Genomic DNA, 54363 nt, shown 5'->3' with positions numbered 1-54363 from the left:
CGCGTGTCAGCGTATGCGCCGACTTTACTTGAGCGGCGCACCCGCCGCGGAACAAAATTGAACCCCGGCGTATCCATTTCCCATGAACACTTTTGCCCTTTCCTCGCCCACAGGCCCCGGCCCGCAGCGCAGCGCCGGCGCCGTGTCGTCCCTGTTGTTCCGCTCGCCGCGCCTGGCCCTGGCGCTGCTGCTGGCCATGCTGCTCACGGCCTGCGCGAGTCCCATCACCACCCGCGTCACCAGTTTCAACCAGTGGCCCGCCGACGCGGCGGGCAGCACCTTCAGCTACATCACGCCCATGGACACCACGCGGCAGCTGGAGCAGGCCACCTACGAAGGTTATGTGCAGGCCGAGCTCGAAAAACGCGGCCTCAGGCGTGCCCCCGAAGGCCAGGCCGGGCGCCTGCAGGTGGACGTGGCGGCCAGCAGCCGCAGCGAGGAAAAAACCTGGCTGCAGCCGGTCTACCAGGACAACATGGTGTTCCTGCCGCCTTACCGCGACGCCGCGGGGCGGCTCTACGGCGGCGGCTGGGTACCCGACCCCTTCGGGCCGCGCTACATGGGCGACCGGCCGGTCAATGTAACGGTGTACACCAACAGCCTGCGCCTGCGCCTGCTCGACACCAAGGACGTGCCGCCAGGCAGGCCGCCGCGCACGGTGTTCGAATCGCGGGCCCTCTATGAGGGTGGCAGCGGCGACCTGCCGCTGGTCGTGCCCTACCTGGTCCGCGCGGTGTTTGACGACTTCCCGGGCCAAAACGGCCAGGTGCGCGTCGTGAAGTTCGACAGCGAAACGGGCGCTGTGATCAAGAAATAGTTGTTCGCTTATTCAAACCGAACCCTCAGCCCGTTGAGCGCGCCGGCCACCGGCCCGGCCGCCTCGATTTCGGTATGCCAGGTTTGCCCCGCCTGCACCGGCCAGGCGTCGGTCAGCGTGCCGGTGGTAATGACGTCGTTGGCGCGCAAGGCCGGCGCGCCCGGCGTGGCGCGCAGCTCCCGCACAAAATGCAGCAAGGCCTGCACCGGGCCGTCCAGCACATTGGCGCCCACGCCCTGGTCCTTGAGCACGCCGTCGGCGTAGAGCCTGAGCCGCAAGCCCGCCAGCGCTTCCATCAGCACCTCGGGTTCCGTTGTGGCCGGCAGCGCCACCGTATGGCCCACCAGCAGCCGGCCATGCAGGCCGCCGTCGGCCACCGCCTGCGCGGCGCTGAATTTCCAGCCCGGGAAATGCGTGTGAACGATTTCATAGCTGTGCGCCACCCAGCCAATCGCCGCCACCAGCTGCGCCGCCGTGCAATCAGGCGGCGGTGCCTCGCGCAGGCCGAACACCACCTCGGGCTCTATGCGCGGCTCGCACAAGCCTGTGAGCGAAAGCACGCCCTCGTTAGGCACGGAAGCGTCGACATGCACCAGGCTGCTGCGCCACACCGTGCCCCAGATGGGCCCGTAGACCCCGTAGCGCGGCCAGATCGTGCGGTTGGTAAAGCCGACCTTGTAGCCCACGGGAGCATCGCCCTGCGCGCTTCGCGCGGCGCGCACGGCCAGCGCGGTGGCATAGGCCAGCGGCACATCGGCCGGCACGGCGGCGGGCCAGGGCAGTGGCCGGGCCTCAAGGCGGGCGCGGGCCAGGTCGGCGACCAGCGAGGCAATGTCCGGGTGCAAGGGGGTGTTGTTCATCAAGCCATGGTATCCAAAAAGCCGCGCTCCCCCACAATGGCGGCATGCCCTCTTCCTCCACATCCACCGCTTCCCTTCCCCGCGTGCTGCTGACCGGCTTCGACCCCTTTGGCGATACCGGGCACAGCAGCCAGCCCCTGAACCCCAGCTGGCTGGCGGTGAAGGCGCTTCACGGCAAGCGCATTGCCGGCCACCTCGTGGTGGCGGCGCAGCTGCCCACTGTGTTCCAGGCATCGATGGCCGAACTCACAAGGCTGCTCCAGTTGCACAAACCGGCGCTGGTGGTCTGCGTGGGCCAGGCCGGGGGACGCGGCGCAATCTCGCTGGAGCGCATCGCCATCAACGTCAACGATGCGCGCATCCCCGACAACACCGGCGCGCAGCCCGTCGACACGCCGGTGGTGGCGGGCGGGCCGGCGGCCTACTTCAGCAGCCTGCCCATCAAGGCCATGCTGCAGGCGCTGCAAGGAGCGGGTGTGGCGGCCGAGGTGTCGCAAACGGCGGGCACCTTTGTCTGCAACCACGTGTTTTATGCGCTCATGCATGCGCTGGCTACCAAGCGCGGCTTCAAACGCACGCGCGGCGGCTTTATCCATGTGCCCTACCTGCCCGAGCAGGGCGCGCCCAGCATGCCGCTGGACGAAATCGTGCGTGGGCTGCACCTGGCCGTGGCGACCGCGCTGGCCACGCCGCGAGACATCACCAAAGGCGCGGGGGCCGTCAGCTAGCCAGGGTGTCGTCCCGCGCGCCGGAATCCCGCGCGGGCGCGGGCGGTTCGTCGCGCAGCAGGCGCCACAGCAAAAAAGTGCCGAGGATGGCATTGCCCAGCGCAAAGCCGGTGAACAGCACCGTGGCCCAGGCAGTCAAGGGGTGGTTGTGAACAATCCAGGCCAGCAGCGGGGACAGGCCGTTGAGCGTGAGCATCAGCCAGAACAACGGGTTGCGCGGCTGATAAAGGCGAGAAAGAGGGCGTGACGGTGGCATCGCCCATGCTAACCGCGGCGGCCCTACGCGGGCCTGACAAGCAGGGCCTGTTAACAGACCCTAACGAATGGAAAACGACGCGGCCATCAAACCCTGAGGCGAGCGCGCCGGGTGGGCCGGCATGACGTTGCCTGCGGAAGCCGAGGCTTCGGCAAAGGCCGGCGCCTTGGAGGCGCCGTCGGCGGCAGGCGGCTGTGCATTAGTGGCGGCGCGGGCCTGCTGGATACAGTTCTGGCGCGCGGCGCCCGCGCGGGTTTCCATGCATTGCGAGATGGCCAAGAGTTCGGCCCGGCGCTGGTCGTCGCGCATCTTGGCCTTGGCAACCTGCGAATCCGCCACAAAGACCATGGCGGCCAGCTGGCACAGAATCACCAGGCCCGCTGCAACCATCAGCAGCGTCTTGTATGGCAATTCATCGAATTTCCTCAAATGCACAGAAAACATGGCAACCTCCCGTTGGTTACACCATGCTAGGGCGGGCTTGCAATAGTCCATTCGGCGCCTTGCCCGTCCCGCTGTAGGATAAAAACCTCTCGTCAAATTCGGCCAGGGCGCCAGGCCATCCACCACTTCACGGGCCATCCCGCTTACCATCGCAGGCATGACGCTCCATCCGTATCCCACCTCGCTGGACGCCGGACAGACCGCCGCGCGGCTACCCTACCCGCTGCTGGTCACCGAACTCATACGCCTGCTCAAGGATGAGTCGGTCCAGGTCCCGCAGCGGGTGGTGCAGGCCCTGCCGGGCGGCGGCAGCCTGTTCGTGATGCCGGCGCTGGACGCCCGCACCGCGATCGCCAAGCTCATCACCCTGACCCCCGCCAACACCGGCACCGGCCTGCCCGCCATCCAGGGCGACGTGGTGGTGTTCGACGTGGCCAGCGGCCGGCGCCGGCTGATGCTGGACGGCCCCACCGTCACCGCCAGGCGTACCGCCGCCGTCTCGCTGCTGGCCGCGCAGCGGCTGGCGCCCAACACCCGCGGGCCCATGCTGATCGTCGGCGCCGGCGTGCAGGGCGTGGCGCACCTTGAAGCCTTTGCCCAGGGCCTGGGCGTGCGCGACTTCCGCATCACCTCGCGCAGCCACGCCAGCGCCCAAGCCCTGGCGCAGCATGCACAGTCGCTGGGCCTGAACGGCCGCGTCGTGCCCGACGCCGACGCCGCGCTGGCCGACTGCCCGCTGGCCGCCACCTGCACGCCCGCCGGCGGCGTGGTGCTCAGCGCCCTGCCGCGCGACGATGGCTTCATCAGCGCCGTGGGCGCCTACACACCGTCCATGGTGGAGCTCAGCGCCGCGCTGTGCCAATACGTCGCGGCCCAGGGCAGCGTGCTGGTCGACACCCCCGACGCCGTGCATGAAGCCGGCGACCTGCTGCAGGCCGGCCTGGACGTGGCCCGCTTCGCCAGCCTGGGCGAGGTGGTACGCCAGGACATGAAAAAGCCCGACGGGCCGGTGCTGTTCAAAAGCTGCGGCTGGGCGGGCTGGGATCTGGCCGCTGCGCGCACGGCGCTGGCCTGAGCGGCTCCTGACGGCTCTTTAGGCCTTAGGCAACGTCACGCCCACCTGGCCCTGGTACTTGCCGCCGCGGTCCTTGTACGAGACCTCGCAGACGTCGTCCTTGTCGCTTTCAAAGAACAATACCTGCGCGCAGCCTTCGCCCGCGTAGATCTTGGCGGGCAGCGGCGTGGTGTTGGAGAACTCCAGCGTCACATAACCTTCCCATTCGGGCTCAAAGGGCGTGACGTTGACGATGATGCCGCAGCGGGCATACGTGCTTTTGCCCAGGCAGATGGTCAGCACGTTGCGCGGGATGCGGAAGTACTCGACGGTGCGGGCCAGCGCGAAGCTGTTGGGCGGGATGATGCAGCTGTCGCCGTGGAAGTCGACAAAACTCTTTTCGTCGAAGTTCTTCGGGTCGACCACCGTGCTGTGGATGTTGGTGAAGACCTTGAACTCGGGCGCGCAGCGGATGTCGTAGCCGTAGCTGCTGGTGCCGTAGCTGATGATCTTGTGGCCGTCGCGTTGCCGGATCTGGCCGGGTTCGAAAGGCTCGATCATGCCGTGCTGCTCGGACATGCGGCGTATCCATTTGTCGCTCTTGATGCTCATTCGGGGGAACTCCTCACTGTGCCCCGATTGTAGGCAAGGTTGGCGCCCTCTCTCCCCGGGAGAGGGCGCGACCTATAAAGCCTGCGAAATCACCGTGCGCTCCACCACCCGGTCGTCCCCCAGCACGATCAGCGCGAACAGCAGCTCGCCCAGGTTGGCCGCCAGCGCGGTCTTGCGCGCCAGCAGCGGCGTGGCCTGCGGGTTGAGCACCACGAAGTCGGCCTCGCAGCCGGGCTGCAGGTTGCCCACCACGCCTTCCAGCCCCAGCGCGCGCGCCGCGCCCGCGGTGTGCTGCCACCACAGCTGCTGGGGCGAGAGCGACAGGCCCGGCTTGGTCTGCCCTTCGCGGCCCACGTAATAGGCGGCCAGCATGGTGTGGAAGGGGCTGAAGGAGGTGCCGCCGCCCACGTCGCTGGCCAGGCCATAGGGATAACCGATGCGCTCGGCGCCTTCGTAATCAAAAAAGCCGCTGCCCAGGAAGAGGTTGCTGGTCGGGCTGACGGCCGCAGCCGTGCCGGTGGCACGCATCAGCGCGCGGTCTTCGTCGTCTATGTGTATGCAGTGGGCATAGACGGCGCGCGGGCGCAGCAGGCCGAACTGCTCATAGACGCTCAAATAGCTGCGTGCCTCGGGATACAGTTGGTGCACCCAGGCGATTTCGTCCTTGTTCTCGGCGACGTGGGACTGTATCCAGACGTCGGGGTATTTGGCAGCCAGCTCGCCGGCGCCGCGCAGCTGGGCTTCGCTGCAACTGGGTACAAAACGCGGCGTGATGGCATAACCGAGCCGGTCCACGCCGTGCCAGCGCTGGATCAGGGCTTCGGTGTCGATGAGGCTTTGCGCGGTGTCGTCACGCACGCCCTCGGGCGAGTTCTGGTCCATCAGGCATTTGCCGGTCATCAGGCGCAGGCTGCGCTTTTGCGCTTCGCCGAACAACGCGTTCACGGACGCGGGATGCGAGGTGGCAAAAGCCAGCGCGGTGGTCACGCCGTTGCGCAGCAGCTCGTCAATGAAAAAAGTAGCGGCCTGCGCGCTATGGCCGGCGGCCGAAAAGCGGCTTTCCTCAGGGAAGGTGTAGTTTTCCAGCCAGGGCAGCAGGCCTTCGGCCGGCGAGCCGATCACGTCGAGCTGGGGATAGTGGATGTGCATGTCCACAAAACCCGGCGCGATGATGCGGCCCGGCAGGTGTTCAGTGGGCAGCTCGGCAAAACGCGGCGCCAGCGCCTGGTAGCTGCCAGCGGCCTGCACCACCTGGCGGCCTTGCGCGTCGGGGCCGACCACCAGCAGGCCGTCGGCCTCGTAGGCGGCCTGGGCGGGGCCGGTGAAATACAACAGGGCGGCGCGGTAGGCTTTCATGGGGCTAGGTTACCCCAGCAGATGCGCGCCACGATATGCAAATCCCGATAAAGGGTATCAACGGCTCACGCGGCAGCCGTCGCCCAAGGAGGCGCGCCACACGCGCACCGAGGTCAGCCCCGGCAGTCGGGCATCGAGCTTGCGGAAAATGAACTGGCAAAGGTTTTCCAGCGTGGGCGGGCCCAGCTCTTTCACGTCGTCGAGCATGTGGTGGTCCAGCTCCTCGCGCAGCACGGCGATTTCGCGCCGCACCAGGCCCAGGTCCATGACCATGCCGGTGGCGACGTCGGGCTCGCCGGCCACAAACACCTCGGCGTTGTAGGTATGGCCGTGCACGCGCTTGCTGCCTTCGGCCTCGATGGCTCGCTTGAGGGTGTGGGCCGCGTCAAAGTAAAAAGTCTGGCTGATCTCGCAGCGCATGGGTTCTGGCGTAGGAAGCTTTTTCATCGGATGCCCGTGATCTTGTGGGTCTGCAGGCTGAGGCGCCAGGCCGGGCGCTCCATGCACAGCTGGATGCAGGTTTCGGTGTTTTGCTGCCGCTGCGGGTTGTCCATGGGCTGCAGGTAGCGGTGCGTGAAGTCGGCGGCTTCGAGTTCGGCCAGGTCAAAGCTTGGCTGGGGCCAGACCAGCTTGAGCTCCTGGCCCGCGCGCTGCACCCAGGGGGCACCGGCCTTGGGGCTCACGCAAATCCAGTCTATGCCCTCGGGCGCGGCAATGCTGCCGTTGGTCTCGACCGCGATCTGGAAACCGCGCGCATGCAGCGCGGCAATCAATTCGGCATCGACCTGCAGCAGCGGCTCGCCGCCCGTCATGACCACAAAGCGGTGGGCGCTGTCGCCGGCCGGCCACTGCGCTTCGATTTGCTGGGCCAGCGCGTCGGCATCGGCAAACTTGCCGCCCAGCGTGCCGTCGGTGCCCACAAAATCGGTGTCGCAAAATTTGCAGACAGCGCTCGCGCGGTCCTGCTCGCGGCCTGACCAGAGGTTGCAGCCGGCAAAACGGCAGAACACCGCAGGCCGCCCGGCATTGGCGCCTTCGCCCTGCAGCGTGTAGAAAATTTCCTTGACCTGGTAGCTCATGGCGCGGCTTTCGTGCGGCCGAAGTGCTGCGCGGCAAGAAATTGAATGGAAGAAATAAAACAGGCGCCCACACAAGCCGAAAGACCGGGGGTCGCGAGGTTTTTATACATGGTGGTCCTCTACATGGCCCCGGAGATAAACGGATGCTGGCGCGCCGGGACAGCACGCTGAAGTCCTGATTTTACCGGTTCAGGCCGGATGGCGGGATTTCAGGGGATTTAGCGACGAATCAGCCTCAGGGCACGGGCATCTCGCGCGCCTGCTGCTGCAGCCAGCCGCAAAAGCTGTCCAGCCGCGCATGCGGCCCGGCGCGGCGCCTGGCCACGTACTGGTAGGCGCTTTCCTCAAAGCCCAGCGGCGCCACCAGGCGGCCGGCGCGCAGGTCGTCCATCACCAGGTGCCAGGGCGCGATGCAGACGCCCAGCCCGCCCACCGCGGCCTCCAGCGTGAAGTAATAGTGCTCAAAGGCCGGGCCGCCCTGCACCGCCAGGTCGCTGCCGCGCGACGCGCACCACATGCGCCATGCGTCAGGCCGCGTCGTCGTGTGCAGCAGCGGCAGGCCGGCCAGGTCCTGGGGCTTGCGCACAGCCACCCTGGCCGCCAGCGCGGGCGCCATGACCGGCCCCAGGCGCTCCACAAACAGCGGCAGCAAGGTGGCCGAGGCCTGGCTGCCGCGTTCGGCGACCGTGATGACGAGGTCGTAACGGTCGCGGTCCAGGTCCGGCGCATGCTCGGCCGCGCTGAGGCGAACCTCGGTATCGGGATGCAGCGCATTGAAGCCATACAGGCGCGGGATCAGCCATTTGACGGTGAAGGTGCTGAAGCAGCACACGTCCAGCGTTCCGGCCTCGCCGCTGCGCACCTCGCGCACGGCCGCCTCCATTTGGTCCAGCGCGGCGGACAGCGCCGGCCACAGCGAGGCACCGGCGGCCGTCAGTTGCGGCTTGTTTTTGGCGCCCTCGAACAGCACCACGCCCAGCGACTGTTCCAGCTGCCGCACCTGCCGGCTGATGGCGCCCGGCGTGACCGACAGCTCCTCGGCGGCGGCCGTCATGCGGCCCAGCCGGGCGGCGGCCTCAAAGGCGCGCAAGGCATTCAGGGGTGGAAGGCGGCGCTTCATGATGTGAGTTTATTGCACATAGGATGCGCCAAGAAATCGTTTTTCCTGGTGAACCTTGCCCGGCAGAATTCGCGGCACCCTGGCAAAACAAGCAGCTGGCCTGCAACAACTTCAATTGAGGAAAAATCACATGCCTTTTATCCGTACCAACGTCCACCAGAGCACCAGCCCCGAGCACCGGCAAGGCATCGTCATGGGCATACACCAGGCCCTGATCGACAGCATAGGCATGCCCGCGGACGAGCTGTTCAACATGGTGAGCGACTACGATGCCGGGCAGTTCTTCTTCGACCGGACTTTCAACGGCATGGCGCGCTCGGATCGGCCGGTGGTCGTGGAGATCACGCTGCGGCGCGGCCGCAGCGACGCGATGAAACGCGGGCTTTACGCGGCCATCGCGCGCAATTTAAAAGCCAACGCCAGCGTGGCGCCCGACGATGTGTTTATCTTCATGCACGAGAACGACTACTCGGACTGGTCGGTGGGCGGCGGCAAGTTCGCCATGGCGCTGGTGCAGCAGCCCGGTCCGGGCTGAAGCCAGGCGCCCTATTTGCCCGCAACGGTTTGGCCGGACGGCAGCGACGGCCGCACCGGGTAGGCCCTGGCCATCCACAGGTAGAGGCCGGCGCCCAGCAGCAGCGTGGCGGCGGCAATCTCCAGCGACAGCGTAAAGCCCGCGCCCGCATTGGGCGTGTGGCGCAGCAGCACGGCCACCAGCGGCGGGCCCAGGATCTGCCCCACACCGTAAGTGGCAGTCAGCAAGCCGATGAAGCTCGCGGCCGTAGCGGGCTTCAGGCGGCGCACTTCCTGCATCGCAAAGAAAGTGATGGCGGTAAAGGGGATGCCCAGCATCAGGCTGCCGATGGCAAAGCCCGCCAGGCTGGGGCTCCAGAGGCTGGCCGCAATGCCCAGGGCCTGCAAAAAGTAGCAGCCGGCCAGCAGCAGGCGAAAGTCCTTGCCCGGTGGCAATCTTGTAGCCAGCAACGCGCCCAGCATCACGCCGAGGCCGAAGATGGGCCAGAACATGTCCAGCCATGCCGAGCCCGGCAGCGCCGCGCGCGCGATCACCGGCAAAAAGGTGGCGGTGATGATGTAGCCGAAACCGGCCAGGCCGTAGGCCAGCGTGAGCAAGGTCATCTCGGCATTGCCATGGTGCTGCGCCGCACTGCCCGGCTGCGCGGCCGCGCGCGGCGCCAGTGGAATGAGGCGCTCGTCACCACCGCGCAAGACATGCCACACGGCGGCGGTCAGCACAAAAGACAGCACACCAAAAATCACCCAGCCGGTGGCGGCCGTCCACTGCCAGGCCACCATACCGGTGGCAAAGAGGCCGCTCACCACAATGCCCGCGCCGGGGCCGACATAGATGATGCCGCCCATCGCGGGCACGCCGCGTTTGGCGAGTTGCGAGAGGCACCAACCCGAAGTGAACACAAACACCACCCCGCTGGTCACACCCGCCGCAAAACGCAGAAACGGCCAAGCGGCCGGCACATGCCAGCCCATAGCCAGCGTGAGCACACCCGTCGCGACCAGCCCCGCGCGCACCAGCGACGAATACGCCAGCGAAGGCAGGCCCCCGAAACGCGCCCACAGCCAGGGCTGCAGCGTGCACAGGATGGCGCCCAGCATGTAGCCGAAGTAGTTGGCACTGGCCAGCCAGCTGGCCGTGGGCAGGTCGACCACGCCGTCGCTCAGCATCATGGGCAGCAACGGCGTAAAGGCAAAGCGCCCTATGCCCATGGCCACGGCCAGTGCCACCAGCCCGGCCAGCGCGATGGGCCAGGCGCCGTGCGGCGCGGGGGAAGACTCTTGATGCGGCTGCGATGTGGAGGCCATGCCCGGGGTCCTTGCTTGCTCTATGGTTCTACCCGGATCATACGTTTGAGCTGCCGGCTGGGCAGGCGCCCGGCCTAATAACCCCGGGAGCCTGGATTCGCAGAAATACATCCGCAGATTACGCAGATTTACGCAGATTAAGAAAAATGTGATGAAGGGTCGTGTGTCCACCGCAGGGGGCGGATATGAAGTCTTGAATACAAAACTCCTGTCTTCAATCTGTGTAAATCTGCGTAATCTGCGGATAAATCATCTGCGGATAAACGCAGCGGCAATCAGCGAAAGCGCTCAAAGCTTTCGTTGAGGCGGTCCACAAAACGCGCCTTGGCCGAGGCGTCGATAAAACTCGCTTCGAAGCTGTTGCGTGCCAGCGTATAGGCATGCCGCGCATCCATGCCGGTGGCCGCGAAGGTCTGCGTGAAGTTCTCGTTCATATAGCCGCCGAAGTAGGCCGGGTCATCGGAATTGACGGTGGCGGCCAGGCCGGCGTCCAGCAGTTCGCGCAGGTTGTGGCTGGCCAGGTCGGGGAACACGCAGAGCTTGAGGTTGGACAGCGGGCACACCGTCAGTGGAATGCGGTCTTGCGCCAGGCGCCGCATCAGCGATGCATCGCGGCTGGAACGCACGCCGTGGTCCACGCGCTCGACCTTGAGCACGTCCAGCGCCGTCCAGACGTATTCGGGTGGCCCCTCCTCGCCCGCATGGGCGACCAGGTGAAAGCCCAACTCGCGGCAGCGCGCGAAGACGCGGGCAAACTTTTCGGGCGGGTTGCCGACTTCGCCTGAATCCAGGCCTACGCCTATGAACTTGTCGCGAAACGGCAGGGCCTGCTCCAGCGTTTCAAATGCGTCCTCCTCGCTCAGGTGGCGCAAAAAGCACAGGATCAGCGAGGCGCTGACGCCGAATTCGGCCTGAGCATCCACGCAGGCGCGATGCAGGCCGTTCACCACAGTCGCCATGCTGACGCCGCGCGCCGTGTGGGTCTGCGGGTCGAAGAACATCTCGGTGTGCAGCACATTGTCGGCCGCCGCCTTGCGCAGGTAAGCATGCGCCATGTCGTAAAAATCCTGCTCGGTGATCAGCACGCTGGCGCCGGCGTAATAGATGTCGAGAAAGCTCTGCAGGTTGGTGAAGGCATAGGCGCTACGCAGCTCTTCGACGCTGCGGTAGGGAATCGAGACATTGTTGCGGCTGGCCAGCGCGAAGATCAGTTCGGGCTCCAGCGAGCCCTCGATGTGCATGTGCAGCTCGGCCTTGGGCATGCGCCTGAGCAGCTCGGGCAGGCGGTCGGCGGCCACGGGTTTGACGGAAAAAGACATATCGGCTCCCTGAAAAACAAAAGGCTGCCTGGAGGCAGCCGAACCGGGATTTATTCCCTCTCCCCCTGGGAGAGGGTTAGGGTGAGGGCCAGTGGCGGACGAAACATCGTCGTCCCACGCACAGGCCCCGGCCCTCACCCCTGCCCTCTCCCAAAGGGAGAGGGAGCAATACTCCGCACTCCCGGGGAAAGGCACTTCATCAGTTACCTGGAACCTTGCCCTCAACGCCCTTGACGTAAGTCTTCAGGCCGCCCAGGAATTTGTCGTCGGCTACCACGTCTTTGGCCAGCAGTTCCTTGCCTGTGTTGTCGGTGATCGGGCCTTTCCAGATCGAGAAGCTGCCGTCCTTGAGGCCCGCCTTGACTTCGTCGATGCGCTTTTTGGTCTCGTCGGGCACGTCGGCGGCAATCGAGACGATGTCGATCGCGCCTTCCTTGACGCCCCACCAGGAGGCGGTGTTGCCGGTCCATTTGCCTTCCAGCGCCTCACCCACGGACTTCACGTAGTAAGGGCCCCAGTTGATGATGGCCGAGGCCAGGTGGGCCTTGGGGCCGTAGGCGGTCATGTCGGAATCCCAGCCAAAGGCGCGCTTGCCCATTTTTTCGGCGGTCTGCAGCACGGCGGAGGAATCGGTGTTCTGGAACAGCACGTCGGCGCCGCCGTTGATCAGGGCGGTGGCGGCTTCGGTTTCCTTGGGCGGGTTGAACCATTCGTTGACCCAGACCACCTTGGTCTTGACCTTGGGGTTGACCGACTGCGCGCCCAGCGTGAAGCTGTTGATGTTGCGCACGACTTCGGGAATCGGCACCGAGCCGACCACGCCCAGCGTGCCGGTCTTGCTCATCTTGCCCGCAATCACGCCGGCCATGTAGGCGCCTTCGTAGGTGCGGCTGTCATAGGTGCGCATGTTGTCGGCCTGCTTGTAGCCGGTGGCGTGCTCGAACTTGACGTCCTTGGTGTCGCCGGCGACCTTGAGCATGGGCTCCATGTAGCCGAAGGTGGTGCCGAAGATCAGCTTGTTGCCCTGGGCCGCCATGTCGCGGATCACACGTTCGGCGTCGGCCGACTCGGGCACTTTTTCGACGAAGCTGGTGACGACCTTGTCGCCGTAAGCCTGCTGCACCGCCTTGCGGCCGTTGTCGTGGGCATAGGTCCAGCCGCCGTCGCCCACCGGGCCGACGTAGGCAAACGCCACCTTCAGGGGTTCGGCCTTGGCGGCGGGCGCCGCAGCCGCGGGCGCGGCGGCCGGAGCTGCCGGTGCCGCCTCTTCCTTTTTGCCGCAACCCACCAGGGCTGCCGCAGCCACCGCGGACAGGGCCGCCAGCTTGAGCAGGGAACGTTTTTGCAGGTCAGTCATGTCATCTCGCTTTCGTGGAAGGAAGGTGAAGAAAGTAAAACAGGGTGCGCTTAAAAAATGCAATTATGCGGCGGAAACCCGGAAGCGGGTCCTCATGCCCCGGGGTAAAACGGCTTGCCGATGGAGCTGGGCATGTTGACGCGAATCCACAGCGGGTTGCGCGAGATCAGCACCAGCACCACGATGGTAGCCAGGTAGGGCAGCATGCTCAAAAACTGCGTGGGCACGTTCACGCCCAGGCTTTGCAGGTGAAATTGCAGCATGGTCACCCCGCCGAACAGGTAAGCCCCAAGCAACACCCGTGCCGGGCGCCAGGTAGCGAAGGTGGTGAGCGCCAGCGCGATCCAGCCCTTGCCGGCGATCATGCCCTCGACCCACAGCGGCGTGTAGGCCACCGACACATAGGCGCCGGCCAGGCCGCAGAGCGCGCCGCCGGCCACCACGGCGGCCAGCCGTATGCGCCGCACCGGGTAGCCCAGCGCATGCGCCGATTCGGGGCTTTCGCCGACGGATCGCAGCACCAGGCCGGCGCGCGTGCGGTACAAAAACCAGATGAGCCCGGCCGTCAGCGCCATCGCGATATAGACCATGGGGTGCTGGCGGAACAGCGCCGGGCCCAACAGCGGAACATCGGCCAGGAAGGGAATCGGGTAGTGCGGCTGCTCGGGCAGTTTTTCCTGCACGTACTTGATGCCGGCAAAGGCCGAAAAACCCGCGCCGAACAGGCTCAACGCCAGGCCGGTCGCGTACTGGTTGGTGTTGAGCCAGATCACCAGCACCCCGAAAACAGCCGCCAGGAAGGCACCCGCCGCCATGCCGGCCGCAAAGCCCAGCCAGCTGTTGCCGGTGTGCACCACGGTGGCAAAACCGGCGATGGCGGCGCACAGCATCATGCCCTCGGCGCCCAGGTTGACGACGCCGGCTTTTTCATTGATGAGCAGGCCCAGGGCCGCGATGGCCAGCACGGTGCCGGCGCTCAGCGTCGCGGCGATCAGCAGCGCGGTGGAATCCATCACTCGGCTCCTTTGAGGACTTCGGACGACGGCGGCGTGGCCACCGGCATGGTGATGGGTTTGGCCAGCCTCAGGCGGTAGGCGATCAGGGTGTCGCAGGCCAGCAGGCTGAACAGCAGCAGGCCCTGGAACACGCCCGTGATGGACTTGGGCAGGCCCAGACGCGACTGCGCGAGCTCGCCGCCTATATAAAACATGCTCATCAGGATGGCCGAGAACACCACGCCCACCGGGTGCAGCCGCCCCACAAAGGCCACGATGATGGCGGCAAAGCCGTAGCCCGCCGGCACATAGGGCGTGAGCTGGCCTATGGGGCCGGCCACCTCCAGCGCGCCGGCCAGGCCCGCGGCGGCGCCCGAGGTCAGCAAGGCCAGCCACAGCGCGCGGCGCGACGAAAAGCCGGCGTAGCGCGCGGCCGCGGGCGCCAGGCCGCTGACCTCATGCCGGAAGCCGGCATAGGTGCGGAACAAAAACAGCCACAGCCCGGCCACGCCCAGCAAAGCGAGGACGATGCCGATGTTCACGCGCGAGCCCTGCATGAGCCGGGGAATCTGCGTCACGGCCTCAAAGGTCTTGGTCTGAGGGAAGTTGTAGCCGTTGGGGTCTTTCCAGGGGCCGAAGACCAGGAAGTTGAGTACCATGTCGGCCACATAGACCAGCATCAGGCTGACCAGGATTTCATTGGCATTGAAGCGGTCGCGCAGCAGGGCCGTGAGGCCGGCCCAGGCCATGCCGCCCGCGATGCCGGCCAGCAGGATGGCCGGAACAATCCAGGGGCCCGTGGTTTTTTCCGCGAGCAGCGCGATGCCGCCGGCCGCGATGGCGCCCATGACGAACTGGCCTTCGGCGCCTATGTTCCAGACATTGGAGCGAAAGCACACGGCCAGCCCCAGCGCGATGATGAGCAGCGGCGTGGCCTTGACCAGCAACTCGCCGATGGCGTACGGCGACTTGATGGGTTCCCAGAAAAACACCTGCAGGCCCTTGACCGGGTCCTTGCCGAGGGCCACAAACAGCGCCACGCCGATCAACACGGTGATCAGCAGGGCCAGCAGCGGCGAGGCATAGCTCCAGAAGGCGGACGGCTGGGGGCGGACTTCAAGCTGCGCCATGGGCCACCTCCGTCTGCGCCCACAGGCCGCTCATCCACTGCCCCACTCGCTCCACCGTCGCGTCGGCGCGCGGCAGCGAGGGCGAGAGCTGGCCCTTGGCCATCACATAAAGCCGGTCGCAGATGTCGAACAATTCTTCCAGCTCCTCGCTGACCACCAGCACCGCGCAGCCGGCATCGCGCAGCTTGAGCAGCTCGCCGCGTATCTGCGTGGCAGCGCCCACGTCCACACCCCAGGTCGGCTGCGAGACGATGAGCAGCGTGGGCTGGGCGTCGATCTCGCGGCCCATGATGAACTTCTGCAGGTTACCGCCCGACAACGACTTGGCCACCGCCTGCGGCCCGCCCGACTTGACCTTGTAGGCGGCGATGATGCGTTCGGCCTGCGCCTGCAGCGCGCCGCGGTTCAGCCAGCCGTTGCCGGCCACGGACTCCTTGCGCGTGAGCAACAGGTTGCGCGCCAGCGAGAGCGTTGGCACGGCGCCGCGGCCCAGGCGCTCTTCCGGCACAAAATGCAGGCCCAGCGCCCGGCGCCGGTGCGGCCCCAGCTTGCCCACCGCCTGGCCCTTGACCACGATGGCCTCGCCGGCGGCACGGGTGTCTTCACCCGAAAGCGCGTAGAGCAATTCCTTCTGGCCGTTGCCCGAGACGCCGGCAATGCCGACCACTTCGCCGGCACGCACCTGCAGCGCCACCTGGTGCAGGTCCACGCCGAACTGTTCTTCCTTGGGCAAATCCAGCCGCTTGACGTCCAGCACCACGGCGCCGGCGTGCAGCTCGCGGTGTTCCAGCGCGGGCGGCTCGGCACCAATCATGAGGCGGCTCAGCGAGGCATTCGACTCCTGGCGCGGGTCGCATTCACCCGAGACCTTGCCGCCGCGCAGCACGGTGCAGGCGGTGCACAGCGCGCGGATTTCATGCAGCTTGTGGCTGATGTAGAGAATGCTGCAGCCCTGCGCGGCCAGCTGGCGCAGGGTGACAAACAGGTTCTCGACCGCCTGCGGCGTCAGCACCGAGGTTGGCTCATCCAGAATCAGCAGCCGGGGATTCGTGAGCAGCGCGCGCACGATTTCGACACGCTGGCGCTCACCCACGCTGAGCGTGTGCACCGGCCGCGCCGGGTCCAGTTGCAAGCCGTAAGCCTGGGTGGTCTGCACGATGCGGGCCGAGACGTCGGCCAGGCTCAGGTGTTTGTCCAGCCCCAGCCAGACGTTTTCGGCCACGGTGAGCGTGTCGAACAGGCTGAAATGCTGGAACACCATGCTGATGCCCAGCGCCCGAGCCTCGTGTGGGTTGCGCACCGTCACCAGTTGGCCGTCCATGGCCACGGTGCCGGTGTCGGGCCTGACGGCGCCGTAGATGATTTTCATCAGCGTGGATTTGCCCGCTCCGTTCTCGCCAAGCACGGCGTGGATCTCGCCGGGCCGCACGGTCAGCGAAATGCCGCTGTTGGCCAGCACGCCGGGATAACTTTTGCTGATGCCCTCAAGCCGCAGCCGCGCTTGCGGCCCGGAAGGGCTGTCGGTGGGGGGCTGTGCTGCGCTCATTGTCTCGTGGTGTCCGTTTTTTTTAAGGTCGTCGGTATTCTAGGGAGCCAGGCGGGTGGCTTACGCCCACCCGTCACGCAAAGTCATTCTTTTCGCAGCATGGACGCCACGGACTTGACTCTCTCGCGCAGCCATTTCGCGGCATTCGAGGCATGGGTGCGTTCGTGCCAGAGCTGGTAATACATCATGCGTGGGAACGCCACCGGGCTGGGCAGTATGGCGACCGGCAGGATGCCGGAAAAACGTTCGCAATACTGGCGGCCCGTGGTCATCACCAGCAAGCTTGATGCCACCATGGACGGCATCAGGCCGAAATGCGGGCAGCGCACCGTGATGTTGCGCACCAGGCCCAGCGCGTCCAGGTGCTCGTCGATCACGCCCTTGGCGCCCGGGTGCAGCGCCGAAGGCGCGATGTGCTCGGCTTCCAGCCAGCTTGCGGTATCCCAGCCGCGGCGCACCGCGGGGTGGTCCTTGGCCACCAGGCAGACCACCTCGTCGCCGAACAGGCGCGCCATGTGCAGGTCGTCGGGCGGCGCGGCCCAGTTGCCGATCACGATGTCGGCCTGGCCCTGCGCCAGCTGCGCGCGGTAGTCGGAGTCTGCCGACAGCGGCTGGATCTCGATGCGGCAACGCGGCGCCTGCGCCTTGATCTGCGCCACCAGCTGCGGCAAAAAAAGCGGGTCCAGGTAGTCGCTGGCCGCCAGGCGGAAGGTGGTGTCGGCCGTGGCCGGGTCGAAGCCGCGGGCATCGCTGAACAGCATGCCGGCCGCGCGCAAAATGCTGGCCGAGGGCTCAATCATGCGCAGGCCGGCATCGGTAGGCACCATGCCCGCGCCCGAACGCACCAGGATGGGGTCGCCGGCCAGCACCCGCAGGCGCTTGAGCGCCGCGCTGACGGCGGGCTGGTACATACCCAGTCGGATGGCGGCGCGTGATACGCTGCGTTCAGTAAGCACGGTGTTCAAGACCCTGATGAGATGGAGGTCTATCTTGTCGAAAAGCGCCTGGTCTTTCATACCTTTTCACCCATGCGCTTGATATGGGCTTTGATATGCCGGGCACGGCGTGAGTGTTTAACCTGAAGCATGGCTGTCCCACTTTTTTCCAGACCCATCCGTTTCATCAGGCGGGGGGAAGTTGTTTCCGTCAGCAATGTACCACCCAGCCGCACCCTGCTGGAGCTGCTGCGCGAGGACCTGGCCTGCAGCGGCACCAAGGAAGGCTGCGGCGAGGGCGACTGCGGCGCCTGCACCGTGGTACTGGGCGAGGCGGCCGGCGGGCAGGTTCAGTACCGTGCCATCAACAGCTGCATTCGGCTGGCGCATTCGGTTGACGGCATGGCCTTGTGGACCGTGGAGGACCTGGCTCAAGACGGCGCCTTGCATCCGGCGCAACAGACCATGGTGAATGAACACGGCTCCCAATGCGGCTTCTGCACCCCGGGCTTTGTCATGAGCCTGTTCGGCATGTACCAAAACCATGTCTGCAAGGGCGAGCCCATCAGCCGCGAGCTCGCGCAGGAAGAACTCTCGGGCAATCTTTGCCGCTGCACCGGTTACCGGCCCATCCTGGACGCCGCCCAGTCCATGGCGGCGCTGCCGCCCGTGAAGGTCGATGAAACCGCGCTGCTGCGCAAGCTCCAGTTACTGCGCTCCGAACCCGGCGTGACCGAAACAGCCTACCTGGCCCCGCGCACCCTGGCCGGTCTGCTGCAGGCCCGCGCCGACCGGCCCGGCGCCCAGCTGGTCGCCGGCTGCACCGACGTGGGCCTCTGGGTCACCAAGATGCATCAGGAATTCGGCCAGGTGATTGACGTCACCAAGGTGGAAGAGCTGCGGCGTATTGAACACTACCCGCATCACATCGCCATAGGCGCGGCCGTGACGCTGGCCGACGCCTATGCGGCACTGGCGAAAGACCGGCCGCAGCTGCACAACTTCGCGACCCGCTTTGCCGGCTTGCCGGTGCGCAACTCGGGCACCCTGGGCGGCAACGTCGCCAACGGATCGCCGATCGGCGACTCCATGCCCTTGCTCATCGCCTTGAACGCGAATGTGGTGCTGATGAGCGTGCGCGGCCACCGCGAGATGCCGCTGGAGAAGCTCTACACCGGCTACCGCCAGAATGTGATGGCCGCGGATGAGGTGCTGGCCTGGATCAAGGTGCCCCGGCCACAGCCCGGGGAAGCGATGAAGGTCTACAAAATCTCCAAACGCTATGACGACGACATCTCCGCCGTCTGCCTGGCGATCAACCTGCAAGTGCAAGACGGCAAGGTCATCGCCGCCTCGATAGGCGCGGGCGGCGTGGCTGCCACCCCCGTGCGCGCGGTGCAGACCGAAGCGGCGCTTACCGGAAAGCCCTGGACCCAGGCCACCGTGCGCCAGGCCATGGCCGCCTTGCGCGCCGAGTTTTCGCCTATCTCCGACATGCGGGCCTCGGCCGCCTACCGCAGCGAGGTGCTGGGCAATTTGCTGCAGCGCTACTGGCTCGAAAGCCAGGGCCTGCAGCAAATCAACCTGGCCTCCTTCCGGCTGGAGGAGGCCGCATGAACGCCAAGGACATGTCCGTGAGCCGCGATGCGATGGCCGACCCCGAGGTGCGCACGGCCAATGCCCGCGCCGACAGCATGCCGCCCGCCGACCCGGCCCAAAAGCAGTCGCTGGCTCGCCAGCCCGCCGGCGCGCGCGCGGCCGGCCGCTCCACACCGCATGAAAGCGCGCGCGCGCAGGTGGCCGGCGCCGCGACCTATGTCGACGACATTCCCGAACTGCGCGGCACGCTGCATGCCGCGCCGATTCTGTCCACCGTAGCGCACGGCCGATTGCTGGGTGTTGACACGGCCGCCGCTCTCGCCATGCCCGGTGTGCGCGACGTGATCCTCGCGCGTGACATTCCCGGCGACACTGTGCTGGGCAACTTCTCGCATGACGAACCAGTGTTCGCGCAAGATACCGTGCAGCACATAGGCCAGGTCATAGGCGTGGTGGTGGCCGATACCGTGATGCAGGCGCGCCGTGCCGCGCGCAAGGTGGTGTGCCATATAGAAGCCTTGCCGGCACTGCTCAAGGTGCAGGACGCGCTCAAGGCCCAAAGTTATGTGCTGCCGCCGGTGTTTGTGAAACGCGGCGACGCGGCCGCCGCGCTGAAAAAAGCCGCCCACAGGCTGCAGGGCACACTCGAAGTCGGCGGCCAGGAACACTTTTACCTCGAGGGCCAGGTCGCCTACGTCGTGCCGCAGGAGCAGCAGCAATGGCTGGTGTATTCCAGCACCCAGCACCCCGGCGAGATTCAGCACTGGGTCTCGCATGCGCTGGGCATTGCCAACCATGCGGTGCGCGTGGAGTGCAGGCGCATGGGCGGCGGCTTTGGCGGCAAGGAAACGCAATCGGGCCAGATGGCCGTCTGGGCCGCGATTGCCGCCCACAAGCTGCGCCGCCCCGTCAAGCTGCGGCTGGACCGCGACGACGACTTCATGGTCACCGGCAAGCGCCACCCCTTTGCCTATGAATACGACATCGGCTTTGACGCCACTGGCCGGCTCACCGGCCTCAAGCTCATGATGGCGGTCAATTGCGGCTTTAGCGCCGACCTTTCAGGCCCGGTGGCCGACCGCGCGGTCTTCCACGCCGACAACGCCTACTTCCTCGAAGACGTGGAGATCGCCTCCTACCGCTGCAAGACCAACACCCAGAGCAACACGGCCTTCCGCGGCTTCGGCGGTCCGCAGGGCATGATCGTGATCGAAACCATCATGGGCGACATCGCGCGCAGCCTGGGCCTGGACCCGCTGGACGTGCGCAGGCGCAACTTGTACAGCGACGAAGTCGTCGCGGCGGCGAGCGCGACCGTGCCGGAACGGCGCCGCGATACCACGCACTACCAGATGAAGGTCGAGGACAACATCCTCGAACCGCTGCTGGCCAAGCTGGAGCAGACCTCGCACTACCGGCAGCGGCGCGAAGCCATCGCCGCTTGGAATGCCAAAAGCGAAGTCATCCAGCGTGGCATCGCCCTCACCCCCGTCAAGTTCGGCATCTCGTTTACCGCCACCCTGTTCAACCAGGCCGGTGCGCTGGTGCATGTCTATACCGACGGCAGCGTGCAGGTGAACCACGGCGGCACCGAAATGGGCCAGGGCCTCAATACCAAGGTCGCGCAAATCGTGGCCGACGAACTCGGTGTGCCCCTCACCCAGGTGCTGGCCACGGCCAGCGACACCAGCAAAGTCCCCAACGCTTCGGCCACCGCCGCCTCGGCCGGCACCGACCTCAATGCGCGCGCCGCGCAGTACGCGGCCCGCAATGTGCGCGACAACCTCGCGCAGTTCGTCGCCGGCCTGGACCGCTGCGGCGCGGGCGCCGTGCAGTTTGAAAACGGCGAGGTCGTCACGCCCGCAGGCGCGCGGCCCTTCACCGAGGTCGTGAAACTGGCTTACGCCAACCGCATACAGCTGTGGAGCGACGGTTTTTACCGCACGCCCAAAATCCACTACGACAAAACCACGCTGACCGGCCGGCCTTTCTACTACTTCGCCTACGGCGCGGCCTGCACTGAAGTCGCGATAGATACTTTGACCGGCGAAAGCCGCGTGCTCAAGGTCGACATCCTGCACGACGTGGGCACCAGCATCAACCCGGCCCTAGACATAGGCCAGATCGAAGGCGGTTTTATCCAGGGCATGGGCTGGCTCACGACCGAACAACTGGTGTGGAACGACAAGGGCCTGCTCAGCACCCACGCACCCAGCACCTACAAAATCCCGGCCACAGGCGACGTGCCCGAACACTTCAAGATAGCCCTGTGGCCCGAACCCAACCGCGAAGACAACGTCTTCGGCAGCAAGGCCGTGGGCGAGCCGCCGCTGATGCTGGCGATCAGCGTGTATGAGGCTTTGCGCGATGCGGTGGGGGCGCGCCGGGAGCAAGACTCGCCGGTGAGGTTGACGGCTCCTGCTACTGCGGAGAACGTCTTGCGTGCGCTGGGCTAGCGCATTTGGGCTTTCTATAAGGCCAATGCCTCAACCCATCAACCCATCAGGCCAGCAGGGTTGATTTCGCTGAGTGGCTCGCCTTCGACATGTCCAAATAGATTCGTGCACTATGTGATCCAAGCCTTGGATCTGGAGTTGCTCAACGTGGCCTGTTAATCGTCTTAGAAATCCATAGGCCAATCGCAAAAAAACCAATTGCCAGCAAACTTACATAGAAGAGAACGGGGAAATCATCGACTTCCTTTCCATTGACTTCGTACTTCAAATGCCAGCGCTGCTTTCTTACAGAAGCGCCAACTCCCAACTCCGAAGACAACGACTGGTCCACAGGTCCCGCTGAATAGGAGTACAGCGAGTTATCGGCCGTGCGTTTCAGCAAGTAGTTTGTCGCGCATCGATTGTTTTTTGGCTGCTGACACACGACTTCCCTGCCAACAATTAAACCGTCTGCTTCAATCGACGCACGTCCATAAATTTCGGAGCAAGCCATGCCCAGAAACATTAAGCCCAGTATCAGAAATGCCAGAAATGGGTTAGTGTATTTTCCATCAGTCATATCGATTCCCTCATTGACTGTTGAATGACCCTGCTCTCAGGGCAATTCAACACCACTTAATTCACGCCGGCATTTAAGAAACAGACAGCACCAAAGACCACGCAAGGAGCCAACATTAGACACGTCAACGCCAGCATCTCGTTGGTCTTGTGTTCAGATCCGGCCGCGATCGCTCACAGAGGGCTCGTCTTCTCGATAGCGAATACTCAAAGGACTACCCACAATGAGAGATTCGCATGCCGCTCCGCAATTGCCCGCAGTCTAGTGGCGACTATCGACCTTGTCATCCTCCATCTGCAGAAAAAACTGAGTGTGCGCATAGGCAACTAAACTTTCACCGCGCGATTTTGATGTAGCCAATGTCAAAGTCCTCTGGCGGAATTCCGCCGCCTTCGGAGGCGGCGCAAGTCTCTTCATCAAAGTTAGTACATTTTTTGCATTAGTTCGAAGCTCAGGCCTCACGGTACATCCCCGAATCCCCGCGCACACCCAGCTTTTTCCTGAAAGCCTGGATATCAAAACCTTCGCTCGCGAGCCGCTTTTGCATCACGGCCTGGGCGGCGGCCACCGCGTCGGCGCTGGCCCACTCCACCACCGTCACCACATCGAACTCGCTGCTGTCGCCGGTCTGGGTCAACACGTGTTTTTGCAGGCAGCCAGGTTGCTCGCCCAGCATGCGCTGGACCTGGTGGATGCGCTCGACAAAAGCGGATATCGACTGCGAGGGCACAACAAACTTGTCGACGCGGAACACGGAGGCGGAAGAAGAAGCGGGGCTGGATGAATCGCTGGACATGGAAACAACTCCTTTGAAAAAAACGGGCCAGGTTGGCCCGCAAAAGCAGGAGTCTGGAACCTCAAGTAAAGTTGAGGTCAAGCACTTTTTTTCAAGGAAACCCATGGGCACGGAACTCGAACAGGCCGGCATCTTCCCCACGCTCTCGGTCGGCGACATGGCGCGGCGCAGCGGGGTGGCGGTTTCAACCCTGCATTTTTATGAAACCAAGGGGCTGATCAGCAGCACCCGCACCGAGGGCAACCAGCGACGCTACGCGCGCGAGATGCTGCGCCGTGTGGCTTTTGTGCGTGTGGCGCAGCGGGTCGGCATCGCGCTGGCCGACATCGAGGCGGCCCTGTCCACCCTGCCCGCGAAGGCCGCGCCCAGCCGCGCGGACTGGGAGCGCCTGTCGGCCGCCTGGCGCGCCGACCTGGACGAACGCATGGCGCAGCTCAAGAAGCTGCGTGACACGCTGGACGACTGCATAGGCTGCGGCTGCCTGTCGATTGACAAATGCCGGCTGCGCAACCCTTTTGACAAGCTGGGCGAACAGGGCGCGGGGCCGCGGCGTTTGTGGGTCATGCGCCGTGACGGTTCCTAGGATAGGAATTTATCCGCAGATTACGCAGATTTCCGCAGATTAAAAACAAGACTTTTTTACCCAAGGCTTCAGGCCTATTCCCTTATGCTGGCCATACGACCTCACATCGGGTTTGTCTGTTTATCTTTATCTGCGTAAATCTGCGTAATCTGCGGATATGAATCTGCTTCCCCTCTTGGAGAGGAATAAAGAGTGACCGGTCCTAGAAGAATGGCCGGAACAAGTCCAGCAACATCATCAGCACCGCAAAGCCCATCACCACCACACCGCCCCAGCCGAACCAGGTGGTCTTGAAGCCCGAGGTGAACTTGCCCATCACCGATTTGCGGCCGGCCAGCAGCATCAGGCCGGCCATGATGGGCACGGCCACCACGCCGTTGATCACGGCGCTCCAGTACAGCGCCTTCATCGGGTCTATGCTGGTGAAGTCCATGCCGGTGCCGACCACCGTGGCGATAACGATGATGGCGTAAAAGCGCTTGGCCTCGTACCAGTGGCGCTCCAGGCCTTCGGGCCAGCCGAAGGCTTCGGCCACCGCATAGGCGGCCGACGAGGCCAGCACCGGCACGGCCAGCAGGCCGGTGGCGATGATGCCGCCGGCAAACAGCGCAAAGGCAAAGTCGCCGGCCAGCGGCCGCAAGGCCTGCGCCGCCTGCGCGGCCGAGGTCACGTCGTGGATGCCGGCCGCATACAGCACCGCCCCACCCAGCACCATGATGAAGAAAGCGATGGCGTTGGAGAAAAACATGCCGATGTAGGTGTCGCGCTTGACGCGGCGCAGGTCGCGGCGCACTTCCTTTTCCGACCCATGGCCCGCGCCCTTCAGGCGCAGCTCTTCGACTTCCTGCGAGGCCTGCCAGAAAAACAGGTAGGGCGAAATCGTGGTGCCCAGCAGCGCGACGATCATCATCCAGTAACCCGAGGTCCATTGCAGCTTGGGAATCACCAGGTCGTGCAGCACCTGGGCCCACTGCACCTGCACAAGGAACACGGCGATCACATAGGCGAACAGGAATAGCGTCAGCCACTTGAGGATGGGCGCGAGCTTGCGGTAGGGCACAAACACCTGCAGCAGCACCGTGATGACGCCGAAAGCCACCGCATGGAAATGGTCGCCGCCGCCCACGGCCAGTTGCAGCGCCTCGCCCATGGCGGCGATGTCGGCCGCGATGTTGATGGTGTTGGCGACCACCAGCAAGAAAACCATGCTCATCAGAAAGGCGCGCGGCGTGTGCTCCCTCAGGTTGGCCGCCACGCCCTTGCCGGTGACCCGCCCTATGCGAGCGCTCACCAACTGGATGGCGATCATGAAGGGCAGCGACAAAAACACCGTCCAGAGCAGCCCGGTGCCGAACTGCGCCCCCGCCTGCGTATAGGTGGCAATGCCGGATGGGTCGTCGTCGGCGGCGCCGGTGACAACGCCGGGGCCGACATGGCGCAGGAAGGAGGGGATGCGGTTCAACATGCGCGCGAGGCTAACACGGCTTCATGAGGCGAAACTTAATTCGTACAAAAATTAAGGGCGGGCGTCCATGCCCGCCGCATCGAATGCAAAAAAGCTACAAAATTCATAGCAGCCGGCGCATTGCCGGCTTTGCGGGCTGGCCTGCACAGGGCCAAAGGCGTAGGATGGGCGCTCCGCACCTGGCGCTCACCGCCTGCGCGGCCCCAGGATGCCAGTGGAAGCTTCGCCACGGCGCAGGCTTCCCTTCAAGACCGGAGGACTCATGACAGTTTCACCACGCACCAGCGGCCAGGCCGCCCAGCCTTCCAGGCGCCCTGCGCCCACTGCGGCGCCCGGAGGCAGCGCGTAATGGACAGCGCCGTCGTCAGCCTGTTGGGCGCCTTCCTGCTGTCCATCATCGGCCTGTTTGTGTTTATCTGGTCGCTGCGCAAGGGGCTGCTGGTGGAGAACCCGACAGCCGCCTCGGTGATCTTCGCGCATGGCGAAGTCGGCCAGGTGGACGACCCGGCCCTGCAGGGCGCCGCCCAGGCGTCCATGCAGCAGGCGGTCAAGGAAGGCGGCATACAGACGCACGCGGCCGACGCCGCCGAGCTGCTGGACCGCATCAGTTCCGACCGTTCCACCGCCTTCCCGGTGTTCATGTTCATCACCTTTGCCTGCATGTGGCTGGTGGTGGGCTCGGCGGCGGGCCTCATCTCGTCGATCAAGCTGCATGAACCCGACTGGCTCACCGACTATGCCTGGCTGACCTTCGGCCGCATACGCACGGTGCACCTGACCGGCGTGCTCTACGGCTGGATCACCAATGCCGCGCTGGGGATGATCGTGTGGCTGCTGCCGCGCCTGCTGCGTACCCGGCTGTACGGCGCCATCTGGGTCATGCTGGGCGGCGCGCTCATCAACATGGGCATCGCCGGCGGCATAGGCGCCATCGCCACCGGCTGGAACGACGGCATGGAATACCTGGAGATCCCCTGGCAGATCGCGATCTTCATGTTCGCCGGCTTTGCCCTGGTCATCCTGCCGGTGCTCTACACCCTGGTCAACCGCAAGGTGTCACACCTGTATGTCAGCGTCTGGTACATGACGGCGGCGCTGCTGTGGATCGCCCTGCTCTTCCTGGTCGGCAAAATGCCCGGCGTGCACACCGGGGTGCAACAGGCCACCACCAACTGGTGGTACGGCCACAACGTGCTGGGCCTGTGGTTCACACCAGTCAGCGTGGGCGCCATCTATTACTTCCTGCCCAAGGTCATAGGCCGGCCGATACGCTCCTACAACCTCTCGCTGCTGGGCTTCTGGACGCTGGCGTTTTTCTACGGGCAGGTCGGCGGCCACCACCTCATAGGCGGCCCGGTGCCGGGCTGGCTGGTCACGCTGTCCATCGTGCAAAGCGTCATGATGGTGATCCCGGTGATTGCCTTCAGCATCAACATGGGCGCCACGCTGCGGGGGCGCATGCACCTGGCGCGTTATTCGCCCACGCTGCGCTTCATGATGTTCGGCGGGCTGATGTACCTGGCGTCCTCGCTGCAGGGCTCGCTGGAGGCGCTGCGCAGCGTCAACCAGATCACCCACTTCACCCATTTCACGGTGGCCCACGCGCACCTGGGCGCCTATGCCTTCGTCACCATGGTGCTGTTCGGCGCCATCTATTTCATGATGCCCCGGGTGCTGAACTGGGAGTGGCCCTACCCCAAACTGATCACCCTGCATTTCTGGCTGGCGGCCGTGGGGGCGATGATTTATTTTGTCGGGCTCACCATAGGCGGCTGGCTCCAGGGTGTGGCCATGCTGGACGCCGCGCGGCCCTTCATGGCCTCGGTGGAGGTCACCCTGCCCTACCTCCAGTGGCGATCCGTCGGGGGTAGCCTGATGGTGCTCAGCCACCTGGTGTTCGTCGGCCATTTCCTGGCCATGGCGCTGCGCTTCGGGCCGGGCCGCGCGGGCGCCGCCCTGTTCTGGCCCAACGAGCCGCAAAGCACGGAACTGGGAGCCGCACATGGAAAATGAAGTCAAGCTGGCCTCGGGCGCCATGGTGGCGCTGGGCATCGCCACGGCGGCCCTGGTGGTCATGCCCTATATGCAGGTGCGCGACATCAAGCCGCCGCCGCAGCTCAAGGGCTACACCAGCGCGCAGCTGCGCGGGCGCGAGGTCTACATCGCCAACGGCTGCGTGTATTGCCACAGCCAGCAGCCGCGAGACCGCAATTTCGGCCCCGATGCGGAACGCGGCTGGGGCCGCGCTTCGGTGCCCGGCGATTATTTCTACGACAAGCCCCACCTGTTGGGCAGCATGCGCACCGGGCCCGACCTGTTCAACATCGGGGCGCGCCAGCCCAGCAAGGACTGGCACCTGGGCCACCTGTACCAGCCGCGCGCCTACGTGCCCGGCTCCATCATGCCGTCCTATCCCTACCTCTTCGTCGTCAAGGACGCCAAAGACGCCGAAAGCGAAGGCGAGACGCCGCTGGCCCTGCCGCCCGCCTACGGGCCCAACGTGGGCCAGGTGGTGGTGCCCACGCCCCAGGCCCTGGACCTGGTCAAGTACCTGCAGGGCCTGAACCACACCTACCCGGTGCTGCCGCCCGCCCCCAAGCCCTGAGCCCCACAAGGTAACGCCATGCTGAACGACAAGACATCCGAGAGCCGGGCACAGGAGCGCGAACAGGCCGAGCCCTCCGAAAAAAGCCAGCCCATTCCACTGCTCTTCCTGGTCGGGGCGGCGGCATTGGTGCTGTGGGGCGCGGGCTACATCGCGCTGTCCGGTTCCTTCGGCCGCGCCGACCTCGGCGATAAACGCACCCTGGCGGACCTGTCCGGCCCGGCGGCCGGTGCCGCGGGCGCATCCGCCAACGGCAAACAGCTGTTCACCGCCAACTGCGTGGCCTGCCACCAGGCTACCGGCAAGGGGCTGCCCGGGGTGTTTCCACCGCTGGACGGCTCCGAATGGGTGGCCGGCGACGAGCGCACCGTGGCCAACATCCTGCTGCACGGCATCACCGGCGAGATCACCGTCATGGGCAACACCTTCAAGGGCGCCATGCCGGCCTTCCCGCAACTCAGCGACGCCGAGCTGGCCGCGGTGGCCAGCTACATCCGCTCCGAATGGACCAACAAGGCGGGCGCCATCAAGCCCGAATTGTTCGAGGCCGAACGCAAGGCCGGCACACGCACCGCGCCCTTTAACGGCGGCGCCGAGCTCAAGACGCTGGCGGGCAAAGCCTCCTGAGTTTTCCGATGTTTCGCACCGCCTTGCTGAGCGCCATGCTGGCCCTGGCGGCTTATGCCGCCGCCGCGTGGCTGACGCATGACTTCCAGGTCTGGACCGCCGAGGGCGCGCGCCGGCTCGAAGTCGCCCTGCAACCAGTGCCCAGCCCGGCGGTCGAGGTGGACGGGCCAGGCACTGCCCCGCAGGCGCTGTCGCTGGTTCTGGCGGACGGGCAGTCCGTCACGCTGGTGGATTTTGTCTACACACGATGCCAGACCGTCTGCCTCGCGATGGGTAGCAGTTTCCAGCAGATGCAGCGCGCGCTGCAGGAGCGCAGCGGCCAGAGCGGCCAGGTGAGGCTGCTGTCCATCAGCTTCGACGGCAGCCACGACACACCCGGCGTGCTGCGGGCCTATGCGGCGCGATTGAGCGCCGACCCGCAGCTGTGGCGTTTTGTGCGTGTGCCGGACTCGCGGGGCGCCCAGCGCCTGCTGGCGGATTTCCAGGTCGTGGTGGTGCCCGACGGACGTGGCGATTTTGAGCACAACGCGGCGCTGCTGGTCGTCGACCAGCAAGGCCGGCTGGTTCGCATCTTCGACTATGCGGAGCAGCAACTCGCGCTCGACTATGCGCAGCACCTGGCGGGCGCCGGCGCGCCATCGCCATCCCCATGAAGGCCATGAAGATCCCGCCTGTTCCTTCGCGCGGCGCACTGGCCGGTATGGCCGCGGCCCTGCTGTGCCTGCTGGCCTGGCCCGGTGTGCGGCACGCCCTGGAAGCCAGCATGACGCTTCACATGCTGGTGCAATACCCTTTGCTGGCACTGGCCGGCTACCTGCTCGCCGCGGCACTGCCGGGCCGCTGGACGGCGCACCTGGACGTGTGGAATGCCCACGGCATCAGCGGCCTCTTCGCCACCGCGCTGATGCTGGCGGTGTTGATGATTCCCCGCGTGCTGGACTTGGCGCTGATCGACGGCCGCATTGAAATACTGAAGTACCTGGCCCTGCTGGCCTGCGGCGCCGCCATCCGCCTGTCATGGCGGCCGGCGGGCCTGCTGGTGCAAGGCTTCTTCCTGGGCAATGTGCTGCCCATGATGGCCGTCGTGGGCAATCTCTATGAAAGCTCACCGCTGCGCATCTGCAACGCCTACCTGCTGGACGACCAGGCGCGGCTGGGGCAGATGCTGGTGTGGATGGCGGCGGCGATTGCCGCGGCATGGTTTGCCTGGCTGGTGCGCACCTTGATGCGAAGAGACGCTGCGGCCCTGCGTGGCGATGCCGCCGCAGCGACCGAACCCACAGCGCACTGAGTCGTTCGCAAGAGCGGCTACTCGCTCATGACCACCAGTATCCGCGCATCGGCACGGCCCAGCGAGGTATAGATGTGACCGACGCCGCTGTTGAAGTAGGCCGACTCGTGGCGCCCGACTTCGACGATTTCACCGGTTTCAAACTCGATGCGCACCCGGCCTGAGAGGACCGTCACAAACTCCTGCCCCGGGTGGCGGATGAAATCCGTGAACTGACCGCGATCGCGCGCCATGACGCGGCCGAGCACGGGTGTCATGCGCTTGCCCGGAAACCCGTTGGCCAGCGCCCGGTAGTCGTAGTGGCCCGAGCTGTAGGTCGCCTCCCCGCCTGCTTCAGACCACACCACGACAGGTGCCGCACCCCCGGCAGGTACTGCGCCACGCGCGTCTATCAACTGCCCCACATCGAGCGCGAGCGCCTTGGCCACGGCGGCCAGCTTTTCATAGCTGACCGAGATCTGGCCCAGTTCCATCTTGGACAGGGTGGACAGCGCCACGCCGGAATGGCCGGACAAGTCCTTGAGCGTCAGCCGGCGCGCCTTGCGGTGCCCGCGCAGGCTCAGGCCGAGTTGCACGCGATCGGCCTCGGGGGCGGCGGCGGGAGCGCGGGCGGATCGTGCTGGGCGTGCGGGCATGGTGTTTTCCCTTTGTTTGGGCTAAATCGGGTAAATCGGCTGGACAGGCACGATTCTCGCATGTGAGAATTCTCAAATGCGAGAATTTGACATACTCATCGTCGGCGCCGGCATTGCGGGCGCTTCCCTGGCCTGGCGCCTGGCCGGCCAGCGCAGCGTCGCGCTGCTCGAGCGCGAGTCCCAGCCGGGCTACCACTCCACGGGCCGTTCGGCCGCCATGTTCATGGAAACCTATGGGCCGCCCATGGTGCGGGCGCTCACGCGCGCCAGCCGGGCCTTCTACGAACGGCCGCCCGAGGGCTTCGCCCCGGACCTGATGCAGCCGCGCGGCGTGCTGTACCTGGCCACGCACGGCCAGGAACAGGAACTGGCGAACTCCCGCAAGGAATTGCTGACGAACTGCCCCGGCCTGCAGACGCTGGACGCCGGCACCACGCTGGCCCATGTACCCTGCCTGCGGCCCGATCTGGTGCACGGCGCGCTCTACGACGCAGGCGCGCAGGACATGGACGTGCACGCCCTGCACCAGGGTTTTCTGCGCGGCTTTCGCCAGAAAGCGGGGGCGGACGGCGAACTGCGCAACAGCGCCGACGTGACGCGGGCCACGCATGACGGCCGCTGCTGGACCGTGGAGCTCAGCGACGGCCAGGCCCTGCGCGCCCGCACCGTGGTGAATGCCGCGGGCGCCTGGGCCGACGAACTGGCCGCCGTGTTCGGCGTGCGGCCCGTGGGCCTGGTGCCGCACCGGCGCAGCGCCTTCACCTTCAAGGCGCCCGAGGGCGTGGACGCTTCGCACTGGCCGGCCGTGGTGGGTGTCGATGAAAGTTATTACTTCAAGCCCGACGCGGGCCAGCTGCTGGGCTCGCCCGCCAATGCGGACCCTACTGTGCCGCACGACGTGGTGCCCGAGGAGCTGGACATCGCCATGGGCATACACCAGATTGAAAGCGTCACGACCCTGACCATACGCCGGCCCGCCAGCACCTGGGCCGGCCTGCGCTCCTTTGTGCCCGACGGCGAGATGGTGATAGGCCATGACGACGCCGGCCCAGGCTTTTTCTGGCTCGCGGCGCAGGGCGGCTACGGTATCCAGAGCGCGGCGGGTGCCAGCGCGCTGGCCGATGCACTGCTGCGCGAGGCCGCGCTGCCCGAAGAACTTTTGCAAGAGGGCCTGGATGCCCGCGCACTGTCGCCCGTCCGCCTGCGATGACCTTGACACCACCACCGTCCCACTCTCGACCGAAACTTCAAAAGAGGCCTACCATGCAACACATGTCAATCAATGCACTGCGCCGCGCGCTGATCGCCGGCGGCGTCCTTTTCTGCGGGCTGGCAGCCATGGGCGGGCCCGTGCGCGCCGCCGACTTTCCGGAACGGCCCATCACGCTGGTCGCGCCCTTCCCGGCCGGCGGCGCGGCCGACGTGCTGGCGCGCATCCTGGGCAAGGCCCTGGGCGACCAGTTGGGCCAGCCCGTGGTGATCGAGAACAAGCCGGGCGCCGGCACCGCCATAGGCGCGGCCGCGGTGGCCGCCGCCAAGCCCGACGGCTACACGCTGCTGGTGAGTTCCAACTCCACCTTCACGCTGAACCCGGCGCTGCAGCCCAAGCTGTCCTACGACCCGGCCAAGGGTTTTGACCCGATCGGCATGGTGGGATCGGTGGCGCTGGCGATGCTGGTGAACCCCTCGGTCACGGCCACCGACGTGCACCAGTTTGTGGCGGCGGCCAAAGCCAACCCGGACAAATACCTTTACGGCAGCTTCGGCAACGGCACCAGTTCCAATTTCGCCGGCGCGATGTTCAACACGGCCACGGGCCTGAAGATGACGCATGTGCCCTACAAGGGCTCCGGCCCGCTGATGACCGACCTGATGGGCGGGCAGATCCCGGTGTCCTTCGACACCGTGGTCGCCGCATCGCAGCAGCTCAAGTCCGGCAAGGTCCGCGTGCTCGCCGTGGCCATGAACAAGCGCTCAGCCCTGCTGCCGAATGTGCCGACCATGGCCGAAGCCGGCTACCCCGCTGTCGACATGAATGCCTGGCTGGCCGTGGTGGGGCCCAAGGGCTTGCCGGCACCCGTCAAGGCGCGGCTCGAAAAAGCACTGGCCACGGTGATGGCCAACCCTGAGATCATCGACAAGCTCAAAGGGGCCGGCTTCGAGCCCGGCTATGCCGCGATTCCCGACTGGGCCGGCATGGTCACCACCGAGATTGCGCGCATGAAGACGCTGGCCGAACGTTCCCAGATCAAAACCGACTAACAAGATATTTGACATGCCCTCCACCCTGCCCGACATCTCCGCCGTCGAACTCCGCCGCCTGATCGCCAGCCGCCAGGTATCGCCGGTGGAGCTGATGGACGCCTGTATCAGCCGCATCGAAAACCTCAACCCGGCCATCAATGCGATCTGCGCGACCGACTTCACGCGCGCGAGAGAAGCCGCGCGCGAAGCCGAGGCGCAGGTGATGCGCGGCGGGCCGCTGGGGCCGCTGCACGGGCTGCCGCTGGGCGTGAAGGACCTGCAGGACACCGCGGGCCTGCTGACCACTTACGGCAATGTCGGGCTGCGCGGCAATGTGCCGGTCGAGGACAACGCTCTGGTGGCCAAGCTGCGCGCGGCCGGCGCCATCGTCACGGCCAAGACCAATGTGCCCGACATGGGCGCCGGCGCCAACACCCGCAACCCGGTCTGGGGCGCGACGGGCAACCCCTTCAACCCCGCGCTCAATGCGGGCGGCTCCTCGGGCGGCTCGGCCGCCGCGCTGGCGGCCGGCATGCTGCCGATTTGCACCGGCTCGGACACCGGCGGCTCGCTGCGCATACCGGCTTCGCTGTGCGGTGTGGTCGGCCTGCGGCCCTCGCCCGGGCTGGTGGCCAATGACGCCCGGCCGCTGGGCTGGTCGGTCATTTCTGTGCTGGGGCCCATGGGCCGTAATGTGGCCGACACGGCGCTGCTGATGTCCGCCAGCGTGGGGGCCGATGCGCGCGACCCGCTGTCTTACCCGGTGGATGCCTCCGCCTTCTGGCCGCTCAGGCCGGTGGACCTGTCCACGCTGCGCGTCGGCACGACGGAGGATTTCGGTGTCTGCATCGTGGACCCGGAGATACGCCGCGTCTTCCGCCAGCGCGTGGAAGCCATACGCCCGCTGGTGGCGAGCTGCGAACCGGTGGACCTGCAGCTGGGCGACGCCGACCGTGCCTTCGACACACTGCGTGCCGAGAGTTTTGTCGCGGCCTTTGCCGATACCTACCGCAAGGCCCCCGAAACACTGGGCCCCAATGTGCGCGACAACATGGAGATCGCCGCCGCCATCACGCTGGCCGACCGCGCCTGGGCGCACCTGGAGCAAACGCGCATCTCGCGCCGCTTTGCCAAAGCCTTCGAGCAGTACGACCTGATCCTGGCGCCGGTCACGCCGGTCACGCCCTTCCCCTGGACGGAACTGTTCGCCGGCAATATCGACGGCCAGGCCATGCGCAACTACTACCACTGGCTGGGCCTGACCTATGTGGTGACGCTGGCCACCAACCCGGCGCTGGCCCTTCCTTGCGGCAAGGACGAGCACGGCATGCCCTTCGGCCTGCAGGTCATAGGGCGGCTTCATGCCGATGCGCAGTTGCTGGCCGCGAGTCAGGCGCTGGAACAGGTGTTTGCGGGCAGCGACAGCCTGCGCCGGCCTGTGCCCGACCTCAAGGCCTTGCAGGCGGCCAGGCCCGAGCTCAAGTCCATCGTGACGCACCCGCCTGAAACGTCGGGCGTCCAGGGTGGCGGCGGCCTGACGGCGGTCTGAGAAGCCGCGCCGAATCTACAGGATCAGCAGCGCCCGGAAGTCGTTGACGTTGGTGTGTGTGGGCCCAGTGACGACCAGGCCGCCCAGCGGCTCGAAATAGCCATAGGCGTCGTTGCGGTCCAGGTACTGGTCAATCTTCATGCCCTTGGCCAGTGCGCGCTGCAGGGTGTCGGGCGCGACAAAGGCGCCGGCATTGTCTTCCACGCCGTCTATGCCGTCGGTATCGGCCGCCAGCGCGTAGACGCCGCGCTGGCCCTGCAAGGCCAGCGCCAGGCCCAGGCAGAACTCGCCGGCGCGCCCACCCCGGCCCCGCGCAGTGCCCTCGGGCTGCTTCTTGACCGTGACTGTTGTCTCGCCACCGCTCAAAATCACACAAGGCCTGCTGAAGGGCTGGCCCTTGAGCGCCACGGCGCGCGCCAGCGCCGCATGCACCTTGCCGACCTCGCGCGACTCGCCTTCCATCTCGTCGCTCAGGATGTAAGCCTGCAGGCCGGCGGCGCGCGCCACGGCGGCGGCGGCTTCCAGCGACTGCTGGGGCGTGGCGATCATGTGCACTTCATGGCCTTTGAAGACCGCGTCGCCGGGCTTGGGGGTTTCCAGCGCGCCCTGCTCGAGCAGGCTCATGATGGCGCCCGGCACTTCGATGCCGTAGCGCTGCAAAATCGCCACCGCCTCGGCGCAGCTGGTCGCGTCGGGCACCGTGGGGCCGCTGGCGATGATGGACGGGTCGTCGCCCGGCACGTCGCTGATGGTGAGCGTCACCACGCGCGCCGGCGCGCAGGCCGCGGCCAGGCGCCCGCCCTTGATGCGCGAGAGGTGCTTGCGCACGCAGTTCATCTCGGAAATATTCGCGCCGCTGTTGAGCAGCGCCTTGTTGATGCGCTGCTTGTCTTCCAGCGTCAGGCCTTCGGCCGGCAGGGTCAGCAGGGCCGAACCACCGCCCGAGATCAGGCACAGCACCAGGTCGTTTTCGGTCAGGCCCTGCACCATGGCCAGGATGCGCTGGGCGGCCGCTAACCCAGCGGCGTCGGGCACAGGGTGCGCGGCCTCGACGATTTCGATGCGCTGCTTCAGGCCCTCGGGCCGCGGCGGGATGTGGTGGTAGCGCGTGACCACCAGGCCTTCGAGCGGCGCGTCGGCCGGCCACAAGGCCTCAACCGCCTGCGCCATGGAGCCGCCGGCCTTGCCCGCGCCAATCACGATGGTGCGGCCGCCGCTGGCTTGGGTGGGCGGCTGCGGCAGGTAGCGCGCGGTGTTCTCCAGCGGCTGCGCGCGCGTGACGGCGGCGCTGTACAGGTGTTCCAGGAACTCGCGCGGCTGCGCGGCGGCGTCGGGAATGGTGTGGGATGTCTTGGCTGCGGTCATTGAAAAGTCTCCACCCTCGATTGTGCCGTGGTAACCGGGCAGTAACCCGGCAAACCCGCAGGGTTTGGGGGATACGGCCAAAACACGTGCTGCCTAAAATGACTCTTCCTCTTCCAAAGCAGAAAGCAGACACCGCATGAACGCCTACCTGGCCCTGGGCATTGCCATCGTTGCCGAAGTCATCGCCACCACGGCGCTCAAGTCCAGCGACAGCTTCAGCCGGCTCGTGCCTTCGCTGATCAGCATCGCGGGCTACGGCGTGGCGCTGTACCTGCTCACGGTCACCATGAAGTCCATCCCCACCGGGGTGACCTATGCGATCTGGTCAGGCCTGGGCATAGTGCTGATCAGCATCGCCGGCTTTTTTGTCCACCACCAGAAGATAGACCTCTGGGGCATGGTGGGCATGGCGCTGATCATCGCGGGCGTGGTGGTGCTCAACCTGTTTTCGAAATCGACCATGGCGTGATCTGACGTGACAGGGCCGGCACCCCGGCCCTTGCGCTCTATTCAATCGCGACTTTGGTGTCCTTCACCAGCTTCGCGAACCGTTCGGTGTCTTCCGCGATCTGCCGCGCCATCTGTTCGGGCGTATTGCCGACGGGCTCGGCGCCTATGTCATCCATCTTCTTGCGGAACTCCGGCGAGTTGACGATTCTGGCCAGTTCGGTGCTCAGCCGCGTCACGATGTCCTTGGGAGTGGCCGCCGGTGCCAGCACGCCGAACCAGGTGCCGAGGTTGAAGCCCTTGAGGCCGGCTTCGTCCAGCGTGGGCACATCGGGCAAAGCCGCAGACCGTTTGTTTGTCGTCACGGCCAGCGCGCGCAGCTTGCCTGCCTTGATGTGCGGCAGCACCGGCGTGATGGTGTCAAAGGACATGGTGATCTGCCCACCCAGCAAATCGGTGGTGAGCGGCCCGCTACCCTTGTAAGGGACATGCAGCATCTGCACGCCGCCCATGCTTTCAAACTGAGCCCCTATAAGGTGCTGGCCCGTGCCGTTGCCGTTGGAGCCGTAGGTCAGCTTGCCGGGTTCCGCCTTGGCCAGCGCCAGCAGTTCCTTCACGGTCTTTGCCGGGACCGCCGGGTTCAGCACCAGCACATTGGGCACCAGCGCCACGATGCTGACGGGAGCGAAATCCTTCTGGAAGTCATAAGGCAGTTTCTTGTACACGCTGGTGGCGATAGTGTGGTGCACCGCGCCCATCAGCAAGGTGTAGCCGTCGGGTTTGGACTTGGCCACAAAGTCCGCGCCCAGGGTCGCGCCGGCGCCGGGCCGGCTTTCCACCACCACGGGCTGGCCCAGGCTTTTCGACAGCTCCTGCCCCACAGCGCGTGCCAGCACGTCCGTCGTGCCGCCCGCCGGGAAAGGCACGATGAGGCTGATGGGCCGCGCAGGCCACGCCTGGGCAAAAGCCGGGGCGCCCATCAAGCTCGTTGCCGCCAAGGCACCCAGGGCCAGCGCGTGGGCCAGCCTTGACGCGTACCGGCCGCGTCCTTGTTGTTGTGATCGCATGTCTTGTCTCCTTGTGTTTGCCTTGTGTTTGTTTTTCTGGAATCAGGCCGCCGCGGCCACGGGCCTGGCGGTGTCGGCAAAGCAGCGGCAGACCGCTTTGGTGACCTGCGCCGTGGTGGCCTGGCCGCCGAGGTCGCGTGTGTGCAGGGAGGCGTTGGCCGTCACCGCTTCGATGGCCTGCATCAGCTGGCCGGCGGCGGCGTGCTCGCCCAGGTGCTCGAGCAGCATCACGCAGCTCCAGAAGGTGCCGACCGGGTTGGCCAAGCCCTTGCCCATGATGTCGAAGGCCGAGCCGTGGATGGGCTCGAACATGCTGGGGTAGCGGCGCTCGGGGTCGATGTTGCCGGTGGGCGCGATGCCCAGGCTGCCGGCCAACGCGGCGGCCAGGTCGCTCAGGATGTCGGCGTGCAGGTTGGTCGCGACCACGGTGTCCAGCGAGGCGGGGCGGTTCACCATGCGGGCGGTGCAGGCGTCGACCAGTTCCTTGTCCCAAGTGACGTCGGGGAACTCCTTGCTGATCTGCAGCGCGATCTCGTCCCACATCACCATGGCGTGGCGCTGCGCGTTGGACTTGGTGACCACGGTGAGCAGCTTGCGCGGGCGCGACTGCGCCAGCCTGAAGGCGTAGCGCATGATGCGCTCGACGCCGGCGCGCGTCATCATCGAGACATCGGTCGCCACTTCGATCGGGTGGCCCTGGTGGGCGCGCCCGCCCACGCCCGCATATTCGCCTTCGGAGTTCTCGCGCACGATGACCCAGTTGAGCTGCTCCGGCGTGCAGCGCTTGAGCGGCGCGTCTATGCCCGGCAGTATGCGCGTGGGCCGCACGTTGGCGTACTGGTCAAAGCCCTGGCAGATCTTCAGGCGCAGGCCCCAGAGTGTGATGTGGTCGGGAATGTCCGGGTCGCCGGCCGAGCCGAACAGGATGGCGTCCTTGTCCCGCAGCTCGTCCAGACCCTTGTCGGGCATCATGACGCCGTGCTCGCGGTACCAGTCGCCGCCCCAGCCGTAGGACGTGAACTCGAAACGGAAACTGGTTTGCGTGGCGGCCAGGGCCTGCAGCACCTGCTGGCCGGCCGGGACGACCTCCTTGCCGATGCCGTCGCCGGGGATGCAGGCGATCTTGTAAGTCTTCATGGGTTTCCTCGGGTTGTGAGGCGTCCAATGTAGCGATTGGCGGGAACAACAAAAGCTCGTAAAGTGAGGCCATTGTTAACTTCAGGTTACGAATGACCCCATCCAACCCCGCCCCTTCCGAGATGGCTTTTTTCAGCCTGCTGGCGCGCTACGGCAGCCTGTCGGCCACCGCGCGCGAGTTGGGCGTCAGCACGGCGGCCGTCAGCAAGCGGCTGGCGCAGATGGAGGCCAGGCTGGGCGTGCAATTGCTCAATCGCACAACGCGGCGCGCCAGCCTCACGCAGGAAGGCGAGATTTACCTCGCGCACGCGCGCCGCATCCTGGCCGACATTGACGACATGGAGCAGCAGGTCTCCAGCGCCGTAGCGGCGCCCAAGGGCCTGCTGCGCGTGAACGCCACCCTGGGCTTCGGCCGCAGCCATGTGGCGCCGCTGATCTCGCGTTTTGTCAAAGCCCACCCCGAAGTCGAGGTGCAACTGCAGCTCACCGTCAACCCGCCGCCGCTGACCGAGGACGCCTTTGACGTCTGCATACGTTTTGGCGAGCCGCCCGACGCGCGCGTGGTGGCGCGCATGATCGCGCCGAACCGCCGCCTGCTCTGCGCCTCACCGGCTTACCTGGCACGCCATGGCACACCCAGGGTGCCGCACGACCTCGCACGGCACAACTGCATCGGCATACGCCAGGGCGACGAGGCCTACGGCATCTGGCGCCTGGCGTCGGGCAAGCACACGCAGGCCGTCAAGGTGCATGGAAACCTGAGCACCAGCGACGGCGAGATCGCGGTGAACTGGGCGCTGGATGGCCACGGCATCCTGATGCGCGCCGAGTGGGACATCGCCAAATACCTGCGCAGCGGCAGGCTGGTGCAGGTGCTGGAGAACTACCGCACGCCGGCGGCCGACATCCATGCGGTCTACCCGGCGCGCCACCAGCATTCGGCCCGAGTCAAGGCTTTTGTGGATTTCCTGGCGCGGCATTTCGAGAAGCCGTCGACGCGGGCCGCCGGGCTGGCGACTGACTGGTAGTCGCTACTCAGTCTTCGCGCCCGCGTCGAACCACTGTTTGATCACCTGCCGCTCCGCCTCGGTGATGCCGGTCGCATTGTTCATGGGCATGAGCCGCGTGACCACGGCCTGCTGGTAGACCTGCGTGGCGTGCAGCTTGAGCGCCGCAGGCGAATCGAGGCGCACATTCTTCATCTGCACCTGCTCGCCATGGCACTGGTAGCAGCGCTGGGCTAGTACGGTTTGCACCTGGCCGTAGCCTGTTGCCGACGGGGTGGCGGACGCCGCAGCCACTGCGGTAGGCGCCGGCTTCATCCAGACGACCACACCGATGATGACCGCCACGCCCGCCAGCGCATAGGCCAGCGGGTGCCGGTTGCGGCCCAGCTTGTAGCCGTGGCGCAGCACAAAAAACTGGCGTATCGCCGCGCCGGCCAGCATCATCAAAATCAGCACCAGCCAGTTCTGCGGATGGCTCCAGGTGAAGCTGTAGTGGTTGCTCAGCATGGCGAACAGCACCGGCAGCGTGAAGTAAGTGTTGTGCACGCTGCGCTGCTTGCCGCGCTGGCCGTGCACCGGGTCCACGGGCTCGCCGGCCTTGATGGCGGCCACCACTTTGCGCTGGCCGGGGATGATCCAGAAAAACACATTGGCGCTCATGGCCGTCGCCATCATGGCGCCCACCAGCAAAAAGGCCGCGCGCCCGGCAAACCAGTGGCAGGCCAGCCAGGACGCGATGCAGACCAGCACCGCGACCAGGGCGCCCACGATGGCGTCGCCGTTCTTGCCTCTGCCAAACAGCTGGCAGATGCCGTCGTAAAGCATCCAGAACACGACAAAGAAAGACAGCGCCACGGCGGCGGCCGCGCCAGGCGACCAGTTCATCAGCGACTTGTCGACCAAGTAGGTGCCGGCGTGCCAGAGGTAGGACACCGTGAACAGCGCGAAGCCCGACAGCCAGGTGCTGTAGCTTTCCCAGTAAAACCAGTGCAGGTGGGCCGGCAGCTGCGGCGGCTTGACCGCGTATTTGACGGGGTGGTAAAAACCGCCGCCGTGCACGGCCCAGAGCTCGCCGCTGACGCCTTGCTTCTTCAAGTCCTCATCCACGGGCGGCGTGAGGCTGCTGTCGAGGAAGACAAAATAAAACGAGGAGCCGACCCAGGCGATGGCGGTGATGACGTGGACCCAACGCAGCAGCAGGTTGGCCCAGTCGAGTAGATAGTTTTCCATAGCGCTCAACTTGTGCAAGGCTGCTCACCACTGCGGGCGCTGTAAGCAGAAAACGGGTCACGAACAAGAGAAAGCTTGTGGTTCGGCCACCTGCTTTCCCGGCTCCGCTGCGACCTGGTGGTGCAAGTTTATCGGCTTTGACGCTCAGCGCAAAGCCTTCGCGGCCTCCTCCCGGTCTGCATCGACTGTCTGCAGCAACTGGGCAGCGACGGCAACGGCGATCACTTCGGGCTCCTTGCCGGTGATGCCCGGCACGCCTATAGGACAAGTGACGTGCGCGAGCTCCGCTGCCGTGAAGCTCCTGGCCTCCAGCCGGTGGCGAAAGGCCGCCCATTTGCTCTTGCTGCCTATCAGGCCTATGTAGGGCAGGTCGCCCTGCTCGCGCTGGCGTTTGAGGCAGGCGGCCAGCACATCCAGGTCTTCGGCATGGCTGAAGCTCATGATCAGCACACGCGATTGCGGCGCCAGGCCGGGCACGGCGGCCTGCACCGGATCGGAGTGTTCGCAGCTCACGCGCGGCGGCACGCTGTCCGGAAATATGCCGTCGCGGCTGTCTATCCAGCTCAATTCAAACGGCAAAGGTGCGAGCACCCGCGCCAGCGCGTGCCCCACATGGCCGCCGCCGAACAGCGCCACCGGCGTGAGCCGCGGCGAACCCAGCCGTAACGCCAGCGCCGCCGCATCGCCGGCCTGCACCCGCTCAAAGTGCAGCTGCACTACGCCGCCACAGCACTGGCCCAGCGAAGGGCCCAGCGCCACGCGCAGAGAAGCGTGGGCGCCGACTGGATCAGCGCCGCCAAGCAGCGCGCGGGCCCGCGCGATGGCGTCGTATTCCAGGTGGCCGCCGCCTATGGTGCCCACGATGGCGTCGGCGAACACCGCCATCCAGGTGCCCGCCTCGCGCGGAACCGAGCCCTGGGTTTGGGCCACCTGCACCAGCACCGCCGGCGACAAAGCCAGGCGGGCGAGCAGGGACTCCAGTAACAAACCGGTGTTGCAGGAAACCATTGGTGACGTGTTGAACGCGTATGTAAATGGAATAGTCGGCAAAATCAGACCATAGCACCACCCGGGCAGCGCGCAGTTTCCGCGCATGATGACGGGTATACGCAAAATCCCATGAACCGCCGAGAGGCAAACCATGACAAAACCCGAGATGCCTTCTTCTCCTTCCTCCACCACTCCGCGCCGCTTCTGGCTGGTGGCCCTGCTATCCGCCGCGGCGGCTGCCGTGGTGAGCGCCTGCAAGACCGCTCCCGAGGCCACGCCCGCGCCCGCCGGCCCTGCCACCGCACCCGACTCACCGGTCATCGGGCCTATCGCGGGCCCCAAGGGCTCAGCCAGAAGCTCAGGGGCGACCACGCCGCGGGCTTACCGGGAGGACGGCGCCACGCACATTTACGGCCTCAATTCAGACCGCATCTACAAAGGGAAAATGCCGCCGCTGCTGTACGCCGTCGGCGTGTTGAATGTGGAAATCGACCGCACCGGCCGCGTAACCCGCCTGGACTGGATGCGCGCGCCCAAACATGCGCCTGAAGTGATGGCGGAAATCACCAAAATGATCCAGGAAGCTTCGCCCTTCCCGGCACCCACACGCATGGGCAAGGTGGTCTATACCGACACCTGGCTGTGGCACCAGAGCGGGAAGTTCCAGCTCGACACGCTAACTGAAGGACAGAACTAGAGCCCCCACGGTCGCTCACTGCGTGTAGCTCCCTGCCCCCGAGGGGGCCGCCCGCCTGCGGCCCGGCAAAGCCGGTTCCGCGGCTCATGCTGGCCTTGGGTGGCTCGCTTCGCATCGCCTGGCGTAGCCGCGATTGCTGCTTACTCGATTTGCAAGTTCTGGGTTTTGACGACATTGCGCCAGGCGCGGTAGTCGGCTTCGATGAAGTGGCCCAGCAGCGCGGGGGAGCCGGGTGCGGCTTCGACGGCGTCAGCCTTGAAGCGGGTGATCACCTCGGGCATGGCCACCACCTTGTTGATGGCGGCGTTCAAGGTGTTGACGATGGCCGGCGGGGTGCCGGCGGGGGCCATGAGCGCAAAGTAGTTGACCACGTCGATGCCGGGCAGGCCGGCTTCGGCCATGCTGGGTACGTCGGGCAGGGCACTGGAGCGCTTGGCGCTGGTCACGGCCAGCGGCTTGACGCTGCCGTTCTTGATGAAGGGCAGCAGCGCCGGGATGGTGCCGGTGACGAGGTGGATCTGCCCGCCAATCATGTCCATGGTGGCGGGCGCCACGCCGCGGTAAGGAATGTGGGTGATGAAGGTGCCGGTGCGGGCTTTGAGCAGCTCCAGCACCAGGTGGTTGACGCCGCCCGCGCCGGCCGAGCCATAGTTGAGGGCGCCCGGCTTTTGTTTGGCCAGGCTCACCAGTTCTTTCATGTTGTTGGCCGGCAGCTTGGTGTTGGCGGCCCAGACCAGCGGGCCGCTGGCGATCATTCCGACCGGCGTGAACTGGCGCAGCGGGTCGTAGTTGGCGCTGGGCAGCGAGGCCGCCACCGTGGTGAAAGGCGAGGCCACCAGCAGCAGGGTATAGCCGTCGGCGGGCGACTGCGCCACAAACTGCGTGCCTATCGCGCCCGAGGCACCGGCGCGGTTGTCGACCACAAAGCTGGCGTTCAGAACTTCACCGAGTTTTTGCGCGACCAGCCGCGCCATCGCGTCGGTGCCGGCACCGGGCGCGAAGGGCACCACGATCTTGACCGGGCGATCCGGGTAAGCGCCGGAAGGGCCTTGCGCCATGGCGGCGGGAAGCGCCAGGCTGGCGGCGGTGCCTGCGGACAGCAGCAGGGCTTGGCGGCGGCTCAGGGCGCCCATTGGCTTGACATTCATGCGGGAAAGGGAAGAAGTGATCAAAACCGTCAATTGTCGCCGCGCCCCATGACGCGGGGATGACACGGCCTTAGCTGCCACGGTAGGTCGAGTAGCTCCAGGGACTCACCAACAGAGGCACGTGGTAATGGCTGCCGGTATCGGCCACGCCAAAGTCCAGGCTGACCTGGTCCAGGAAGGCCGGCTCGGGCAACACCACTCCGCGCGCCTTGAAATAGGCCGCGACCTCGAACACCAGGCGGTAAGTGCCCGCTTTCAGGTTGGCGTTGTCGTAAAGCGGCCCGTCCGGGTTGCGGCCATCGGCGTTCAGGGTGAAAGCCTTCACCAATGTGGCCTGCCCGCCCTGCGTGGTGAACAGCGACACCTTCATGCCGCCCGCAGGCACGCCGTGCATGGTGTCCAGTACATGTGTGCTCAAGCCCATGGCAGTCCCTTTGTGATTTCGGTTTACCAAAAGTGTATACAGTTTTTGGATTTGCGGCTATCATGGCCCGATGGAATCATCCACCACCCACGCCATCGTCGAGGCGCTGACCAAGGCCATTGTGGAGCACAGACTGCACCCGGGCACCAAGCTGGCGGAACAAAAACTCGCCGACCATTTCGGCGTTTCGCGCACGCTGGTGCGGCAGGCGCTGTTCCAGCTGTCGAAAAACCGGCTGATCCGCCTGGAGCCGGCGCGCGGCGCCTTTGTGGCCGCGCCCTCGGCGATGGAGGCGCGCCAGGTGTTCGCCGTGCGCCGCATGCTGGAGGCCGAAATGACGCGCGCTTTTGTGCGCGAGGTCACGCCCGCCAAGATCAGGGCACTCAAGGAACATGTGGCGCGCGAGAAATCCGCGCTTGACGACGTGCCCGGCCGCACCGAACTGCTGGGCGACTTCCATGTGCGCATGGCCGAACTCATGGGCAACGAGGTACTGGCGCAGATGCTGGGGGAGCTGGTTTCGCGCTGCGCGCTGATCACGCTGATGTACCAGACGGCCACCGCCGCCGAGCACTCCAATGACGAGCACGCCGAAATCGTCAAGGCCCTGGCTGCCAGGGACGAAGCCCTGGCCGTGCGCCTCATGAACGAACACCTGCTGCACGTCGAGGAGAACCTGGCCTTCGACCGCAAGATGCCGACCAACGATATCTCCATGGCGCTGTCATGAGTACAAACTACCCAAGAGATTTGATCGGCTACGGCCGCAATCCGCCGCACGCGCAGTGGCCCGGCCAGGCCCGTATCGCCGTGCAGTTCGTGCTCAATTACGAAGAAGGCGGCGAGAACTCGGTGCTGCATGGCGACGCCGGTTCCGAGCAATTTCTGTCCGAAATGGCCAACCCGCCCAGCTACGCCGACCGCCACCTGAGCATGGAAGGCATTTATGAATACGGCTCGCGCGTGGGCGTGTGGCGCATCCTGCGCGAGTTTGAAAAGCGTGGGCTGCCGCTGACCGTCTTCGGCGTCGGCATGGCGCTGCAGCGCCACCCCGAGGTCGCCGCGGCCTTCACCGAACTCGGCCACGAAATCGCCTGCCACGGCTGGCGCTGGATCAACTACCAGCAGATCGACGAAGCCACCGAGCGCGAGCACATGCGCCTGGGCCTGGACGCGATCGAAAAACTCACCGGCACGCGCCCGCTGGGCTGGTACACCGGCCGCGACAGCCCCAACACGCGCCGCCTGGTGGCCGACGACGGCCGGCTCGAATACGACAGCGACTACTACGGCGACGACCTGCCCTTCTGGACCGAGGTCACGCGCACCGACGGCACCGTCGTGCCCCGCCTGGTCGTGCCCTACACGCTGGACAGCAACGACATGCGTTTTGCCCTGCCCCAGGGTTTTGCGCAGGCCGAGGACTTTTTCATCTACCTGCGCGACAGCTTTGACGCGCTGTACGCCGAAGGCGACGCGTCGCCCAAGATGCTCAGCATAGGCATGCATTGCCGGCTGCTGGGCCGGCCCGGCCGCATCGTGGCGCTGCAGCGTTTTCTGGACCATGTGCAAAAGCACGACCGCGTCTGGGTCTGCCGCCGCCTAGACATCGCTCGCCACTGGCAGGCCGCCCACCCCTACATGCCCCGGCAGGAAAGCTGAACATGGCCATCACCCTTGAACAGGTCAACACCGCGCCGCGCGAGCAGGCGCGGCAACTGCTGGACGGGCTTTACGAACACTCCCCCTGGGTGGCCGAAAAAGCCCTGGACGCCCGGCCCTTCCGCTCGCTGGCGCATCTCAAGCACGCGATGGCCCAGGTGTTGCGGGGCGCGGGCAAGGACGCGCAGGTCAAGCTGATACAAGCCCACCCCGAACTGGCCGGCAAGGCCATGGTGAGCAAATCCCTCACGGCCGAATCCGCAAACGAGCAGGGCAAGGCGGGCCTCGCCGACTGCACGCCGGAAGAATTCGCCACGCTGCAAAAACTCAACGCCGACTACAACGCGAAGTTCGGCTTTCCCTTCATCCTGGCCGTGCGCGGGCCGCGCGGCACCGGCCTGAGCCGGCAGCAGATCATCGAGACCTTCGCCCGCCGCCTGCAGAACCACCCCGACTTCGAGCTGCAGGAGAACCTGCGCAATATCCACCGTGTGGTGGAACTGAGGCTCAACGACAAGTTCGCGGCCACACCCGCGCTGGGCAACGACGTCTGGGACTGGCATGAAGCCCTGTCGCGGTACAGCGACCCGGGTTACCTTGAAAAAGGCCAGCTCACGGTAACTTACCTGACCGACGCGCACCGCGCCTGCGCGGCCTACATCAGCAGCACCATGCGGGATTGCGGCTTTGACGAGGTAAATATCGATGCCGTCGGCAATGTGGTGGGTGTTTACAAGGCCTCGGCGCCGGGCGCCAAAACCCTGCTGACCGGCAGCCACTACGACACCGTGCGCAACGGCGGCAAGTACGACGGCCGGCTCGGCATCTTCGCGCCCATGGCCTGCGTGCGCGAGCTGCACCGCCAGGGCAAGCGCCTGCCCTTCAACATCGAGGTCGTGGGCTTTGCCGAAGAAGAAGGCCAGCGCTACAAGGCCACCTTCCTGGGTTCGGGCGCGCTGATCGGCGACTTCAAGCCCGAGTGGCTGGAGCAGAAGGACGCCGACGGCATCACCATGCGCGAGGCCATGCTGAGCGCCGGACTGAAGCCGGAAGACATCGGTCTCATCAAACGCGAGGCCGGCAACTACCTGGGCTTTGTCGAAGTCCATATCGAACAGGGCCCGGTGCTTAACGAGCTTGACCTGCCGCTGGGCATCGTGACCTCGATCAACGGCAATGTGCGCTACCTCTGCGAAATCACCGGCATGGCCAGCCATGCCGGCACCACGCCCATGAACCGCCGCCGCGACGCGGCCGCCGCCGCTGCCGAACTGCTGCTGTATGTGGAGCGCCGCGCGGCGCAGGACGGCGATTCCGTCGGCACCGTGGGCATGCTGCAGGTGCCCAGTGGTTCCATCAACGTGGTGCCGGGGCGCTGCCTGTTCTCGCTGGACATGCGCGCACCCGTCGATGCGCAGCGCGACGCGCTGGTGGCCGACGTGCTGGCCGAACTCAAGGCGATTTGCGAACGCCGCGGCGTGCATTTCACGACCGAGCTGACCGAGCGCGCCGCCGCCGCTCCCAGCGCGCCGGCGTGGCAGCAGCGCTGGGAGCGCGCGGTCGACTCGCTGGGCGTGCCGCTGCATGCCATGCCCAGCGGCGCCGGCCACGACGCCATGAAGCTGCACAAGGTGATGCCGCAGGCCATGCTGTTTGTGCGCGGCCAGAACTCCGGCATCAGCCACAACCCACTGGAAAGCAGCACCAGCGACGACATCGAGCTTGCGATCCAGGCTTTCACCCATCTGCTCACCCATCTCTCCTCCTGACCACAATGACCTTCTCCACAGACTACGCAAAGCTCGACAGCTGGATCGATGCTCACTTCGACGAAGAAACCGCATTCCTGCAGCAGCTCATACGCGTGCCCACCGACACGCCGCCGGGCAACAACGCGCCGCATGCCGAGCGCACCGCCGAACTCATCAAGGCCTTCGGCTTCGAAGCCGAAAAACACCCCGTGCCCGAAGCCGAAGTGCGCGGCTACGGCATGGAGTCCATCACCAATCTGATCGTGCGGCGCCAGTATGGCGGCAAGGGTGAAGGGAAAACCATCGCCCTCAATGCCCACGGCGACGTGGTGCCGCCCGGCGAAGGCTGGACCAAAGACCCCTACGGCGGCGAAATCGTGGACGGCAAGATCTACGGCCGCGCCTCCGCCGTCAGCAAATGCGATTTCGCCAGCTTCACCTTCGCGGTGCGCGCGCTCGAAGCGCTGGGCGCACCGCTCAAGGGCGCGATCGAGCTGCACTTCACCTACGACGAGGAATTCGGCGGCGAGATGGGCCCGGGCTGGCTGCTGAAAAAAGGCCTCACAAAACCCGACCTGCTGATCGCGGCCGGTTTTTCTTACGAGGTCGTCACCGCCCACAACGGCTGCCTGCAGATGGAAGTCACGGTGCACGGCAAGATGGCGCATGCCGCGATTCCCGACACCGGCGTCGATGCGCTGCAGGGCGCGGTGCACATCCTCAACGCGCTCTACGCGCAGAACGCGCTTTACCAGGAAGTCACGTCCAGGGTCGAGGGCATCAAGCACCCCTACCTCAACGTGGGCCGCATCGAAGGCGGCACCAATACCAATGTGGTGCCCGGCAAGGTGGTGTTCAAGCTGGACCGCCGCATGATCCCCGAAGAGAACCCGGCCGAGGTCGAGGCCAATATCCGCAAAGTGATTGCCGACGCCGCCGCCGGCCGCAAGGGCATCACGGTGGACATCAAGCGCTTGCTGCTGGCCAACTCGATGCGGCCGCTGCCCGGCAACCGGCCGCTGGTCGAGGCCATCCAGAAGCACGGCGAGGCGCTGTTCGGCCAGAAGATCCCGGCCATGGGCACGCCGCTGTACACCGATGTGCGCCTCTATGCCGAAGCCGGCATTCCCGGCGTGATCTACGGCGCCGGGCCGCGCACCGTGCTCGAATCACACGCCAAGCGCGCCGACGAGCGCCTGGAGCTGGAAGACCTGCGCCGCGCCACCAAAGTGATTGCCCGCACGCTGCGCGACCTGCTGGCCTGAGCGAAGCGCCGCCGACCTTAAGCCCGCCGGCTCACCTCACTCGTGGGTGTAGTCCAGCAGGGCCAGGTATTCCTTGCGGTCGGCCTTGACCCACTGTTTGACGCCGATCTCGGAGAGGATGCCGGCCGACTGGCTGTTCATGGCCAGCAGGGAATCCGTCAGCTTGCTGACCATGTCGGCCGGCACGCCGGGAGCAGCCAGCACCGACCAGTTCACCACAGGCTGAGTTTCACCAATGATGCGGCCGCCGCCTTCCTGCCATTTCCTGGCAATGGTCGGATTGACCGCGCCCACCTCGGCAAGGCCTGCCGCCACCTGGCCCGATACGGAGTCCTGATAGCGCGTGTAGGAAATATAGGGCTCGCGCACATTCATGCGGCGGATCTCGGCGCGCGCGACCGCTACCGTGGCGGAAGACTCATCCGGCATCAGGATTTTTTTGCCGCTGAGCTGGCTGATGCTGTTGATGGGCGAATTGTTGTTCACGATAAACGCCGCCTTGTAGGGCTCGGGCCGGCGCACCAGGGGCTGGTAGCCTCCATCGCGAACCAGCTTGGACAGCTGGTTGACGGATTTCCCGAAAATGATCAGCGGTTTCTGGTCCGACGATGCCTGCCGCACGAAATTCTGGATGTCGATGACAGGGTCGACCACCACCTGCTTGCTGCGGATCTGCCCGCCCAGGTAATCGGCCCAGCCCCGGTAGCGCAGGGCCAGCATGGAAATGCTGAGGTCCGCCGTGACCGCCTCGTTGATCAGCAGCCGCCAGCGCTCCGCACTACCCGCCTGCTGCTGGCTCCAGCTGATCGAGGGAAAGCCCTGCCAGGCCACGGCGGCCGCGGCGGCACCCACCACGCCGCGAAGAACCGCGCGGCGACCGGTTACGTGTGACAGCAATGCAGTATTCATTTGATCACCTTTGAAGGGTTGATTGCGGATTGCACAGTCTTCTTTGCTGCCTCGTCCTCCCATTGCCTGGCAGCGGTCAGGCTTGCCTTGAATGCCAGCGCACTCTCAAGCAGCCATTTTTTGTTGTCTTCGGAAAGGGCGTAGCTCAGCCTGAACTCGTCCATGGGCATGCGGTCCTCCCGCACGGCCTTGATCAAGCGGTCCACTTCGGCCGCGGCATGCGCGGGCGTCGACAGCAGCACCAGGCGGCTCATCTTGTCGGGGTTGTTGGGCACATGGCAGTTCACGCACTGCGACTCGCGCATCTGCGCCGCCAGGTCCCGGTAGCGCTTGTCCACGCTGCCCAGATACGGGTTTTCGGGCCGGTACAGGCCGTCGAACAGGGTCACCGCCGGCTGGGTGTGGCCTTTTTCGTCGGTCCACAGCCAGGGCCCCTGGTATTTCTCGTGCTGCACCGCCACCACGGGCTGCAACAGCGGTGTGGGCGCCACGTCGGTGAACTGCGCCACCTTGATGGTGGCCGTCTCGGGACTCATCCACAGCATCATGCTGCGGGCGTTCTCGTACATGGACCACTTGGCCTCGTCGTGCCAGAACGGGTAGGGAAACTGGCCCGGCGGCAGGCGGTTGCGAAAGGCCGCTTCCAGCCGTACCAGGAACATCTTCTCGTCGGCCACCCATTCCACGGTATGCCGGCCGTTGAACATGAAGAGCGGCGCATACATGCCGGTCCAGGCGTCCGGCGCGAACTGCGTGAGGTTGGTCTGGCGCAGCGTGGCGTTCTCTTTTTTGCTCTGCCGGCCCCACAGCACGATGGGCGCCACGTGCGCGCGCAGCTGGCTGGGGCCGAACAAAGCTTGCCGGCACTGGTTGTAAGCGCCGACATCGCCGGCCGGCGCCAGGGGACAATTGCGCGCGAGCTCCGCGGCGATTTCCGCCGCGGCTTGCTCGATGTTGGGCGGCACCGCCCTTTTTTCCTGGGCTTGCGCGCCGCAGGAAAGCGCCAGAACGGCGGCCAGCAACCCGGCTCGCCATGCAGACGGCGACAGCAGCTTCGTTCGAATCAACACGTCCATTTTTTACTCCCTCGTGTAGTCCAACAAATCCAGGTAGTCCTTTCTTTCGGCTTTAGCCCAGGCCTTCACGCCCATCGATGTCATGACGGCGGTGCTTTCGGGATTGGTCGCCAGCAACGCATCGCGCAGCTGCTGCACCATGTCCGCGGCCACGCCGGGACCGGCAAGAATCGACCAGTTCACCACCGGCTGCGTTTCAGCCACCACGCGCCCGCCGTCTTCCACCCATTTTTTGGCGATGGTGGGATTGACCACGCCAATCTGGCCCATTCCGGACTTCACGAACTGCGCGACTTCCTCCTGGAAGCGCACGTGCGTCACCCGGATCTGGCTGAGTTTTTGCCGCCGCAGTTCCGCCAGGGCCACCGCGCTGGTAGCAGCGAACTCGTCGGGCATGATGACCTTGGCATCCGCCGCATCCGTGAGGGTTTTGATCGGGGACTCCTTGGCCACGATAAAGGCCGCCTTGTAGGGATCGGCGCGCCGCACCACCGGCTGGTAGCCGTTGTCGCGCACCAGCTTGGCCAGCTGGTTGACGGACTTGCCGAAGACAAACTCAGGCTTGCTGGCGCCCTGGGCCACCGCCATGAAGCGCTTGATGTCGACCATGGGCTCCACCACGATGGGCCGGCCCTTGAGCTGGGCAGTGATGAAATCGGCAACAGGCCGGTAGCGGTTGGTCAGCACAAAGGAGTTGGTGTCGCCTCCCACGGCTTCATTGATCAGAAAACGCCAATTGGCCCCTGCCGGCCCTGCGGCCGGTTTTTTGCCGGCTGCCGCGGCCTGGGCCCAGGCGCTGCCTGCCCCACCCATCCCCCCTGTCAGGGCGCCCAGGCCCAGGATTGACAACATCTGGCGGCGCAGCTGCGAATAAGGCGTTTTCATGAAATCCCTGTCTGAATGCATCGTTGTTAGATCGCTTCGGCCGCCACCCCAAGGCTTTGTCATGGCCTGGGAGCCGTACGGCCTTGCGGCTTAATCCCTCTCACGCAATGCACTCTATGGACGAGCCGCGAAAATAGTCAAAGTCTGTTTGCGGGTCCTTTCCTGTCAGGACTGACAGGTAAAAGCTGGCAGTGCCCGCACATGCGATCCCGCCTGCCGGGGCCAAACGTAATCAGCTGTAACGCCAGGCTGTCATCCCCCTTGTCCTTGCTCGCCTGGAGACAGGCCTTCTTTTAAGCAGGCAAGCCTGCGGCACTCCGGGCAATCCCGGCGACCGGCAGGCTTGTTGAGCAGAAATCCGGCAAGGCCAACGCGAGGCCGTAGCCATCCGCGGAATCCGGCCTGTGAGTAATTACAAGCTGCCAGCATTGACAGCGCTTGAACGGGCTATCTGTTGCGCTTTCGCCAATACGCACCACCGGCCTGTCAAGCCCCGCTAGCTGAAGGACTGCACGGCAACCCTTGCGGCAAAGCCAAAGTTCTACTCCGCAGGCACGACAGGCATTGTTTTTGCTGTATCGTTTTGGGGTTTGCCTCGCTTCACGGCCGCAGCCTCTTCCACGGAGTCCGCCTGCCGCCCCCTTCCGCCACCAACAAGAAACTTTCCGATATGAAAAACCGCGCTTTTGCCCTCCCCCGCCTGGCCGCCCTGATGACCGGGGCCGTGCTTGCCCTGACGGCCTTGGGCGCGCATGCGCAGAACACCCCCATCAAATTCCAGCTCGACTGGCGTTTTGAAGGCCCTTCCGCGCTCTTCCTCACACCGGTGGCCAAGGGCTACTTCAAGGCCAACAAGCTGGACGTCACGGTGGACGCCGGCAACGGCTCGGGCGGCGCGGTCACCCGTGTGGCCTCAGGCACCTACGACATGGGTTTTGCCGACCTGGCTTCTGTCATGGAATTCCATGCCAACAACCCCGACGCGCCCAACAAGCCGGTGGCGGTGATGATGGTCTACAACAACACGCCGGCCTCGGTCATGGCGCTCAAGAAGTCGGGCATCAAGACACCGGCCGACCTCAACGGCAAAAAAATGGGCGCGCCGGTGTTCGACGCCGGCCGCCGCGCCTTCCCGGTGTTTGCCAAGGCCAACAAGATCACCGGCTTCCAGTGGGTCACCATGGACCCGCCGCTGCGCGAAACCATGCTGGCGCGCGGCGAGGTGGACGCCATCACCGGCTTTACCTTCACCTCGCTGCTCAATCTCGAGGCGCGCGGCGTCAAGGCCGAGGACGTGGTGGTCCTGCCCTATGCCGACTTCGGCGTGAAGCACTACGGCAATGTAGTGATCGCCTCGCCCAAGCTCATCAAAGAGAACCCGGCCGCCATCAAGGCTTTCCTGCAGGCCTTCACCAAGGGCGTGAAAGACGTGGTGGCCGATCCGGCCGCCGCGATTGAATTTGTCAAGGCGCGCGACGGCATCATCAACGTGCCGCTGGAAGTGCGCCGCCTGCGCCTGGCCATAGACACCGTGGTCAACAGCCCCGACGCGCGCGCCGAAGGCTTCGGCCAGGTGAAAGCCCCACGCCTGACGCTGATGGCCTCGCAGGTGTCCGACGCTTTTGGCACCAAGACCCGCGTCGACCCCGCTTTGGTGTGGAACGGCAGCTTCCTGCCTACGGCGGCTGAACTCAATGTACTGCCGGTCCCGAAGAAATAAGAACAAACATGTCCCTGGCTACCACTGACAGCCATTTCGTTGACTTTCGGGATGTCTGGCTCGCCTATAACGACGAGCTGCTCGCACGCAAACAATTTTCCGTCGAGGCCATAGACCTGCAGGTGCGGCAGGGCGAATTCATCGCCATCGTCGGGCCTTCGGGCTGCGGCAAGTCCACTTTCATGAAGCTGGCCACGGGCCTCAAGATGCCTTCGTCCGGGCAGATCCTGATCGATGGCCGGCCCGTGACCGGGCCGCTGAAAATTTCAGGTATGGCCTTCCAGGCGCCCTCGCTGTTGCCCTGGCGCACCACGGTCGGCAATGTGCTGCTGCCACTGGAGATCGTTGAACCTTACCGCAGCCAGTTCAAGGCCAAACGAAAAGAGTTCGAAGAACGCGCGCGCCGCCTGCTGCAAAAGGTCGGCCTTGCCGGTTATGAAGACAAATTCCCCTGGCAACTCTCTGGCGGCATGCAGCAGCGCGCAAGCATTTGCCGTGCGCTGATCCACGAGCCCAAGATGCTGCTGCTCGACGAACCCTTCGGCGCGCTGGACGCCTTCACGCGCGAGGAGCTCTGGTGCATACTGCGCGACCTCTGGACCGAGCAGCGCTTTAACGTGATCCTGGTCACGCATGATTTGCGCGAATCGGTGTTCCTGGCCGACACGGTGTACGTGATGAGCAAAAGCCCGGGGCGCTTTGTCGTCAGGCGCGAAATCGACCTGCCGCGCCCGCGCGACCTGGAAGTGACCTACACCAGCAAATTCAGCGACATCGTGCACGAGCTGCGCGGCCACATAGGCGCGGTGCGCGGCGGGGCCGCGCCATGACCATGAACAACAAACAGCTGGAACGCTGGGCGCCCTGGGTGCTGCTGGTGGTCGTGGTGTTGCTGTGGCAAGTGGCGTGCAGCGCCTTCTCGGTGCCCGAATTCATTTTTCCCGCGCCGCTGGCAATCGCCCAGGCCATGACCGAGTTCGCCACGCCGATCGCCGAAGCCGCCTGGAAAACCTTCTGGGTCACCCTGGTCGGTTTCGGCCTGTCCATCATCGTCGGCGTGCTGCTGGGCTTTCTGGTCGGCTCCTCGCGCCTGGCCTATGCGGCGGTGTATCCGCTGCTGGTGGCCTTTAACGCCGTGCCCAAAGCCGCGATTGTCCCCATCCTCATCGTCTGGTTCGGCATAGGCATAGGGCCCGGCATTCTCACCGCCTTCCTGATCTCGTTTTTCCCCATCACCGTCAACATGGCCACGGGCCTGGCCACACTGGAGCCCGAACTCGAAGACGTGTTGCGCGTGCTGGGCGCCAAACGCTGGGACGTACTCGTCAAGGTCGGCCTGCCGCGCTCCATGCCTTACTTTTTTGCTTCGCTCAAGGTCTCTATCACCCTGGCTTTCGTCGGCACCGTTCTGGCTGAGATGACGGCCGGCGATTCTGGCATCGGCTACCTCATGCAAAGTGCCGGGTCGCAGCAGCGGCTGGCGTTGGCTTTTGCGGGCTTGGTGGTGATTGGGGCGATGGCGATGGCGATGTATGAGCTTTTTAGTTATGTTGAGAAACATACTACTGGGTGGGCTCACCGGGGGTCGCATTAGGCCGGGTCTTGCTCCGGCCTTGCGCGCTCTTCCTCCTCACCCTCCTCCTTCCTCTGCTTAGTTCAGCTGGCCGGGTCTCGCCCCGGCGGGCGAGGCACTTTTCTTTGCTTCGCCAAAGAAAAGTACCCAAAAG

54 protein-coding genes are annotated in these 54363 nt (G+C 65.4%); 25 read left to right on the top strand and 29 right to left on the bottom strand.

Annotated features, from left to right (window positions below):
- Nucleotides 1–82: 82 nt before the first annotated feature.
- Nucleotides 83–817, top strand: a complete 735-nt coding sequence (locus tag ACEN8I_RS14890) for a DUF4136 domain-containing protein (protein WP_413329274.1) — start codon at nt 83–85, stop codon at nt 815–817.
- 8 nt (nt 818–825) lie between these two features.
- On the opposite strand, the gene ACEN8I_RS14885 is transcribed toward ACEN8I_RS14890, so the two are convergent.
- Nucleotides 826–1677: a 2-keto-4-pentenoate hydratase gene (locus ACEN8I_RS14885; protein WP_413329273.1), complete on the bottom strand. Its 852-nt coding sequence runs from the start codon at nt 1675–1677 to the stop codon at nt 826–828.
- A gap of 44 nt (nt 1678–1721) precedes the next feature.
- Here ACEN8I_RS14885 and pcp point away from each other — a divergent pair, with 44 nt between their 5' ends.
- Nucleotides 1722–2405 carry a pyroglutamyl-peptidase I gene (gene pcp / locus ACEN8I_RS14880; protein WP_413329272.1) on the top strand — a complete coding sequence of 228 codons (684 nt, stop codon included), beginning with the start codon at nt 1722–1724 and terminating at the stop codon, nt 2403–2405.
- On the opposite strand, the gene ACEN8I_RS14875 is transcribed toward pcp, so the two are convergent.
- Together ACEN8I_RS14875 and ACEN8I_RS14870 are read right to left on the bottom strand one after the other, a co-directional pair.
- Nucleotides 2398–2601 (bottom strand): hypothetical protein, encoded by a 204-nt coding sequence (locus tag ACEN8I_RS14875; RefSeq protein WP_413329271.1) that lies wholly within the window; start codon nt 2599–2601, stop codon nt 2398–2400. The two genes, pcp and ACEN8I_RS14875, sit on opposite strands and share 8 nt — an antisense overlap.
- A gap of 120 nt (nt 2602–2721) precedes the next feature.
- Complete coding sequence (locus ACEN8I_RS14870) at nt 2722–3105, bottom strand: hypothetical protein (protein WP_413329270.1); 384 nt, start codon at nt 3103–3105, stop codon at nt 2722–2724.
- A 157-nt stretch (nt 3106–3262) separates the two neighbouring features.
- Between ACEN8I_RS14870 and ACEN8I_RS14865 the strand changes: the two genes are divergently transcribed.
- Entirely contained in the window at nt 3263–4180 is a 918-nt protein-coding gene (locus tag ACEN8I_RS14865; protein WP_413329269.1) for a delta(1)-pyrroline-2-carboxylate reductase family protein, read from the top strand.
- An 18-nt stretch (nt 4181–4198) separates the two neighbouring features.
- Here the strand turns inward: ACEN8I_RS14865 and dcd are convergent, their stop codons facing one another.
- The 5 genes from dcd to ACEN8I_RS14840 form a co-directional block, all read right to left on the bottom strand.
- Complete coding sequence (dcd, locus tag ACEN8I_RS14860; protein ID WP_007866203.1) at nt 4199–4771, bottom strand: dCTP deaminase; 573 nt, start codon at nt 4769–4771, stop codon at nt 4199–4201.
- A 72-nt stretch (nt 4772–4843) separates the two neighbouring features.
- Nucleotides 4844–6127, bottom strand: a complete 1284-nt coding sequence (gene guaD, locus ACEN8I_RS14855) for a guanine deaminase (RefSeq protein ID WP_413329268.1) — start codon at nt 6125–6127, stop codon at nt 4844–4846.
- A 57-nt stretch (nt 6128–6184) separates the two neighbouring features.
- Entirely contained in the window at nt 6185–6547 is a 363-nt protein-coding gene (locus ACEN8I_RS14850) for a 6-pyruvoyl trahydropterin synthase family protein (protein WP_413329335.1), read from the bottom strand.
- A gap of 23 nt (nt 6548–6570) precedes the next feature.
- Nucleotides 6571–7206, bottom strand: coding sequence for a 7-carboxy-7-deazaguanine synthase (gene queE / locus ACEN8I_RS14845; RefSeq protein ID WP_074575749.1), 636 nt, complete (start codon nt 7204–7206; stop codon nt 6571–6573).
- 235 nt (nt 7207–7441) lie between these two features.
- Nucleotides 7442–8326 carry a LysR substrate-binding domain-containing protein gene (locus ACEN8I_RS14840; protein ID WP_413329267.1) on the bottom strand — a complete coding sequence of 295 codons (885 nt, stop codon included), beginning with the start codon at nt 8324–8326 and terminating at the stop codon, nt 7442–7444.
- Nucleotides 8327–8456: 130 nt separating this feature from the next.
- Here ACEN8I_RS14840 and ACEN8I_RS14835 point away from each other — a divergent pair, with 130 nt between their 5' ends.
- On the top strand, nt 8457–8861 hold the full coding sequence (locus tag ACEN8I_RS14835; protein WP_413329266.1) for a tautomerase family protein: 405 nt from the start codon (nt 8457–8459) through the stop codon (nt 8859–8861).
- 11 nt (nt 8862–8872) lie between these two features.
- On the opposite strand, the gene ACEN8I_RS14830 is transcribed toward ACEN8I_RS14835, so the two are convergent.
- The 7 genes from ACEN8I_RS14830 to ACEN8I_RS14800 form a co-directional block, all read right to left on the bottom strand.
- A complete protein-coding gene (locus ACEN8I_RS14830; RefSeq protein ID WP_413329265.1) occupies nt 8873–10165 on the bottom strand; it encodes a YbfB/YjiJ family MFS transporter in 1293 nt (430 codons plus the stop codon).
- A gap of 275 nt (nt 10166–10440) precedes the next feature.
- Nucleotides 10441–11484: an adenosine deaminase gene (locus ACEN8I_RS14825; protein WP_413329263.1), complete on the bottom strand. Its 1044-nt coding sequence runs from the start codon at nt 11482–11484 to the stop codon at nt 10441–10443.
- Nucleotides 11485–11683: 199 nt separating this feature from the next.
- Entirely contained in the window at nt 11684–12841 is a 1158-nt protein-coding gene (locus ACEN8I_RS14820; protein WP_413329262.1) for a BMP family ABC transporter substrate-binding protein, read from the bottom strand.
- 92 nt (nt 12842–12933) lie between these two features.
- Nucleotides 12934–13854: an ABC transporter permease gene (locus ACEN8I_RS14815; protein ID WP_413329261.1), complete on the bottom strand. Its 921-nt coding sequence runs from the start codon at nt 13852–13854 to the stop codon at nt 12934–12936.
- Complete coding sequence (locus ACEN8I_RS14810) at nt 13854–14966, bottom strand: ABC transporter permease (protein WP_413329259.1); 1113 nt, start codon at nt 14964–14966, stop codon at nt 13854–13856. Before ACEN8I_RS14810 ends, ACEN8I_RS14815 begins: the two co-directional genes overlap by 1 nt.
- Nucleotides 14953–16512, bottom strand: a complete 1560-nt coding sequence (locus ACEN8I_RS14805) for an ABC transporter ATP-binding protein (RefSeq protein ID WP_413329258.1) — start codon at nt 16510–16512, stop codon at nt 14953–14955. The genes ACEN8I_RS14810 and ACEN8I_RS14805 overlap by 14 nt, the downstream gene beginning before the upstream one ends.
- Nucleotides 16513–16595: 83 nt before the next feature.
- Nucleotides 16596–17528: a LysR family transcriptional regulator gene (locus ACEN8I_RS14800; protein ID WP_413329257.1), complete on the bottom strand. Its 933-nt coding sequence runs from the start codon at nt 17526–17528 to the stop codon at nt 16596–16598.
- Between the two features lie 69 nt (nt 17529–17597).
- Here ACEN8I_RS14800 and xdhA point away from each other — a divergent pair, with 69 nt between their 5' ends.
- Nucleotides 17598–19064 carry a xanthine dehydrogenase small subunit gene (gene xdhA, locus ACEN8I_RS14795; RefSeq protein ID WP_413329256.1) on the top strand — a complete coding sequence of 489 codons (1467 nt, stop codon included), beginning with the start codon at nt 17598–17600 and terminating at the stop codon, nt 19062–19064.
- The gene (xdhB, locus tag ACEN8I_RS14790) at nt 19061–21502 is read left to right on the top strand and encodes a xanthine dehydrogenase molybdopterin binding subunit (protein WP_413329255.1); all 2442 of its coding nucleotides are present in this window, start codon (nt 19061–19063) and stop codon (nt 21500–21502) included. Before xdhA ends, xdhB begins: the two co-directional genes overlap by 4 nt.
- A 142-nt stretch (nt 21503–21644) precedes the next feature.
- Here xdhB and ACEN8I_RS14785 read toward each other — a convergent pair whose 3' ends face one another.
- Nucleotides 21645–22061, bottom strand: a complete 417-nt coding sequence (locus tag ACEN8I_RS14785) for a hypothetical protein (RefSeq protein WP_413329254.1) — start codon at nt 22059–22061, stop codon at nt 21645–21647.
- 451 nt (nt 22062–22512) lie between these two features.
- Nucleotides 22513–22857, bottom strand: a complete 345-nt coding sequence (locus tag ACEN8I_RS14780) for an antibiotic biosynthesis monooxygenase (RefSeq protein WP_413329253.1) — start codon at nt 22855–22857, stop codon at nt 22513–22515.
- 103 nt (nt 22858–22960) lie between these two features.
- Between ACEN8I_RS14780 and soxR the strand changes: the two genes are divergently transcribed.
- Nucleotides 22961–23440 (top strand): redox-sensitive transcriptional activator SoxR, encoded by a 480-nt coding sequence (gene soxR / locus ACEN8I_RS14775; protein ID WP_413329252.1) that lies wholly within the window; start codon nt 22961–22963, stop codon nt 23438–23440.
- A 202-nt stretch (nt 23441–23642) separates the two neighbouring features.
- On the opposite strand, the gene ACEN8I_RS14770 is transcribed toward soxR, so the two are convergent.
- A complete protein-coding gene (locus ACEN8I_RS14770; RefSeq protein WP_413329251.1) occupies nt 23643–24905 on the bottom strand; it encodes an Nramp family divalent metal transporter in 1263 nt (420 codons plus the stop codon).
- Between the two features lie 348 nt (nt 24906–25253).
- Here ACEN8I_RS14770 and ACEN8I_RS14765 point away from each other — a divergent pair, with 348 nt between their 5' ends.
- The 5 genes from ACEN8I_RS14765 to ACEN8I_RS14745 are packed head-to-tail and all read left to right on the top strand — an operon-like array spanning nt 25254 to nt 29428.
- Nucleotides 25254–26918, top strand: coding sequence for a cbb3-type cytochrome c oxidase subunit I (locus tag ACEN8I_RS14765; protein WP_413329249.1), 1665 nt, complete (start codon nt 25254–25256; stop codon nt 26916–26918).
- Nucleotides 26908–27510 (top strand): cbb3-type cytochrome c oxidase subunit II, encoded by a 603-nt coding sequence (locus tag ACEN8I_RS14760; RefSeq protein ID WP_007871606.1) that lies wholly within the window; start codon nt 26908–26910, stop codon nt 27508–27510. Before ACEN8I_RS14765 ends, ACEN8I_RS14760 begins: the two co-directional genes overlap by 11 nt.
- Before the next feature lie 18 nt (nt 27511–27528).
- Nucleotides 27529–28137 carry a c-type cytochrome gene (locus ACEN8I_RS14755; RefSeq protein WP_413329248.1) on the top strand — a complete coding sequence of 203 codons (609 nt, stop codon included), beginning with the start codon at nt 27529–27531 and terminating at the stop codon, nt 28135–28137.
- An 8-nt stretch (nt 28138–28145) separates the two neighbouring features.
- On the top strand, nt 28146–28790 hold the full coding sequence (locus tag ACEN8I_RS14750; RefSeq protein ID WP_413329247.1) for an SCO family protein: 645 nt from the start codon (nt 28146–28148) through the stop codon (nt 28788–28790).
- Nucleotides 28787–29428: a hypothetical protein gene (locus ACEN8I_RS14745; protein WP_413329246.1), complete on the top strand. Its 642-nt coding sequence runs from the start codon at nt 28787–28789 to the stop codon at nt 29426–29428. Before ACEN8I_RS14750 ends, ACEN8I_RS14745 begins: the two co-directional genes overlap by 4 nt.
- 17 nt (nt 29429–29445) lie before the next feature.
- On the opposite strand, the gene ACEN8I_RS14740 is transcribed toward ACEN8I_RS14745, so the two are convergent.
- Nucleotides 29446–30063 (bottom strand): helix-turn-helix domain-containing protein, encoded by a 618-nt coding sequence (locus tag ACEN8I_RS14740; protein ID WP_413329245.1) that lies wholly within the window; start codon nt 30061–30063, stop codon nt 29446–29448.
- A gap of 76 nt (nt 30064–30139) precedes the next feature.
- Between ACEN8I_RS14740 and ACEN8I_RS14735 the strand changes: the two genes are divergently transcribed.
- The 3 genes from ACEN8I_RS14735 to ACEN8I_RS14725 are packed head-to-tail and all read left to right on the top strand — an operon-like array spanning nt 30140 to nt 33856.
- Nucleotides 30140–31273, top strand: a complete 1134-nt coding sequence (locus tag ACEN8I_RS14735) for an NAD(P)/FAD-dependent oxidoreductase (RefSeq protein WP_413329243.1) — start codon at nt 30140–30142, stop codon at nt 31271–31273.
- Between the two features lie 53 nt (nt 31274–31326).
- Nucleotides 31327–32325, top strand: coding sequence for a Bug family tripartite tricarboxylate transporter substrate binding protein (locus tag ACEN8I_RS14730; RefSeq protein WP_413329242.1), 999 nt, complete (start codon nt 31327–31329; stop codon nt 32323–32325).
- A gap of 13 nt (nt 32326–32338) precedes the next feature.
- The gene (locus ACEN8I_RS14725; protein WP_413329241.1) at nt 32339–33856 is read left to right on the top strand and encodes an amidase; all 1518 of its coding nucleotides are present in this window, start codon (nt 32339–32341) and stop codon (nt 33854–33856) included.
- Between the two features lie 15 nt (nt 33857–33871).
- Here the strand turns inward: ACEN8I_RS14725 and ACEN8I_RS14720 are convergent, their stop codons facing one another.
- Nucleotides 33872–35221 carry a glycerate kinase gene (locus ACEN8I_RS14720; RefSeq protein WP_413329240.1) on the bottom strand — a complete coding sequence of 450 codons (1350 nt, stop codon included), beginning with the start codon at nt 35219–35221 and terminating at the stop codon, nt 33872–33874.
- A 136-nt stretch (nt 35222–35357) separates the two neighbouring features.
- Between ACEN8I_RS14720 and ACEN8I_RS14715 the strand changes: the two genes are divergently transcribed.
- Nucleotides 35358–35690: a DMT family transporter gene (locus ACEN8I_RS14715; RefSeq protein WP_413329239.1), complete on the top strand. Its 333-nt coding sequence runs from the start codon at nt 35358–35360 to the stop codon at nt 35688–35690.
- A 37-nt stretch (nt 35691–35727) separates the two neighbouring features.
- On the opposite strand, the gene ACEN8I_RS14710 is transcribed toward ACEN8I_RS14715, so the two are convergent.
- Nucleotides 35728–36735 (bottom strand): Bug family tripartite tricarboxylate transporter substrate binding protein, encoded by a 1008-nt coding sequence (locus tag ACEN8I_RS14710; RefSeq protein ID WP_413329238.1) that lies wholly within the window; start codon nt 36733–36735, stop codon nt 35728–35730.
- A gap of 42 nt (nt 36736–36777) precedes the next feature.
- On the bottom strand, nt 36778–37872 hold the full coding sequence (locus ACEN8I_RS14705) for a tartrate dehydrogenase (RefSeq protein WP_413329237.1): 1095 nt from the start codon (nt 37870–37872) through the stop codon (nt 36778–36780).
- 92 nt (nt 37873–37964) lie between these two features.
- Between ACEN8I_RS14705 and ACEN8I_RS14700 the strand changes: the two genes are divergently transcribed.
- On the top strand, nt 37965–38900 hold the full coding sequence (locus ACEN8I_RS14700; protein WP_413329236.1) for a LysR family transcriptional regulator: 936 nt from the start codon (nt 37965–37967) through the stop codon (nt 38898–38900).
- 3 nt (nt 38901–38903) lie between these two features.
- On the opposite strand, the gene ACEN8I_RS14695 is transcribed toward ACEN8I_RS14700, so the two are convergent.
- Nucleotides 38904–40109, bottom strand: a complete 1206-nt coding sequence (locus tag ACEN8I_RS14695; RefSeq protein ID WP_413329235.1) for a urate hydroxylase PuuD — start codon at nt 40107–40109, stop codon at nt 38904–38906.
- 144 nt (nt 40110–40253) lie between these two features.
- Nucleotides 40254–41117, bottom strand: a complete 864-nt coding sequence (xdhC, locus tag ACEN8I_RS14690; RefSeq protein ID WP_413329234.1) for a xanthine dehydrogenase accessory protein XdhC — start codon at nt 41115–41117, stop codon at nt 40254–40256.
- A gap of 148 nt (nt 41118–41265) precedes the next feature.
- Between xdhC and ACEN8I_RS14685 the strand changes: the two genes are divergently transcribed.
- Nucleotides 41266–41796, top strand: a complete 531-nt coding sequence (locus ACEN8I_RS14685; RefSeq protein WP_413329334.1) for a hypothetical protein — start codon at nt 41266–41268, stop codon at nt 41794–41796.
- A 140-nt stretch (nt 41797–41936) separates the two neighbouring features.
- Here ACEN8I_RS14685 and ACEN8I_RS14680 read toward each other — a convergent pair whose 3' ends face one another.
- A complete protein-coding gene (locus ACEN8I_RS14680; protein ID WP_413329233.1) occupies nt 41937–42944 on the bottom strand; it encodes a tripartite tricarboxylate transporter substrate binding protein in 1008 nt (335 codons plus the stop codon).
- A gap of 70 nt (nt 42945–43014) precedes the next feature.
- Nucleotides 43015–43368, bottom strand: coding sequence for a hydroxyisourate hydrolase (gene uraH / locus ACEN8I_RS14675; protein ID WP_413329232.1), 354 nt, complete (start codon nt 43366–43368; stop codon nt 43015–43017).
- Between the two features lie 70 nt (nt 43369–43438).
- Here uraH and ACEN8I_RS14670 point away from each other — a divergent pair, with 70 nt between their 5' ends.
- The 4 genes from ACEN8I_RS14670 to ACEN8I_RS14655 are packed head-to-tail and all read left to right on the top strand — an operon-like array spanning nt 43439 to nt 48046.
- Entirely contained in the window at nt 43439–44098 is a 660-nt protein-coding gene (locus ACEN8I_RS14670; protein ID WP_413329230.1) for a GntR family transcriptional regulator, read from the top strand.
- Entirely contained in the window at nt 44095–45030 is a 936-nt protein-coding gene (gene puuE / locus ACEN8I_RS14665) for an allantoinase PuuE (protein WP_413329229.1), read from the top strand. Before ACEN8I_RS14670 ends, puuE begins: the two co-directional genes overlap by 4 nt.
- A 2-nt stretch (nt 45031–45032) precedes the next feature.
- Nucleotides 45033–46799 carry a 2-oxo-4-hydroxy-4-carboxy-5-ureidoimidazoline decarboxylase gene (gene uraD, locus ACEN8I_RS14660; RefSeq protein ID WP_413329228.1) on the top strand — a complete coding sequence of 589 codons (1767 nt, stop codon included), beginning with the start codon at nt 45033–45035 and terminating at the stop codon, nt 46797–46799.
- Nucleotides 46800–46804: 5 nt separating this feature from the next.
- Nucleotides 46805–48046 carry a M20 family metallopeptidase gene (locus ACEN8I_RS14655; RefSeq protein WP_413329226.1) on the top strand — a complete coding sequence of 414 codons (1242 nt, stop codon included), beginning with the start codon at nt 46805–46807 and terminating at the stop codon, nt 48044–48046.
- A 36-nt stretch (nt 48047–48082) separates the two neighbouring features.
- Here ACEN8I_RS14655 and ACEN8I_RS14650 read toward each other — a convergent pair whose 3' ends face one another.
- From ACEN8I_RS14650 to ACEN8I_RS14640, 3 genes are read right to left on the bottom strand one after another with little or no spacing between them, the layout of a single operon-like run.
- Entirely contained in the window at nt 48083–48955 is an 873-nt protein-coding gene (locus ACEN8I_RS14650; protein WP_413329225.1) for a phosphate/phosphite/phosphonate ABC transporter substrate-binding protein, read from the bottom strand.
- On the bottom strand, nt 48952–50031 hold the full coding sequence (locus tag ACEN8I_RS14645) for a hypothetical protein (RefSeq protein ID WP_413329224.1): 1080 nt from the start codon (nt 50029–50031) through the stop codon (nt 48952–48954). Before ACEN8I_RS14645 ends, ACEN8I_RS14650 begins: the two co-directional genes overlap by 4 nt.
- A 3-nt stretch (nt 50032–50034) precedes the next feature.
- Nucleotides 50035–50916: a phosphate/phosphite/phosphonate ABC transporter substrate-binding protein gene (locus ACEN8I_RS14640; RefSeq protein ID WP_413329223.1), complete on the bottom strand. Its 882-nt coding sequence runs from the start codon at nt 50914–50916 to the stop codon at nt 50035–50037.
- Between the two features lie 712 nt (nt 50917–51628).
- Here ACEN8I_RS14640 and ACEN8I_RS14635 point away from each other — a divergent pair.
- Genes ACEN8I_RS14635 through ACEN8I_RS14625 form a run of 3 tightly spaced genes read left to right on the top strand, consistent with a single transcriptional unit; the run spans nt 51629 to nt 54230 of the window.
- Nucleotides 51629–52636 (top strand): ABC transporter substrate-binding protein, encoded by a 1008-nt coding sequence (locus ACEN8I_RS14635; RefSeq protein ID WP_413329333.1) that lies wholly within the window; start codon nt 51629–51631, stop codon nt 52634–52636.
- Nucleotides 52637–52644: 8 nt separating this feature from the next.
- Complete coding sequence (locus ACEN8I_RS14630) at nt 52645–53466, top strand: ABC transporter ATP-binding protein (protein WP_413329222.1); 822 nt, start codon at nt 52645–52647, stop codon at nt 53464–53466.
- 2 nt (nt 53467–53468) lie between these two features.
- The gene (locus tag ACEN8I_RS14625) at nt 53469–54230 is read left to right on the top strand and encodes an ABC transporter permease (protein WP_413329221.1); all 762 of its coding nucleotides are present in this window, start codon (nt 53469–53471) and stop codon (nt 54228–54230) included.
- Nucleotides 54231–54363 lie beyond the last annotated feature (133 nt).

Origin of the sequence: Polaromonas sp. CT11-55, assembly GCF_047303325.1 — a bacterium.
GTDB lineage: Bacteria > Pseudomonadota > Gammaproteobacteria > Burkholderiales > Burkholderiaceae_C > Polaromonas.
This window is presented reverse-complemented; position numbering and strand designations above follow the sequence as displayed.

Excerpts from the sequence above, each read along its gene's own strand:
- ACEN8I_RS14645 (WP_413329224.1), bottom strand. The coding sequence starts at position 50,031 with ATGGACGTGTTGATTCGAACGAAGCTGCTGTCGCCGTCTGCATGGCGA.
- ACEN8I_RS14810 (WP_413329259.1), bottom strand. The coding sequence starts at position 14,966 with ATGGCGCAGCTTGAAGTCCGCCCCCAGCCGTCCGCCTTCTGGAGCTAT.
- ACEN8I_RS14870 (WP_413329270.1), bottom strand. The coding sequence starts at position 3,105 with ATGTTTTCTGTGCATTTGAGGAAATTCGATGAATTGCCATACAAGACG.
- ACEN8I_RS14825 (WP_413329263.1), bottom strand. The coding sequence starts at position 11,484 with ATGTCTTTTTCCGTCAAACCCGTGGCCGCCGACCGCCTGCCCGAGCTG.
- dcd (WP_007866203.1), bottom strand. The coding sequence starts at position 4,771 with ATGAGCATCAAGAGCGACAAATGGATACGCCGCATGTCCGAGCAGCAC.
- ACEN8I_RS14745 (WP_413329246.1), top strand. The coding sequence starts at position 28,787 with ATGAAGGCCATGAAGATCCCGCCTGTTCCTTCGCGCGGCGCACTGGCC.
- ACEN8I_RS14640 (WP_413329223.1), bottom strand. The coding sequence starts at position 50,916 with ATGAAAACGCCTTATTCGCAGCTGCGCCGCCAGATGTTGTCAATCCTG.
- ACEN8I_RS14850 (WP_413329335.1), bottom strand. The coding sequence starts at position 6,547 with ATGCGCTGCGAGATCAGCCAGACTTTTTACTTTGACGCGGCCCACACC.
- ACEN8I_RS14890 (WP_413329274.1), top strand. The coding sequence starts at position 83 with ATGAACACTTTTGCCCTTTCCTCGCCCACAGGCCCCGGCCCGCAGCGC.
- ACEN8I_RS14740 (WP_413329245.1), bottom strand. The coding sequence starts at position 30,063 with ATGCCCGCACGCCCAGCACGATCCGCCCGCGCTCCCGCCGCCGCCCCC.
- ACEN8I_RS14885 (WP_413329273.1), bottom strand. The coding sequence starts at position 1,677 with ATGAACAACACCCCCTTGCACCCGGACATTGCCTCGCTGGTCGCCGAC.
- guaD (WP_413329268.1), bottom strand. The coding sequence starts at position 6,127 with ATGAAAGCCTACCGCGCCGCCCTGTTGTATTTCACCGGCCCCGCCCAG.
- ACEN8I_RS14630 (WP_413329222.1), top strand. The coding sequence starts at position 52,645 with ATGTCCCTGGCTACCACTGACAGCCATTTCGTTGACTTTCGGGATGTC.
- ACEN8I_RS14835 (WP_413329266.1), top strand. The coding sequence starts at position 8,457 with ATGCCTTTTATCCGTACCAACGTCCACCAGAGCACCAGCCCCGAGCAC.
- ACEN8I_RS14820 (WP_413329262.1), bottom strand. The coding sequence starts at position 12,841 with ATGACTGACCTGCAAAAACGTTCCCTGCTCAAGCTGGCGGCCCTGTCC.
- uraH (WP_413329232.1), bottom strand. The coding sequence starts at position 43,368 with ATGGGCTTGAGCACACATGTACTGGACACCATGCACGGCGTGCCTGCG.
- queE (WP_074575749.1), bottom strand. The coding sequence starts at position 7,206 with ATGAGCTACCAGGTCAAGGAAATTTTCTACACGCTGCAGGGCGAAGGC.
- ACEN8I_RS14705 (WP_413329237.1), bottom strand. The coding sequence starts at position 37,872 with ATGAAGACTTACAAGATCGCCTGCATCCCCGGCGACGGCATCGGCAAG.
- ACEN8I_RS14780 (WP_413329253.1), bottom strand. The coding sequence starts at position 22,857 with ATGTCCAGCGATTCATCCAGCCCCGCTTCTTCTTCCGCCTCCGTGTTC.
- ACEN8I_RS14730 (WP_413329242.1), top strand. The coding sequence starts at position 31,327 with ATGCAACACATGTCAATCAATGCACTGCGCCGCGCGCTGATCGCCGGC.
- ACEN8I_RS14655 (WP_413329226.1), top strand. The coding sequence starts at position 46,805 with ATGACCTTCTCCACAGACTACGCAAAGCTCGACAGCTGGATCGATGCT.
- ACEN8I_RS14720 (WP_413329240.1), bottom strand. The coding sequence starts at position 35,221 with ATGACCGCAGCCAAGACATCCCACACCATTCCCGACGCCGCCGCGCAG.
- ACEN8I_RS14750 (WP_413329247.1), top strand. The coding sequence starts at position 28,146 with ATGTTTCGCACCGCCTTGCTGAGCGCCATGCTGGCCCTGGCGGCTTAT.
- ACEN8I_RS14635 (WP_413329333.1), top strand. The coding sequence starts at position 51,629 with ATGACCGGGGCCGTGCTTGCCCTGACGGCCTTGGGCGCGCATGCGCAG.
- ACEN8I_RS14715 (WP_413329239.1), top strand. The coding sequence starts at position 35,358 with ATGAACGCCTACCTGGCCCTGGGCATTGCCATCGTTGCCGAAGTCATC.
- xdhB (WP_413329255.1), top strand. The coding sequence starts at position 19,061 with ATGAACGCCAAGGACATGTCCGTGAGCCGCGATGCGATGGCCGACCCC.
- uraD (WP_413329228.1), top strand. The coding sequence starts at position 45,033 with ATGGCCATCACCCTTGAACAGGTCAACACCGCGCCGCGCGAGCAGGCG.
- ACEN8I_RS14875 (WP_413329271.1), bottom strand. The coding sequence starts at position 2,601 with ATGCTCACGCTCAACGGCCTGTCCCCGCTGCTGGCCTGGATTGTTCAC.
- ACEN8I_RS14830 (WP_413329265.1), bottom strand. The coding sequence starts at position 10,165 with ATGGCCTCCACATCGCAGCCGCATCAAGAGTCTTCCCCCGCGCCGCAC.
- ACEN8I_RS14805 (WP_413329258.1), bottom strand. The coding sequence starts at position 16,512 with ATGAGCGCAGCACAGCCCCCCACCGACAGCCCTTCCGGGCCGCAAGCG.
- pcp (WP_413329272.1), top strand. The coding sequence starts at position 1,722 with ATGCCCTCTTCCTCCACATCCACCGCTTCCCTTCCCCGCGTGCTGCTG.
- ACEN8I_RS14800 (WP_413329257.1), bottom strand. The coding sequence starts at position 17,528 with ATGAAAGACCAGGCGCTTTTCGACAAGATAGACCTCCATCTCATCAGG.
- ACEN8I_RS14735 (WP_413329243.1), top strand. The coding sequence starts at position 30,140 with ATGCGAGAATTTGACATACTCATCGTCGGCGCCGGCATTGCGGGCGCT.
- xdhA (WP_413329256.1), top strand. The coding sequence starts at position 17,598 with ATGGCTGTCCCACTTTTTTCCAGACCCATCCGTTTCATCAGGCGGGGG.
- ACEN8I_RS14765 (WP_413329249.1), top strand. The coding sequence starts at position 25,254 with ATGGACAGCGCCGTCGTCAGCCTGTTGGGCGCCTTCCTGCTGTCCATC.
- ACEN8I_RS14695 (WP_413329235.1), bottom strand. The coding sequence starts at position 40,109 with ATGGAAAACTATCTACTCGACTGGGCCAACCTGCTGCTGCGTTGGGTC.
- ACEN8I_RS14785 (WP_413329254.1), bottom strand. The coding sequence starts at position 22,061 with ATGACTGATGGAAAATACACTAACCCATTTCTGGCATTTCTGATACTG.
- ACEN8I_RS14710 (WP_413329238.1), bottom strand. The coding sequence starts at position 36,735 with ATGCGATCACAACAACAAGGACGCGGCCGGTACGCGTCAAGGCTGGCC.
- ACEN8I_RS14815 (WP_413329261.1), bottom strand. The coding sequence starts at position 13,854 with ATGGATTCCACCGCGCTGCTGATCGCCGCGACGCTGAGCGCCGGCACC.
- ACEN8I_RS14670 (WP_413329230.1), top strand. The coding sequence starts at position 43,439 with ATGGAATCATCCACCACCCACGCCATCGTCGAGGCGCTGACCAAGGCC.
- ACEN8I_RS14840 (WP_413329267.1), bottom strand. The coding sequence starts at position 8,326 with ATGAAGCGCCGCCTTCCACCCCTGAATGCCTTGCGCGCCTTTGAGGCC.
- ACEN8I_RS14650 (WP_413329225.1), bottom strand. The coding sequence starts at position 48,955 with ATGAATACTGCATTGCTGTCACACGTAACCGGTCGCCGCGCGGTTCTT.
- xdhC (WP_413329234.1), bottom strand. The coding sequence starts at position 41,117 with ATGGTTTCCTGCAACACCGGTTTGTTACTGGAGTCCCTGCTCGCCCGC.
- ACEN8I_RS14625 (WP_413329221.1), top strand. The coding sequence starts at position 53,469 with ATGAACAACAAACAGCTGGAACGCTGGGCGCCCTGGGTGCTGCTGGTG.
- soxR (WP_413329252.1), top strand. The coding sequence starts at position 22,961 with ATGGGCACGGAACTCGAACAGGCCGGCATCTTCCCCACGCTCTCGGTC.
- ACEN8I_RS14865 (WP_413329269.1), top strand. The coding sequence starts at position 3,263 with ATGACGCTCCATCCGTATCCCACCTCGCTGGACGCCGGACAGACCGCC.
- ACEN8I_RS14760 (WP_007871606.1), top strand. The coding sequence starts at position 26,908 with ATGGAAAATGAAGTCAAGCTGGCCTCGGGCGCCATGGTGGCGCTGGGC.
- ACEN8I_RS14700 (WP_413329236.1), top strand. The coding sequence starts at position 37,965 with ATGACCCCATCCAACCCCGCCCCTTCCGAGATGGCTTTTTTCAGCCTG.
- ACEN8I_RS14770 (WP_413329251.1), bottom strand. The coding sequence starts at position 24,905 with ATGTTGAACCGCATCCCCTCCTTCCTGCGCCATGTCGGCCCCGGCGTT.
- ACEN8I_RS14725 (WP_413329241.1), top strand. The coding sequence starts at position 32,339 with ATGCCCTCCACCCTGCCCGACATCTCCGCCGTCGAACTCCGCCGCCTG.
- ACEN8I_RS14685 (WP_413329334.1), top strand. The coding sequence starts at position 41,266 with ATGCCTTCTTCTCCTTCCTCCACCACTCCGCGCCGCTTCTGGCTGGTG.
- puuE (WP_413329229.1), top strand. The coding sequence starts at position 44,095 with ATGAGTACAAACTACCCAAGAGATTTGATCGGCTACGGCCGCAATCCG.
- ACEN8I_RS14680 (WP_413329233.1), bottom strand. The coding sequence starts at position 42,944 with ATGAATGTCAAGCCAATGGGCGCCCTGAGCCGCCGCCAAGCCCTGCTG.
- ACEN8I_RS14755 (WP_413329248.1), top strand. The coding sequence starts at position 27,529 with ATGCTGAACGACAAGACATCCGAGAGCCGGGCACAGGAGCGCGAACAG.